This is a genomic window from Fusibacillus kribbianus, assembly GCF_030053595.1.
Taxonomy (GTDB): domain Bacteria; phylum Bacillota; class Clostridia; order Lachnospirales; family Lachnospiraceae; genus Lientehia; species Lientehia kribbiana.
The window spans coordinates 57,672-103,472 of record NZ_JASGBQ010000006.1 but is presented as its reverse complement, the minus strand read 5'-3'; the positions used below and the strand labels follow the sequence as shown (position 1 = coordinate 103,472).

The window sequence follows — 45,801 nt, the reverse complement described above, 5'->3', positions numbered from 1 at the left end:
GCAATCCTCACACCGGTATATATCCTGTCTGGATTCATACCCGGTAACACTGGTCTTTTTCCTCTTTCCTACATTCCACAGGATCCGGCCCTGGGTACAGACGTAGCAGTCTGCTTCTTCAATACCACAGAGGGCAGGTTCTTCGGAACCTGCTTTTCTGTTTTTTACTGATTTTGGGGTATGAAAAGAGGGATGCTACACAACTAATTTTTGTTAGTTGTGCAACATCCCCTTCTTTCATTTCTCATAGTTTTCGGACTGCATTGCAAACTACACCAATCCCGATTTTCTCAAGTTATTTCCATCATCCTGCGGCTCGTTATAATTATTTTATCCGCGTTTTCTGCGTAAAGTCATTACTGCCATTGTTCCTGATGAAAGGAAAAACAACATCAAAAACATAATAAATACCATACTTGTCGGATCTGATGTATCCGCCGTGCCTAAGGTATTTGTTCCGGTACTCGTTTCGGAACCCTTTCCGTTATTATCCTCAGCAGGCGGATCCTCCGCTCCTAATGCCTTAATTTTTTCTGTTTCTTCCAACCCGCAGGCCAGACAGAAACGACTCCTGACGCCATCTTCTCCATAAGCGGCCGGCTTTATTTCCTCCCAATCCGAAAAAATATGTGTTCCTTTTGCATTTAGCGTAATCGTGCATAAGCTTATATTTCCGGCTTTATCTTCAGCCTCGATGGCATGAGTTTCTTTCTGATCACCTGCAAAAATCATATAATTTCCATTATCTGCCACTTCCGCAATCCTGCCATCAATCTTCACAATTTTAAGCTTCCCATTGTCAGAAACAGTAAATGTAACTCCACCGCAATAGGTCTTTTCATTTTCGATTCCTGCAATTACAGGAGCAGTGCTGTCCAAAACGATACCATTCGAAGAAACAAAGGTTATGTTACCGGACTTATCCATAATTTTTGCATAGACCACATACTTATTATCGGGATACAGATCAAAACTGCCTTCCTTCAGTTCTGTCCATTGATCGTCGGAAAGCTCTGCCAGTTCATCCTCCCCCATAACTGTTTCACTGGAACTGAGGAAATAGTATATTTTATCTACTCCACTTTCACCATCCTCCCCTGTAATGGTCACGGTCTGCTTTTGCCGATAGAAGATCTCATCAAAATTGATATTATTCTGAATATCCGTCCATTCATTTGTTCCTGCTTTTATTTTTCCGGACGGAGCAGTTCTGTCATCAATCTTATAAGGCACCTCTACGGTCCCGGTATAATTCCCTTTTCCTTCAACTACAGTCATATAGCTTCCGACTTCAATGAATGAAAGATCTCCGGATAATACGTAATCTTCATCTTTACTCAGCTCGTTCTCTCCATCTTTTACTCGAATGGAAGGCGTGATTATTTCACCTGTATGCAGAAATTCTTTCTGCGCTTCTACCATAGAAGCTGTAATTTCTTTTGGATCGATCGTAAAATTCTTTGTCACATCCGCAGGTAATTTATAATTTCCTGCTTTTGCTCCGGTAATGGCCTCTACAGCTGCTGTGTAAGATGTCTCTGTACCGGCATTCGCATTCGTCTGTTCCCCGGACAGGGTAAGAGAAATTGCATCATCTCCCACTGTTCCCAACACCGTCGTTTTTGGGATCTGCGGATTTCCGTTGTATGTAAGTCCGGAAGAATCCCACTGAATAGAAATCTCTTTTTGCTCTACGGTCAGAATACCGTCAACAAAATGGATATCATAATTAACAGAAGTCAGACCTGTCGGGGTAATCTTATAGCGATTGCCCACATTATCAAACTGATTGTAATCGAAGCTATATTTCAGTGTACCTCCCAGCACATTTGCCGTTTCATCATTCACAAAACCGCTGTATTCAACACCATTATCGGCCGGTTCATCACCGTAGATGATCGTGTTTGCCCTGGCGGTTACGGTCAAAGGAGCTTTATTGATCGCTCCTGCCGCATGATCAGGAAGCTTTACGTTGTAGTTGTCCACACCTGTTCCTGTGATCGTTTTGCCGGATGAATCAATATTAACGATTTTATTGTCTCCCGCATCTGCCGTTACAAAATATCCTTTCAGGCCGGAAATAGTAATACTGTCTCCGGGAATCAGGTTCTCCTGATTTACCAAAGCTTCTACCTGCGCATTCGTTTTCCCGTCATAAGCTTTTTCGGACACAGTAAGGACAGCACCAACCTCCTTTTTTTCAATGTCAGCCATTGCAGAAGCCTGATTTCCTTCTGCTGCCAGCACATAATTATCCTTGTCGGCACCGGCCAGAATGAAATTCTTAAGTACAACATTTTTCTTTACACCGGCTTTTGCATCATCAAAGTTTCCTTCTGCAGTAACCGTCAGCGTGTCCCCCTCCAGCTTTCCGGCAAAGGTCACACCGGAATAATCCAGAGTGGCTGTATCATTGCCGTCATAGGTTTTGTTCTTCGCAGTAATACCGGATACAGTAACCGCAGCAGGATTGATGGTAAAATCGGCGGCAGCACTTCCTGCCTTATAGTTATCCGTTTCCGCAACACTGGCACGAATCGTGTACTCACCTGCATTGACAGGAACATTTTCGGTATAGGTGCTGTCTGAGGCACCCTTAACCTTATAAGTGAAGGTCACTGTTCCGTTGCCTGTGTTCCCGGTAACCGAAGGCTCATGTTTTTCCGTCCCATACGTCCATCCGGTGATGGAAACCGTTGGAGTGATTGACGCCTTATCAATACGAAAGGCCTGCTCGGCTGTAAAAATGCCGTTGTCGCTTGTCACTGTCACCTTTGCCTTATATTTTCCTGCATTGACAGGCGCACCGGCCAGAGCACTTTCCGCGCCCTGCTCAGAAATACTGTAATATTTGATACCACTGACATTCGCTCCGGTAACAGAAGAAATCTCATCGGTTTTTGTTGCCTTCTGATACGGCTTACCGGAATACAGGGCATCCACTGCTGTAACAGACACTGCCAGAGCATGATCCCGCTGATAACTGCACTCCTCTGTATTTACTGTGTTCACACAGTATGCCTTCACTTCATTCCCTGAAGCAGAATATGTCCAGGTATGGTTATGTGCAGGACGAAAAACCGTAATTTCCACCGGGCTGCAGGCATAATCCGTAGCAGAAGTGTCATTCACATGCTCTGCAAAAATGTACAGATGATAATCTTTTCCTAATTCCTTATTTATTAAATCACTGGATAATACAAAGGTTCCTGTCCCTGTAGCCGCGTCTGCAGCAGAAGAGCTCTCTCCATTCGCATTTTTGATATTCTGCAGAGCGCCATAAGCCAGCACCTGAGCATTATTTGACGTATACGTCTTATCTGTGATCATATAAGAAATTCTATTGACTTTTTCTGCGTCCGCTGTTGCCCCATCGGTATAAGTATAAGGAACGGTAATCACGCCTTCCGGTGTATAGGTGACACTCTTTCCACCGGTAAGCTGAATTTTTTTGCTGCTGTCTAACAGTGTCATTTTATAGGACGCACCCGTCTGTCCGGCGGTTCCATCAACAACGGATAAGAACAGAATTTTGGACAAATCGATATTCAGAGCAGGAGATACGCCGGGAGTTTTTTCATAAACCAAATTTGCCACGATCACTCCAGCCGTATATTGTCCGACTGTAGCTGCGGAAGAAGTTCCACCGCTGTTCGTTAAAGGAGAGCGCAGCCACCAGGACGGTCGAATCCCCGTTTTCGTTCTGCTTTGCAGTTTATTGCTATCGCCATATCCATAGGTTGTATTCGTCACCTCCGCCGCATCCAGAACAAATATTTTCTCTCCGGTAAGAGGCGCAAAGGTTGCATATGGAATCGACTTATCCTGCGTATCCGGATTCGCCTTAACGCTTGCAGCTATGGCACCTTGCTCAATCCCGGAGAAACTGTTTGCTAAAAAGGTACTGTTTAATTCAGACCTTAACTGACAGGTACTCCAGACATTCGATCCGCCGTCATATTTATCAAAGCCTACCGCATAGAGTATGCTGTCACAGTCAAGCAGCATGGTCGTTCCGCCAAATACACCTGTATTATTATCAAGAACACGGTATTTCATGGGACTTCCATTATAGGTACCAAAGTACACATAACTTCCCACCCAGTTACTATCCTGATCTTTCGGAGCTTCCGGATTTGAGATAATTGACGTACCAAATCCTGCAATCGTTTTTTCACCGGATCCGGCATGTACCACAGAGATAGTCCCAAACGCAAATCCGATGAACAGAACAAAACTCAGTGCAATCCCCAATCCCCTCTTTTTAAATGAATGATTCTTCATAAAGAACCCCCACCGTCCTTTCCGGCACATTCCCCTGCTGCCGCTTTCCTTCTATTTGTTTCTTCTGATTGTCTGATAAAACCTGGATTCTTCACGGCACAGCCATGAAGAAGGCCGAAAGCCGCATAGTTCCTGTGTTTTAACGGAATACTGCTTTTCACCTGTCAAGTGAATGAAAAAAAGCCTCCATTGTGGTGATATTAAGGTGTTCGAAGCCATTAATAATATAAACAAAGAAGCCCATTATGGATAATGTAAACACTGTATCATCAGAAAGCAATAGGCAGATTAAAATAAATTTTGATGCCATCCTCCGTATATTTTATCTGATATATGAATTTTACCCCACCTTTTAAGATATTTTGCAACTCTCACATTCAAAAAATAATTGATATAAAAAGAAGCTCCTGAAAAGCCGAAGCTTCTCAGGAGCCCAAACCGACAACTATACTATTTGTATTCTCTGCACCGTTTTTTAGTACATCTTTGCTCCAGCCGGAATATGATCGTCCACCATCAGCAGATGGAGCTTCTCTTCTCCTTCTTCCTGATGTACGGCGCTGATCAGCATACCGTTAGACTCAATGCCCATCATGGCACGAGGCGGCAGATTGGTAATCGCAATGCAGGTCTTCCCAACCAGCTCTTCCGGTTCATAGTAAGCATGAATTCCACTTAAAATCGTGCGGTTTACACCTGTTCCATCATCCAGTGTAAACTGAAGCAGCTTCTTGGATTTCTTCACTGCTTCGCAGGCAAGTACCTTCACTGCACGGAAATCGGATTTGGAGAAGGTCTCAAAATCCACGCAGTCCTGGAACAGAGGCTCGATCTCAACCTTGGAGAAATCGATCTTTTCCTCCACAACAGGAGCGGAAGTCTTTTCTGTCTCAGTCTTCTTTGCAGCAGGCTTGGGATCCAGGCTCTTCATCGTCGGGAACAGCAAAACATCTCTGATCGCCGCCGAATCGGTCAGCAGCATTACCATTCTGTCGATGCCGTAGCCGATACCGCCGGTGGGAGGCATACCGATCTCCAGTGCATTAAGGAAGTCTTCATCTGTATGGTTGGCTTCCTCGTCGCCCTGGGCAAACTGCTCCTCCTGGGCTGCAAAACGCGCTCTCTGGTCAATGGGGTCGTTCAGCTCGGAGTACGCATTGGCCATCTCCCAGCCGTTCATAAAGAACTCGAAGCGCTCCACATAATCCGGATTCTCCGGCTTTCTCTTGGTAAGAGGAGAGATCTCAACCGGATGATCCATGACAAAGGTCGGCTGGATCAGATGCTCCTCAACAAATTCCTCAAAGAACAGATTCAGGATATCGCCCTTCTTATGGCGCTCCTCATATTCCACATGATGCTCTTTTGCTGCGGCCCTTGCTTCCTCCAGAGTATGGATCTCATTGAAATCCACGCCGGAATACTTTTTGACAGCATCCACCATGGTGATACGCTCAAAGGGCTTGCCGAGATCCATCTCGATTCCGTTGTATGTGATCGTGGTTGTGCCCAGCACCTCCTGAGCCACATACCGGTACATATTTTCCGTCAGATCCATCATACCGTGGTAATCGGTATAAGCCTGGTAAAGCTCCATCAGGGTAAATTCCGGATTGTGTCTTGTATCAAGGCCCTCATTGCGGAATACCCTGCCGATCTCATAGACGCGCTCCATGCCGCCTACGATCAGACGCTTCAGATACAGCTCCAGAGAGATCCGAAGCTTCAGATCCTCATCCAGGGCATTGAAATGGGTCTCGAAGGGTCTGGCAGCCGCACCGCCTGCGTTGGAAACCAGCATGGGGGTCTCCACCTCCATGAAACCCTGGCTGTCCAGGAAACGACGGATGGTGCTGATGATTCTGGAACGCTTGATAAAGGTATCCTTGACCTCCGGATTCATGATCAGATCCACATACCGCTGACGGTAACGCAGATCCGTATTGGTGAGGCCGTGATATTTCTCCGGAAGGATCTGGAGACTCTTGGAAAGAAGAGTCACCTCCTCCGCATGAATGGAGATCTCGCCGGTCTTTGTCTTGAATACCGTTCCTCTGACGCCGACCAGATCACCGATATCCAGCTTTTTAAAGGCCGCATAAGGCTCCTCGCCCACGCTGTCTCTGGCCACGTACACCTGGATGGTTCCGGGCAGATCCTGAACATGGCAGAAGGAAGCCTTTCCCATCACACGCTTGGACATCATTCTGCCCGCGATGGAAACCTCCTTACCCTCCAGTTCCTCATACTGCTCCTTAATATCACTGCTGTGATGGCTCACGCCATATTTTCTGATCTGAAAAGGATCCTTGCCCTCTGCCTGAAGTCCCGCCAGCTTTTCCCGGCGCACCTTGAGAAGCTGTCCAATATCCTGTTCCTGGGTTTTTTTCTGCTCTGCCATGTTTTCCCTCTTTTACTGTCGTTTTATCCTACTTGTTTCAAAAGCTATCGGCTCCGCTCCGGCAGCAAAAGCCGTTCTCTATTATGACACGCGCTTGATATCAAGCACCTTATATTCAATCTCTCCGGCCTGAGTCTCAACCACCACGGTATCGCCCACACGCTTGCCGATCAGGGCCCTGCCTACCGGTGACTCATTGGAAATCTTATTCTGAAGACTGTTGGCCTCGGTGGAACCGACGATGCGGAAATCCATTTCCTCCTCGTACTCCACATCGTAAACCTTCACTTCGCAGCCTACACTGATCTTATCCAGTGCGATCTCATCCTCAACAACGACCTCTGCGTTTTTCAGAAGCTTCTCCAGTTCCTCAATGCGAAGCTCAATGTCTCTCTGCTCATCCTTTGCCGCATCATACTCGGCATTCTCGGAAAGGTCTCCCTGTTCTCTCGCTTCCTTGATCTTCTGGGCAACCTCCTTCCTCTTAACCACCTTAAGCTCTGCCAGCTCATCCTCATATTTCTTGAGTCCGGCGTAGGTCAAAATGTTCTTCTTTGTTTCTGCCATACCACTTAAATCCCTTTCTGTTTCAAATTTTCAGCGCATCATGTTGTATAGTATATGTCATTTGTAATGTTCTTTTTCAGCGTTGATATGGAAAAGGCTATAAGCCTCCACATTCAACGTATTATATCCCAAAGGCCAGTCCTTGTCAATAATTTCTGCCGCTTCCTCTATACAGTTTCCGGGCTTTTCAGCCGCTCTGCCAGAAGCTCCTCCAGCTGTGCCAGAGTCTCCACCCGGTTCACCGCCTCCCGAAGCGATGCAGAATGAGGACAGCCTGCCGTGTACCAGGCCACATGCTTCCGCATTTCCCGCATGGCCATGGCTTCTCCCTTGAAATCCGCCAGCATTTTTCCATGGCGGAGGATCATCTCCCGCACCTCTGCCACAGTCGGACGCTCCGGTATCCGTCCGCTCTCCAGAAGAAACCGGATATCCCGGAAAAGCCAGGGATTTCCTCTGGCTCCTCTGGCAGCCATCACTCCGTCGCAGCCGGTCTCACGAAACATCCGCTCCGCATCCCCGGCAGTAAAAATGTCTCCGTTTCCGATGACCGGAATGGACACGGCCTCCTTCACCCTGCGGATGATCTCCCAGTCGGCCTTTCCGGAATAATACTGCTCTCTTGTCCTTCCGTGAACGGCAATGGCCGCCACCCCGGCATCCTCCGCGATCTTAGCGATCTCCACGGCGTTGGACTCTGCCTCTGTAAAGCCCTTTCGGATCTTCACGGTAACCGGCTTTTTGACCGCCCGTACCATGGCCCGCAGGATCTCTCCAGCCAGCTTCGGCTCCCGCATCAGCGAGGAGCCCTCATGGTTATTCACCACCTTCGGCACAGGACATCCCATATTGAAATCAATGATGTCATAGGGCCCCGGCTCCAAACGAGCGGCAATTTCTCCCAAAAGCTCCGGCTCTGAGCCGAACAGCTGCAGGGAAACCGGGCGTTCCCTGTCATCCACAGCAAGAAGAGGGGCACTGTTTTTGTTGTTATAGTGAACAGCCTTGGCGCTGACCATTTCCGTACATACCAGCCCGCAGCCCTGCTCTCTGCAGAGGACGCGAAATGGCAGGTCTGTCACGCCTGCCATCGGTGCCAGCACTACCGGAGTGTCCAGGACCACACTGCCGATCACCAGCTTTTTCCTTTCGTTCATGAATCCTTCCCCAGATAAAAGGTTTTGTAAAACAGTTCCAACGATTCCAGGAGCTCCGTTTTTTCCCGCTGGATCTGCTTGATCTTGAGAACGCTTCCGATCTCATCAAAGAGATAGTCCGCCTCCTCGTTTTCCACACGAAGCTCCAGATTCCCTTCCTCATCAAACTCAAGGGTCAGGATCCCTCCCACGTCCTCCACATACAGCACGCAGAGGACCTGGAGCTCCTGACGGATGCTCTCCGGAAGCAGGGAAAACTCTTCATTGAAATAATATTTCTGCGTGTAGGAATTGGCCCCACACAGCACCTTTTTGTCATACATATCACACATACCCGTATACGCCCCGGACCGATACCTCACCGGAGTCCACTGTTTTTATTCTTTTGCCGTTTTCCGGCTCCACCAGAAGACGGCCGTTTTCATCGATCCCCCGGGCAATTCCCTTCCATTCCCCTTTGGGGTCAAGCACGCAGACTGCCTGATCCATGTTGAGAAGCCTCGATTCATAGACCTCCTTCAGAGGGGACAGATCCGCCGTCTTTAAAAATTCCTCATAATATTTTTCAAAGGCTTCCCATACCCGGGCAATGACCTCTGCGCGGCATACCCTCTTCCCCGATTCCAGGAAAAGGGAGGTCGCCCTTTCGGAAAGCTCCTCGGGAAACTCCTCAATATTGGCATTGATCCCGATTCCAATCACCACATGGTTGATGTAATCCGGCTCTGCGCTCATCTCCGTCAGAATTCCGCAGACCTTTTTCCCGCCGATCACAAGATCGTTGGGCCATTTGATCCCCGCATCCAGACCGGTCGCCCGACCGATCCCATCAGCCACCGCCATGGCTGCCACCAGGGTCAGCATGGATGCCTGAGAGGGCGAAAAATCCGGTTTCAGAAGAAGAGTCATCCAGATGCCGGTTCCTCCCGGGGATGTCCAGCACCGTCCGCGGCGGCCCTTCCCGGCCTCCTGAAGCTCCGCCACCACCAGTGTCCCGTGAGCAGCGCCGGCTTCCGCGCGGCGTTTTGCCTCATTGTTGGTGGAATCAGTTTTTTCCAGAAATACCGTGGGATGTCCCGCCCATGCGGTGTGAAGCCTGGACAGGATTTCCGCCTCCGTGACCACATCCGGCGCCTCCAGAAGATGATATCCCTTATTCTGCACGGCCTCAATGACATAGCCGTCCTCCTTCAGCTGGCCGATGGCTTTCCACACGGCAGTGCGGGAGACAGACAGCTGCCGGCAGATATCCTGACCGGACACATAGCCCTCCTGCTCCCGCAGTAATTGTAATATTCTCGCTTTCAAAACCTACCTCCAAAGGCAGATGGCACTGACCGCCGCCAGCAGGAGCATGATCCCCGCCACCACGAACAGGCCGATGCCCAGCGCCTTTTTCTTTCCGCTGCCCTTTCCGTAGCCGCCCATCATTCTGGGAACAGCTGCCAGGCACTGAAAAATTGCCGCCAGCAGAAATACCACCGGAAACAGATAGCTGTTTTCCTCCGGTTTGATCAGGGTAAAGACCCCCAGTCCGATCACTGCCAGCCCTGCCGCCACAGACAACACATCAAAAATCGTCTGCTTTGTATATGGGTTCTTTTTTGTTCTGTTATACATGAAGCTTCTATCTCCCAGATTCTTTCGTAAGCCTGAGTCCGTGAAGAGCATCAATCTCCGAGGGTCGCCACCATCACAGCCTTGATGGTATGCATCCGGTTCTCTGCCTCATCAAACACCACAGACTGCTCCGACTCAAAGACCTCCTCCGTCACCTCATTGCCCTTAACAGCAGGCAGACAGTGCATGAAGATGGTGGAAGCCTTTCCGGTGCTTTCCATGAGGGCTCTGTTCACCTGATACGGCTTAAGCAGAGTCAGGCGTTCTGCCGCCTTGTCCTCCTCGCCCATGGAGCACCATACATCTGTATAGATCACATCGGCTCCCGTTACCGCCGCCGTATCGTCTGTGATCGTCAGTGTACTTCCCGCTTCTTCCGCATAACCGCGGCAGGTCTCCACCAGAGCCTCCTCCGGCCAGAGAGCCTTCGGCGCAATGATGGTGCAGTTGACGCCCATCTTGCCGCAGCCAACCATCAGGCTGTTGGACATATTGTTCCGTCCGTCGCCGATAAATACAAAATTCAGTCCCTTGAGATGTCCGAAGTTTTCTTCCATCGTGAGAAAATCCGCCAGGATCTGTGTAGGGTGATAATCGTCGGTAAGTCCGTTCCAGACTACGACGCCGGAATCCTTTGCCAGCGTCTCCACATGGGAATGAAGAAATCCGCGGAACTCAATTCCGTCAAACATCCGTCCGAGGACCCTGGCCGTATCCTCGACACTCTCCTTCTTTCCCAGCTGGATCTCCCCCTTGCCCAGGTAAGTGGGAAAACCGCCTTCGTCATTGGCCGCCACCGTAAAGGCACAGCGGGTTCTTGTAGAAGGCTTTTCAAATATCAGTGCGATATTCTTTCCCTTCAGGCTGCTGCCGGTGATTCCCTGCTTCTTCTTTGCCTTCAGATCGGCTGCCAGATCCAGAAAATTCTGGATCTCCTCCGGGGTAAAATCCTTCAGTGTCAGGAAATTTCTTCCCTTCAGACTTTTCATAATCTCCATCGTTGTCTTATCCTCCGTCCTGTCAGTCCTTTGCCACTTCTACCAGGCTTTTGATTCCGCCTGCAATTCCCTGGATATCCGAGGGAATGATGATCTTTGTTGCCTGTCCGTCGGCCGCCTTCGCAAATGCCTCCAGACTCTTGAGCTGGAGCACTGCGCTGTCTGCACCGGCCTCTTTAATGAGACGGATGCCCTCCGCATTGGCCTCCTGCACCTTCAAAATAGCCTGAGCCTGGCCTTCGGCCTCACGGATCGTCGCTTCCTTCTTTGCCTCAGCCCGCAGGATCGCCGCCTGCTTTTCTGCCTCTGCATCCAGGATCGCCGATTCCTTCTTGCCTTCTGCCACCAGAATGGTGGATTTCTTCTCGCCCTCTGCCTGCAGGATCTTTTCCCGGCGCTCACGCTCCGCCTTCATCTGCTTCTCCATGGAATCCTGGATCTCTCTGGGCGGAATGATATTTTTTAGCTCCACGCGGTTTACCTTGATCCCCCAGGGATCTGTCGCCACGTCCAGCTGGGTCCGCATCTTTGTATTGATCAGCTCTCTGGAGGTCAGAGTCTGATCCAGCTCCAGATCGCCGATAATATTACGCAGGGTAGTAGCCGTCAGATTCTCAATGGCCATCAGCGGATTCTCCACACCGTAGGCATACAGCTTCGGATCCGTGATCTGGAAAAAGACGACGGTATCGATCTGCATAGTTACGTTATCCTTCGTAATCACCGGCTGGGGCTTGAAATCAATGACCTGCTCCTTTAAATTTACCTTCTTTGCCACCCGGTCAATAAAAGGTGCCTTCACATGAAGTCCCACTGACCATGTGGTACGGTAACCTCCCAGGCGCTCCAGCACGACCGCCTTCGCCTGCGGAACGATCTTAATGCAGGAGGCAAGGATCCACAGGATCACCACTGCCAGAACGACAACGGCAATGATCACTCCCATACTGCCCGCACCGATCAAAAATCCTCTGCTCATAATTGTTCCTCCTTGTTTTAAAGATCTTCATCAAAGCTTCCGGACGATCAGCCTGACTCCTCTGACCTCCTCGATCACGGTCATGGTCTCCGGCTCAATGATCTCATCATCGGCAGATCTGGCAGCCCAGAACTGTCCGTTCACCACCGCTTCCCCGGTTCCCTGCCTGTTGTCGATCTTCTCCGTCACACGCGCTTCTTTTCCGATGAGCCCCTCCACATTTGTCTTTTCCGGCTCCTTGTTGATATACCGCTTCGCAAAGGGCCTGGTAAAAAACAGGAGCATCAGAGATATCACAATAAACAGCACCACCTGCAGCCAGAGCTCTGCGCCTGCCACGCAGGCGATGAATGCCGCCAGAGCGCCTCCGGCAAACCAGATGGTCGTCAGCCCCATGGTCACAGCTTCGATGACCAGAAGGACAATAATCGCTATCAGCCAATACACCGCTGTCACAGCACACACTCCTTTCATCAAAAGCGCAGTACTTTACAGAAACAGTATAACCCATTTTCTCCGCTATTACAAGCAAAAAGAACCGGCGCCCAGGCACCGGTTCCCTTAATTTCTCCATATTCTGTTGTCTGTCTCACTGGTTTTTGTTTTACCGCTTAACCCAGACCTCTCTGTATCTCACGCCCCAGCTTCCGGTACGGGAATGATCCGCGATGAACAGATCGATCTGATACGGGTTGCTGTTTGCAAAGCCGCCGGTATCCTCCGCCACATAAACGCCGTCCAGGCCTTCGATCTTGACCTGTGTACCATAGGGAATGATCCAGGGTGCCACAGCAATCGTGCGTCCCTCAGAAGGGGTTGCCCCTGAAGCTGTGGTACCTGCCCACTTACCGTTGCAGCATGCTCCGCCGCAGTATGCAGTGATCTTGAACTCGCCGAGGGATACCCAGCCAGAACCGGACTCGGCGGCCGCAGACTGGCTGCTCTTTTTCTCAGCCTGTGCTGCTTCCTTTTCTGCCTGTGCCTTAGCCTGTGCCTTAGCTTCCTCCTCCGCACGGACCTGCTCCATGGACTTGGCCTCGCCAAGACGGAATGAGGTGGTCACATAATCTGCACACACATAGCCTTCTGTATCATCTTCGTAAACGATCTTTACCCACTGAAGCTCTGCCGCTTCGAGGCTCTCTGCGCTCTGAGCCGGATCTGTCTGGCCCTCTGTCTGAAGAGCAGCTCCCTGTACGGGAACGGTCTCCGTCACAGTCTCTGCCACAGCCTCCAAAGCCTCGCCGGAACAGCTTGCCGTCTCAGCACCCGAAGCCTGTGCGGTCTCCTTCTGACTTTCTCCTGTTTCCGCTGCCGCAGAAGTCTCCGTTTCCTTCGTCTCAGCAGTCTCACTGCTTTCTTCCGTCTCTTCTGCTTCTTCCGCCGTCTCTTCCGGCACCAGCCTGTAAACCTCGCCGCCATTGACAACTCCGATCCAGGTGGAATCCACGGAAGCGCCTGCTCTTACCCGCACGCCGTCTTCCTTCACCGTCGCCACCAGCTCCAGAGTTTCCTCGGCAAAGGCCTGTGCTGCTTCTCCGGACACAATATATTCATTGTGTACCCAGCCCTCGACGCCGCCGGATGAAATCTTCGTCCAGCCGTCTCCTGTCTCAAGGATATCACCGGCACTTCCCTCATAGAGACGTCCGACGATCTCGCTCTCCTCAGAGGGCTCCTGACGGATATTCTGATATGTGTCCACAGTCGTAACAGCCTTGTTCTGCAGCTCGGGGGCAACAGCCTGTGCGCCCTGTTCCTGTCCGGCCTCTGCAGCCTGTGCCGTCAGCGCTCCGTTATCCTGTGCCGCAGCCGACATATTCTGCAATTCAGCTCCAGTCGTTTCTTTCGTATTTTCAGCCGACTGCTTTGTCGTCTGTCCGAGCTGATCGTTCTGTACCGCCCAGCCAAAATCGGCGGCACCGCCTGCCACAGATGCTCCGGCAATCCGCGCCGCAGCCGTTTCCGGCCCGACAGACTGCTGACTGCCCTTCTCTGTACTCTTTATTACAATTTCTCGTATGTTCTCTTCCAGTGAGGTCTTCCTGATGTCTTGTGCCCCCAGGCCGGATCCCAGGCTGATTTCTGCTGATGCCACAGTCAGAGTGTCTCCTGCGGCTGCCGCCATCAGATCCCTGCAGGGAGTCAGAGTACAAAGCAATGCACCTGCAACAAAGCATGAAACGATGCTTTTCTTTTTGGTTAACATTGTATACCTCCTTGTTTCCTGCTGTAACAATTTCCCCCGGATATGGGCCTAAATATTAAGCCAATATTCGAATTGTTACAACTTTGTTACACCGCCATCATAGCACCAACTTTTTATTTTGTCAACTGTTTCCCACTTTGCTCTTTTTTTCAGCCTATTTTTAGTTCCTTTCCACCACTTCTCTCCCATTTCCAAATTTTTCTGTTTTTCGACAAAATTCCCGCCCATCAAATTGTAAAGAATTTGTTACATCTTCCACCACATATAGAAGGCCGCGGGAGTCCTCAGCACTATATCATGTGCTTTGGACCTCCGCGGCCCTTTCAGAAAAAACGAGGCCCCAAAGCCCCGTTTTTTCCCTTTTATGCCCGTCTTTGACGGGCTGTTTCGTACATAAAAACAGATGCTGCAATTGCCGCATTTAAGGACTCTACCGCGCCCTTCATAGGAATTTTTACAAGAAAATCTGCAGCGTCGGAAAGCTCCTTCGAAAGCCCCGCAGCCTCATTTCCGATCAGGAATGCCGACGGTCCCCGGTAGTTTGCTTCCTCATAGTTTTTTTCTCCCCTCAGATGGGCTGCGTAGGAAACGATCCCTGCCTGCCGGCACCTGGAAAGAACCCCCGGAAGGTCCTCAGACACGACAAAGGGAACGCGGTAAATGGAACCCATCGTGGAACGGATCACCTTCGGATTGTAGATATCCACCGTTTCCCTGCTCATAATGACCCCGGTCACACCGGCGCCCTCGCCGGCCCTTATAATGGTCCCAAGATTTCCGGGATCCTGAAGATTCTCCAGAATCATTAAAAGCGGCGGCTCCGCTCCTCCCCTGTACAGATCCCTCTCAGCCCAGGCCATGGATTTTATGACAGCCAGGACCCCCTGAGGCGTCTGGGTGTCGGCCATGGCCCGGAAGGCACTGTCTGACACTTCCGTGAAAGAACGTCCGGCTAAAAGCTCCCGTCCTCCCTGATTCACAAAAGAATCGGAGGCGTAGATGGAAATCACCCGGTTCGCCGGAGCCTCCAGGACCATTTTCAGTCCTTCCACCACAAAGGCCCCCTGCTCTCTCCTGTATTTTGCCTTTTTCTGCAGGGCCGCCACATGCTTCACCTGCCCGCTTTTGCTGCTCTCGATCCTCATAAAAGCTCCCGCTCCAGATCCTTGTTGCTTCCGATAATAATAAAGGTCTCAGAACCCTGGATGACGCTGTCCGGATCCACGATAAGGACCAGGTCCTCCAGATCGCCCTTTCTTGCAATGATATTGATCCCCTTACTCCGAAGATTCAGTTCCCGGATGGTTTTCCCGATCCACTTCTTCGGCACCTCGATCTCCACCATGCTGAACTTCTTGGAAAGCTCGATGGTTTCCAGGAAATTTCCCGAGGCCAGGTTTCGTCCGAGACGGATGCCCGTGGCCTTCTCGGGAAAGATCACCTGATCTGCTCCCACCCGCTTCAACACGGTGGCATGGATATCGCTGTTGGCCTTGGCCAGCACATAGGGAACACCGCACTCCTTGGCACAGATGGTCGCCATAATACTGGATTCCAGATTCTCACCAATTCCCACGATCACGCCGTCCATATTGTGGATCCCCAGCGACCGGACCACCGCCTGATCCGCCACATTGGCGCAGGCCGCATGGGTCACATAAGCTGAGATCTCCTGGACCTTTTCTTGGTTGCTGTCAACGGCCAGGACCTGGCAGCCGTTTTCCTCCAGCGCGATGGCAATGCTGCTTCCAAACTCTCCCAGTCCAAACACCGCAAATTCTTTTTTTGCCATTTGTCTCCCTCTCTCATTCTTCATCGGCTTGATTATTCTGTCGATTCTATCTGCAATCGTTTCTGTCAGGAAATTTTTTTATTTCTTTTCATAGATAATTATTTCTTTCTATCCAATCAACACCCGTTCCTCCGGAAGTGAGAAATTGGCATCCTTTCCCTTCCGCTTCATGGCCAGCGCAAAGGCCACCGTCACAGGACCGATACGGCCGATATACATGACAACAATGATCACCAGCTTTCCTGCTGTGGACAGGCCGGCAGTGATTCCTCTTGTCAGCCCCACCGTGCCCATGGCTGAGGCCACCTCATAGAGGGTATCCTGGAAACCGAGGCCGTCGCTGGCAAACAAAAGCAGCGACGCGGTGACCACCACCATAAAAGCCAGTCCCACCACGGTCAGGGCCGTCCGCCCTGCCTCCGCAGAGATGCGGCGCCTCATAAACTCCGTTTCCTTCTTACCCCGGATGGTCGACAGGATCATGAGGATCAGGATCCCCACTGTAGTGGTTTTGATACCGCCGGCCGTACCTGCCGGAGATCCGCCGATCACCATGAGGATCATCGTCAATAGAGTCGAGCCCTCCGTCAGATTCGCCTGAGGAATGGTCTCAAAGCCGGCTGTTCTCGTTGTCACCGACTGGAACACAGAGGCCATGATCTTGTCTCCCAATCCCATCTCTCCGATGGTGTCAGGATTGCCCTGTTCAAACAGGAAAAAGAGCAGCGCTCCGCCGAGGAGCAGCACAGCCGTCATCACAAGAACCAGCTTGGTATGAAGGCTGAGTCCCATGACAAACCCCCTGTTTTTTTCCTTTCGTTTTTTCCAGGCATCCAGAAGGTTCCACCAGACCACAAACCCCAGGCCTCCAAGGATTACCAGAACCATGGTCGTGATATTGATGATAGGATTATTTACATACGCCCGCAGGCTTGCCTCCCCCACCACGTCCATTCCCGCATTGCAGAAGGCCGAAACTGCGTTGAAGATGGATTTCCAGAGTCCCGGCCAGAAGCCGAACTCGGGAATAAATACCGTCGCATAGCCGATCACGCCAAGCCCCTCCAGAAGAAAGGTACCCTTTACGATCCGCACCACCAGCCTGGCCAGGCCGGATAAGGTATCTGTACTGTAGGTCTCCTGAATCAGCATGCGGTCCTTCAGGGTGATCCGTTTTCCGAGAAGGATCAGCACACACATGGTCACGGTAATGACTCCGAGACCGCCCAGCTGCGCCAGGATCAAAATCACAATCTGGCCGAACAGGCTCCAGTGAACCGCCGTGGTCACCGTCACCAGACCCGTCACGCAGATACTGGTGGTAGCCGTAAACAGGGCGTCAATGGGCCGGGTCCAGGTCCCGTCGGCAGAAGAGACGGGAAGCATCAGGATCACCGCCCCCGCCAGGATCGCCGCCACGAAGCCGAGTGCAATGATCCTGGTGGTCGAAAGCCCTCTCTTTCGCCTTGGAGAAATTATTCTCTCTTCCATATATTATTTTCCTTCATAGCGGATCACGCTGGACACATCATAGCCGGAAAGTCTCTCACGGCCTTTGAGACCTGCAAGCTCCATCACAAAGCTGATCTTTACCACCTCACCGCCAAGGCTCTCCACCAGCTTGATGATAGCCTCGATGGTACCGCCGGTTGCGATCAGATCGTCAATGATCACCACCCTCTGTCCGGGCTTGATAGAATCCTTGTGCATCTCGATGACGGCGCTGCCGTACTCCAGATCGTACTCCATTTCCACCGTCTCACAGGGCAGCTTTCCCTTCTTTCTGACGGGAACAAAGGCTTTGTGAAGATTATAGGCAACAGGCACGCCAAATATGAAACCTCTGGATTCCGGTCCCACCACCACGTCAAAATCCACATCCTTAAGGGTGTCCTGCAGAAGATCGATGGCCAGATGAAGGCCGTCCGCATCCTGAAGGATGGATGTAACATCGCGGAAAATGATTCCCGGCTCCGGGAAATCCGGAATACTTCTCACATATTCTTCTATTTTCTTCATTCTTTTACCCTCCGTTTCTTATTGCGGCCTGATCTTTCCGCATACATTTTTATTATAGTATCCCACCGGCAGATTGGCAACCGGTAATCTCCCCATTATGGGACAAGTCTTCTACTCTGCGGGAAACCAGCTCTGGATCACCATCTGCAGGCTCCGTCTCCCCATATATTCATTGATGTCGGGATAATAGGCCACGGAAATCTTCTCTCCGCAAAACAGCCGCTCCTCCGCCTTTTCTGCATCCTGAAACAGAACTGCGGGAATATTCCTCCCCATTTCATCAGAAAGAAGAAGCTTCAGCACGTTTCTGTTTTTCCCAAAAAGGTTCTTTGTCCTCACAGTCAGGTTTTTCTGGGCGAACAGCGGCTTCTCATTGCCATTTCCAAAGGGCTCCAGAAGCCTGAATTCCTCGATCAGCTTCTCCGTCACATACTCAAAAGGCATGGGCACATCGATCCACAGTCGTTTCACAAAATCCGGTTCCGAAAGACCGCTGTTTTCATTGAGAGCCGCCCGCAAAGGCTCCAGATTCTCTTCCGGCAGAGAGAGCCCCGCCGCCATAGGATGGCCGCCGAAGGCCGTCAGATATTCCCGGCAGGCTGCCAGGCGCTCATACATAGAATAGGAAGGAATACTCCGCCCGGAGCCCTTCAGGCCCGAGGCCGCCTTTGTGATCACAAAGACCGGATGCTGATACCGCTCCCGCAGCTTTCCGGCCACAATTCCCGCCAGGCTCTCATGGCAGTCCGGCAGATAGACCACATAGACAGGATCGTCTTTGATCCCTGTTTCTTCTATATAATAGATACCTGCTTCCACATTTTTTGCAGTCATATCCTTCCGCTGATCATTCAACTCCTTGAGCTCCCAGGCAAGGGCCTCTGCCTCCTGTCCTTCTGCCAGAAACAGCGCCAGAGATTTCTTTGCCGTGTCCAGCCTGCCGCCGGCATTGAGGCAGGGACCGATGACAAAGCCAAGATGATAACTGCCCAGCTTTCGGGGATCCAGCCCGTTGACCTCCATAAGAGCATTCAGGCCCGGGATCCGGGAATGAGCCATCCGTTTTAAGCCCTCCTTCACCAGGATCCGGTTCTCCCCCTGAAGGACCATCACATCTCCCACAGTAGCCAGGGCCGCCGCCTCCACAAAGGGAGAAAGCTCCTCTTCAGGAATATTCCAGGTCTCATAAAGAGCCGCTGCCAGCTTGTAGGCAACAGCCGCGCCGCAAAGCAGCTTAAAGGGATAGGGGCAGGCTGCCTGATGAGGATTGATGACTGCATCAGCAGGCGGAAGGACCTCTGTCTTTCCCTCCCCCTCCCCATCAAAGGGAACCTCATGGTGATCTGTAACCAGCACCGTCATTCCCAGAGATCTGGCATAGGTGATCTGGCTCCAGGCCGCAATGCCGTTGTCACAGGTGAGCAGCGTATCGATTCCGTCATCAGCTGCCCGCTCGATGATGTTCACATTGATCCCGTAGCCGTCCTTCACCCGGTCCGGAATGTCGTAATCCACGACAGCTCCCAGACGCTTAAGCGCTGTCACCAGAATATAAGTGGCACAGACTCCGTCCACATCATAATCTCCGATGATCCGGACCGGTTTCCCGTCGTGGATCTTGTTTCCCAGGATATCCACCGTTTCATCCATGTCCTTCAGGAGAAAAGGAGAAGGGCTGTCAGATAAGCCTCCGTAAAGGTAGGCATAAATCTCCTCACCGCTCTCCACATTCCGGTTCCGGATGATCCGCGCCGTCACCTGATCGATGCCAAGATGCTGGGAAAGTCCCTTAAAGTCTGCTTTTTTCCCGTAAACTCTCCATTCTTCCTTCATTTCGTTCCCCCGGCCTTTCAAAGAATTTCTTCATTTCCTTAAATGCGACAAAGGGGCAGCCTCCATGGCTGCCCCTTTTTAAACGGCGGTCAAATCGATCCGTTTTCCTCCGCCGTTTTCTACGACAACTTATGTATAAAGATCCCGCTTCTCAGCTTGGGCTCAAACCATGTGGATTTCGGAGGCATCAGCCGGGACGCGTCCGCCACCTGGAAAAGCTCGCCGATGGAGGTGGGATACATGGAAAAAGCCACCTTCATATCCGTATGACAGCGGCGCTCCAGCTCCGAAAGGCCGCGGATCCCGCCGATGAAAGCGATCCGGCTGTCGGTTCTGGGATCGCCGATACCCAGAACAGGCGCCAGCAGCGTTTCCTGCAGCACCGATACGTCCAGATCCTCCACCGGATCCCCGCTCATGGGCCGCTTTGTCGTCAGACAGTACCAGCAGTCGGAAAGGAACATGCCAAACTGACCCTTTTTCTCCGGCTTCCAGGGCTCTGTTCCCATCTGCTGCACCTGGAAACTCTCAGTGATCCGGTCCAGAAATTCTGCTTCGGAAAGACCGTTCAGATCCTTCACCACCCGGTTGTAATCCATGATGAAAAGCTCATCGTCGGGGAACAGCACCGACAGAAAGTAATTGTAGGGCTCATCCCCCCGGTAACCGGGATTTTCCTCCCTGCGCTTAAAGCCGACCTTCACCGCCGATGCAGCCCGGTGATGGCCGTCGGCAATGTAGGTATTGGGCACTTTGGAAAAACTCTCCTCCAGCGCCTTCACCCGTCCCGGTTCACTGATTCTCCATACGGTATGCCCCACGCCGTCATCGGCCAGGAAATCATAAAGAGGGGACTCGTTCATGACCTCCGCCACCAGAGCATTGATCTCCTCTCTGGACCGATAGGCCAGGAAAATCGGACCGGTCTGGGCATCACAGGCATCCACGTGGCGGATCCTGTCCAGCTCCTTGTCAGCTCTCGTATTCTCATGCTTCCGGATAGTGCCGTCGGCATAATCGTCAATGGAGGAGCAGGCCACAATGCCTGTCTGGGCCCGCCCGTCCATAGTCAGCCGATAAATATAATAACAGGGGGTTTCGTCCTTTATAAGGAGCCCGTCGGTTATCATACCGTCCAAAAGCTCCCTGGCCTTCTCATAGACACAGTCGGCATACGTATCCACATCGTCGGAAAACTGACTTTCCGCCCGGTCGATCCGAAGGAAGGAAAGAGGTTCTCTCTGAACCTCCGCCTTTGCCTCTGCCCGGCTGTACACATCATAGGGAAGGGCCGCCACCCGGGAAACCACCGAGGCCTCCGGGCGGATACACAAAAAGGGCTTCACTGCTGCCATTGGTCTTCTCCTTACTCTGCCTTCATTACGCGGACCTTGTAAACGCCGTCGATCTCCATCAGACGGTCCACGACTCTCTGGGAAACCTCCTGATCCGCATCCATAATGGTGTAAGCCACCTCACCCTTGCTCTTATTCTGCATGTCGGGGATGTTGACGCCCTCCTCCGCCAGCACAGACGCAAACTGGCCGATCATGTTGGGCTTATTCACGTTGAAAATACACAGACGGCAGGCTCCCCGGCAGGGAGGCATCTCGCAGGCCGGATAATTGACGGAATTGCGGATGGAGCCGGTCTCCAGATAATCCATCAGTTCCTTGACCGCCATCTCGGCACAATTGTCCTCGGACTCTGCCGTGGATGCGCCCAGATGGGGCGTTGCGATCACGCCGGGCATATGGGTGACCTTCGGATTAGGGAAATCGGTCATATATCTGTGGACCTTTCCGCTCTCAAGAGCCTCCAGCATATCGTCATCATTGACCAGAAGATCACGGGCGTAATTGAGGATTACAACGCCGTCCTTCATCTTTGCGAAGGCATCCTTATTGATCATCTCTCTTGTGCTGTCCAGCAGAGGCACATGAACGGTAATGTAATCGCAGTTTTTATAGATATCATCCAGATCTGTCACGTGCTCGATAAAGGGAGAGAGCTGCCATGCACCGTTGACGGAAATGAACGGATCATAACCGTAAACCTTCATGCCGAGGTCAGCGGCGGCGTTGGCCACCTGAACGCCGATGGCGCCGAGGCCGATGACACCGAGACGCTTGCCCTTGATCTCCGTTCCGGCAAATTTCTTTTTGCTCTTCTCCATATCCTTGCTGATATTAGCGTCCTCTTTGTTTTCCTTTACCCATTCGATTCCGCCGTTGATGTCTCTGGCTGCCATGAGCATTCCGGCCAGAACCAGCTCCTTCACGCCATTGGCATTGGCTCCCGGCGTATTGAATACCACGATTCCCTTCTCTGTGCACTTATCCAGGGGAATATTGTTGACTCCGGCTCCGGCTCTCGCAATGGCCTCCAGGCCGGCCGGCAGCTCCATCTCATGCATGGAAGCGCTCCGGACCAGAATTCCTTCCGCTTCCTCTGCCTTATCTGTCAGCTCGTAATCCGCCGTGAGGAGCTTAAGCCCCGTCTGGGAAATCGGATTCAGACAGTGAATCTTTCTACTCATTTTTTCCCTCCACATGATCGTCTTTGTATTCTGTATCTTATCTGCTGTGCTTTTCTTCAAATTCCTTCATGAACTTCACAAGAGCCTCCACGGCTTCCACCGTCACCGCATTGTAAATGCTGGCTCTCATGCCGCCCACGCTTCTGTGGCCCTTCAGACCGGAGAGGCCTGCTTCCTCTGCCTCCTTCACAAACTGGGCATCCAGCTCTTTGTCACCGGTCACAAAATCCACATTCATATAGGAACGGGATCCTTTTTCTGCGGTGGGGGTAAAGAGCTTGCTCTCATCCAGGAAGCCGTACAGAAGAGCTGCCTTCTTTTCATTGCGCTCCTTGATCACAGACAGACCGCCCATCTTCTTTAACCACTTGAATACCTTGCCGCAGATATAAATGCCGTATGCCGGCGGTGTATTGTAAAGAGAATCCTTGTCGGCATGGGTCTTATACTGAAGCATGGTAGGTGTGTTCGGATATACGTCCTCGGTGATCAGATCCTCGCGGATGATGGCGATGACCACACCAGCCGGTCCGATATTCTTCTGGACGCCGCCGTAGATCATTCCGTATTTTTCCACATCAACAGGTTCGGACAGGAAGCAAGAGGATACGTCCGCTACCAGCGTCTTTCCCTTTGTGTTGGGAAGGGTGTGGAACTGGGTTCCGTAAATGGTGTTGTTCTGACAGATATAAACATAATCTGCATCCTCATCCACCGGCAGATCGGAGCAGTCGGGAATATAGCTGAAATTCTTGTCCTCACTGGAAGCAATACAGTTGGCCTTTCCGAACTTGGACGCTTCCTTCCAGGCACGCTTTGCCCAGTTGCCGGTCACAATGTAATCTGCAACGCCGTTCTTCATCAGGTTCATGGGAACCATGGCAAACTGCAGATGGGCGCCTCCCTGTAAGAACAGGACCTTGTAATTGTCGGGAATTCCCATCAGGTCGCGGAGATCCTGCTCTGCATCCTTGATGATCTTATCAAAGGTTTTGGAGCGGTGGCTCATCTCCATGACAGACATGCCGGTTCCTGCATAGTCCAGCATCTCTGCAGCCGCTTCCTTCAGTACCTCCTCCGGCAGCGCCGCCGGGCCCGCCGAAAAATTGTATACTCTGCTCATTTCATAATCCTCCTCGCGCAATGCCGTATTTCATGCGCCTATAAGTATAATACACGAACCGGGCGGCTGTAAAGCTACCCGGTTCAATTTTGTCAAATTTTTACCATTTTCCCGGCATTTATGCCTGTTTTGCATCCAAATCTTCCTGATTAAAGGCCTCTTCAATGGCTCCGCCCGGCGCAACCATGGGGAATACCTTGTCGTCGCAGTCGATCTGAACATCGATGACCACCGGTTCTCCTGCTGCCATGGCCTCTTTGATGGCCGGTTCCACCTCTTCCTTCTTCGTCACCCGGATACCCTTTGCGCCCATGGCCTCTGCCACCTTCACAAAATCCGTCTTGTCCTGCAGGATCGTATTGGAATACCGTTTTCCGTAGAACAGGGTCTGCCACTGACGAACCATGCCCAGCACATGATTGTTGATGACGATCTCGATGACGGGGATGTTATTTCGCACCGCCGATGCGATCTCATTCATATTCATACGGAAGCAGCCGTCGCCGGCAATGTTGAACACGGGAACATCGGGTCTTCCCATCTTTGCTCCCATAGCCGCGCCCAGACCGTAGCCCATGGTACCAAGACCGCCGGAGGTGATAAAGGTCCTGGGAGCCTTGTATTTATAGAACTGAGCCGCCCACATCTGATGCTGTCCCACGTCGGTGGTCACAATGGCGTCTCCCTTTGTCAGCCGGTAGAGGGTTTCGATCACGTAAGGTCCTGTCAGGAGCTCCGGATTGTAGGTCAGCGGATGACGCTCCTTCATGGCCTCGATCTCAGCCACCCATTCATGATGATCCTGCTGGCTCAGACGCTCATTGAGACGCTTCAGAACCTCTTTGGCATCTCCCACGATGGAAGCGTCCGTCAGGATATTCTTGTTGATCTCTGCCGCATCCACATCAATGTGAAGGATCTTCGCATCTCTGGCAAACCGCTTGGTATTTCCGGTCACCCGGTCGCTGAAGCGGGCTCCGATGGTGATTAAAAGATCGCTCTTTGTGATTCCCAGATTGGAGGTTTTTGTACCATGCATACCTACCATACCCGTATAGCGCTCATGCTCTCCGGGGAAGGCTCCCTTGCCCATAAGGGTATCAGCCACAGGCGCATCCACCTTCTCTGCAAACTCCATGAGTTCTTCGGAAGCTCCGGAAATGGTAACTCCGCCTCCCACAAAAATGTAGGGCCGCTCCGATTTCTCGATCATCTCGATAGCACGGTCGATATCGCTCTCCTTGATGGTATCCACCCTGGGAAGCACCTTCTCCGGCTTCACCGGTGTGTACTCGGTCTCCGCCGCCGTCACATCCTTGGTGATATCCACCAGAACCGGGCCGGGACGTCCTTCCTTTGCAATGTAGAAGGCTCTGCGGATGGTATCCGCCAGCTTGGTGACATCCTTGACGATAAAGCTGTGTTTCGTGATGGGCATGACCACGCCTGCAATGTCCACCTCCTGGAAGGTATCCCTTCCCAGCAGGTTCACCGCCACGTTGGCCGTGATGGCCACCATGGGAACCGAATCCATCTGAGCGGTGGCGATTCCCGTGACGAGATTGGTGGCTCCGGGACCGGAGGTCGCCAGGCAGACGCCCACCTTTCCGGTCGCTCTCGCATAGCCGTCCGCCGCATGGGAAGCCCCCTGCTCATGGGATGTAAGCACATGATGGATCTCGTCGGAATGTTTATATAATGCATCGTAAATATTCAAAATGGTACCGCCGGGATAGCCGAAAACCGTATCGACTCCCTGTTCCTTCAGGCACTCAACTACAATCTCCGCACCTGTCAGCTTCATAAGTTTTCCTCCTCATTATTTAAGCTCAAGAATTGCGCCCCTGTTTCCGGATGTTACCAGGCTGGCGTACCGTTTCAGGTAGCCTTCGGTGATCTTCGGCTCTCTGGGCTGCCATTTTGCCCGTCTTGCCGCCAGTTCCTCATCGGAAACCTTCACGTTCAGGGTGCATGCATCGATGTCGATCTGGATAATGTCGCCTTCTTCAATGAGGGCAATGGGACCGCCGACTGCCGCCTCGGGAGATACATGGCCGATGGACGCGCCTCTGGAAGCGCCGGAAAACCGTCCGTCGGTGATCAGGGCCACGCTGGAGCCCAGACCCATGCCTGCAATGGCAGAGGTGGGATTCAGCATTTCTCTCATGCCGGGGCCGCCCTTGGGGCCTTCATAACGGATCACGACCACATCGCCGGCCACGATCTTTCCGCCCTTGATGGCTGCAATGGCATCCTCCTCGCAGTCAAACACTCTTGCGGGGCCTTCATGCTTCATCATTTCAGGAACCACGGCAGAGCGCTTCACCACGCCGGAATCGGGGGCAATGTTGCCCTTCAGGATGGCAAGACCGCCGGTCTGGCTGTAGGGATTATCCAGAGGACGGATCACCTCTTTGTCGCGGATCTCACAGCCTGCGATATTCTCGCCGACTGTCTTTCCGGTTGCTGTGATCAGGTCGGTATATAACAGGTTCTTCTTGCTTAATTCATGCATTACCGCGTAAACACCGCCGGCCTCATTGAGGTCCTCCATATAGGTGGGGCCTGCAGGAGCCAGATGGCACAGGTTGGGGGTCCTTGCGCTGACCTCATTGGCAATGTCCACATTGAGCTCCACCCCTGCCTCATGGGCAATGGCGGGCAGATGGAGCATACTGTTGGTGCTGCAGCCCAGGGCCATATCCACGGTGAGGGCATTCATAAATGCCTTCTCTGTCATGATATCGCGGGGCTTGATATCCTTCTCCAGGAGCTCCATGATCTTCATGCCGGCATGCTTTGCCAGCTTGATCCTCTCAGAATATACAGCAGGGATGGTTCCGTTGCCGGGAAGTCCCATGCCAAGCGCCTCCGTCAGGCAGTTCATGCTGTTGGCCGTATACATGCCGGAGCAGGAGCCGCAGGTGGGGCAGACCTTATTCTCGTACTCTCTGACCTCATCCTCGCTCATGGTGCCTGCGCTGTAGGAGCCGACTGCCTCAAACATGCTGGAAAGGCTTCTCTTCTTCCCCTTCACGTGTCCCGCCAGCATGGGGCCGCCGCTGACGAAAATGGTGGGGATATTCAGTCTGGCCGCTGCCATCAGAAGTCCGGGCACATTCTTGTCACAGTTGGGAACCATGACGAGGGCGTCGAACTGATGAGCCAGTGCCATACATTCGGTGGAATCGGCGATCAGGTCTCTGGTCACCAGGGAATATTTCATACCGGTGTGGCCCATGGCAATGCCGTCGCACACGGCAATGGCCGGAAATACCACCGGAGTACCGCCTGCCATGGCAACGCCCTGCTTTACAGCTGCCACGATCTTATCCAGATTCATATGACCAGGTACGATCTCATTGTAGGAGCTGACAATGCCGATCAGGGGCTTTTCCATTTCCTCTTCGGTAAATCCCAGTGCATTGAACAAAGATCTGTGGGGAGCCTGCTGCATCCCCTTCTTTACTGCATCACTTCTCATCTATTTTCCCTTCTCTTTCTTTAATTAAATGATCCTGTAACTATCTGATAAGGATACGATCTGCCACAAGGCTTCCCATTTCCTTTGTACCCACCTTTATGCAGCCCTCGGAGTAAATATCACCGGTCCGGTAGCCATCGGTCAGCACCTGCTGCACCGCCGCCTCCACGGCGTCTGCCTCCTCATCCAGATCAAAGGAATACCGGAGCATCATCGCCGCCGACAGGATCGTCGCCAGAGGGTTTGCAATGTCTTTTCCCGCAATATCCGGTGCGGAGCCGTGGCTGGGCTCGTAGAGCCCCAGCTTTGTCTTTCCCAGACTTGCGCTGGGCAGCATGCCGATGGAGCCTGTGATCTCGCTGGCCTCGTCGGAAAGAATATCGCCGAACATGTTCTCTGTCAGCACCACGTCAAACTGACCGGGATTCATGACCAGCTGCATGGCCGCGTTGTCCACCAGCATATGGCTCACCTTCACGTCTGGATACTCTGCCGCGGTCTCGTTGACTACTGCCCTCCAGAGTCTGGAGGAATCCAGAACGTTGGCCTTGTCCACACTGATCAGATTTCCAGAGCGCTTTCTGGCAATCTCGAAGGCCTTGACCGCAATACGGCGGATCTCGTTCTCATCGTATACGAGAGTGTCTGTGGCCTTTCTCACGCCGTTTTCCGTCACCGTATGGCGCTCACCGAAGTACAGTCCGCCGGTCAGCTCCCGCATGATCACCATATCAAACCCGTCGCCGATGATCTCCTTTTTCAGAGGACAGGCATCAGCAAGCTCCTTATAAAGCCATGCCGGACGGATATTGGCAAAAAGCTCCAGCCCTTTGCGGATCCCCAGAAGCCCTGCCTCAGGCCTCGTCTGAGGCGGTCCGTCGTACCAGCGGGAATTTCCCACATTTCCTCCGACCGCACCCAGCAGCACGGAATCGCTGTGTCTCGCCTCCTCCAGGGTCTCCTCCGTCAGCGGGACGCCGTGAACATCGATGGACGCGCCTCCCATGAGAAGCTTCTTATATGTAAATGTATGACCGTAGACAGCGCCGACCTTGTCCAGCACCTTCATGGCCTCTGTGACGATTTCCGGTCCGATGCCGTCACCGGGAATCACCGCAACGTTGTAATTCATGAGCTTTCCCTCTCCTTCTTCATTCAGTTATCCTTTATACTATCTTATTTTTCTTTGTTTTTCAAGCTGTACATGGGATTTTCCCGGGAATCGCCCATACAAGAAAGGAATTTCAGCCATAACATATTGTTATAGAAGTCAAGGCATTCTTAATAGAAAATTATAGCATGCCCGTTTTCTCAGTCTTGTCACCTGTAAACTTTTATGTAATGCTTGAGTAAATTCTGAAACGTGCTATAATGGACAGGAAAGAACCGAACCGCGCAAAGACAGCGGCTCAGCCGAAAGGAGATACCTATGAGTACCCGAAACCTGACATTGATGACCGACCTCTACGAGCTTACCATGATGCAGGGCTATTTCAAGGAAAAAGCAAATCAGACGGCGGTTTTCGACGTTTTTTACAGAACCAATCCCAGCGGCAACGGCTTTGCCATCATGGCCGGTCTGGAGCAGGTCATTGAATACATCAAGGATCTGCATTTCGGAGAAGAGGAAGTCGATTATCTGCGAAGCACCGGTCTTTTCGACGAGGACTTCCTGGACTATCTGAAAAACTTCAAATTCTCCGGCGATATCTATGCCATCCCCGAAGGCACCGTGGTTTTCCCCAGAGAGCCCCTGGTCAAGGTGATTGCCCCCATCATGGAGGCGCAGCTGGTGGAGACTGCCATCCTCAACATCATCAACCATCAGTGCCTGATCGCCACCAAGACGGCCCGTGTTGTCCATGCGGCCCGCGGTGATGGAATCATGGAGTTCGGCCTGCGCCGTGCCCAGGGTCCCGACGCCGGCATTTACGGAGCAAGGGCTGCCATGATCGGCGGCTGCATCGGCACCTCCAACGTGCTGGCCGGCCAGCTCTTTGATGTTCCGGTGAAGGGCACCCATGCCCACAGCTGGATCATGAGCTTTCCCGACGAGCTGACTGCCTTCCGTACTTATGCGAAGCTGTATCCCACCGCCTGCATTCTTCTGGTGGACACCTACGATACGCTCCGCTCCGGCGTTCCCAACGCCATCCGTGTATTTAAGGAAATGAAGGAAGCCGGCATTCCTCTCAAGGGCTACGGCATCCGTCTGGACAGCGGCGACCTGGCTTATCTTTCCAAGAAGGCCAGAAAGATGCTGGATGAGGCCGGTTTTACCGACGCCATCATTTCCGCCTCCAGCGATCTGGACGAAAACCTGATCAACAGCTTAAAGACTCAGGGCGCCGCCATCAATTCCTGGGGCGTCGGCACCAACATGATCACCAGCAGCGACTGGCCTGCCTTCGGCGGTGTGTACAAGCTGGTTGCACTGAAGGACGAGGCCACCGGCCAGTTTATCCCCAAGATCAAGCTTTCCGAGAACAGCGAGAAGGTCACCAATCCCGGCAACAAGACGGTTTACCGGATCTACGGAACCGATACGGGCAAGATGATCGCCGACCTGATTGCCCTCACCGATGAGGAATATTCGGCCAGCCAGCCGCTTCTTTTGTTTGATCCGGTGGACACCTGGAAAAAGACTCATCTGGCTCCCGGCACCTACACCATCCGCGAGCTTCCCGTACAGGTTTTTGACAATGGTCAATGCGTTTATGAATCGCCCTCTGTCATGGAGATCCGCGATTACTGCCAGCAGGAGCTGGATACCCTCTGGGATGAGGCAAAGCGTCTCATCAACCCCCACCGGGCACACATTGATCTTTCAGCCAAGCTCTATGCCACGAAAAACAGCCTGCTGGAGGCCGTCGACAATATGACCCACCAGCAGAATCTATAACAGGAGATTGCCATGATAAGACTGATACTGATCGGCCTGTTTCTGTTTCTGTATCTTATTGTGTTCAGTCCAGCGCTCCTGGTGGAATGGATCATCGGAAAGATCAATCCCACGGCCAGGTCAAAAAGCTCCCTGTGGCTGGTTCAGCACGCCTTCGGCCTGATCCTGTTCCTCGCCGGAACGAAGATCGAGGTCCGGGGCCGCGAACATATTCCTGAAGACAAACCGGTACTTTATGTTGGAAATCACAGAAGCTATTTTGATATTGTCATCGGCTACCGGCTGATCAAAGGGGAATGCGGCTTCGTCGCCAAGAAGGAAATGGAAAAGATTCTGTTTCTCAGAAGATGGATGAAAAACCTTCACTGTCTGTTCCTCGACCGTTCCAATATCAAGGAGGGCCTGAAAACCATCCTGACCGGTATCGACTACGTGAAGAACGGCATCAGCATCTGGATCTTCCCGGAGGGCACCAGAAACAAGGGAAAGGGAATGCTGGATTTCAAGGAGGGCAGCATGAAGATCGCAGAAAAGACAGGCTGCCCCATTATCCCGGTCGCCTTTACCGGCACTGCGGAAATTTTTGAGAGCCATATCCCATGGGTAAAGCGTTCCCATGTGACAGTCACCTTTGGCGAGCCCATTGACATCAAGGCTCTGGACAAGGAACAGAAGAAATTCCTGGGCTCCTATACGAGGCAGAAGATCCTCGATATGCTGCCCGAGGACATGAAAGGCTCAGGAGAAACGGTTTAGATGTTTTATAATTATAATTTATGCGGCGTGCGCCTGGAGGGCGCACACCGAAAAGGCGGTCAACCGCAGTTGGTTGACCGCCTTTTAATTATATATGACAGGCAAATTCTGTAACGCATGCTATTCTCTGAGGAAGCCTTTCTTTCCCAGCTCCTCCTGAATTTCATCCAGGATCTTTTCCGAGGCTGCCCGCACCGTGTGGAAATGGTCTCCGCAGGTGATGGTCATAAGTGGACTGGAATTTCCGCTCCTGATGTTTTCCACGAACTCGGTGACTTCCCGCCTGGTGTGGATATCCAGCGGCACCCGCAGTTCCCCGTAGGACTCGTGCTCCACAAATACATCCACCACAGTTCCTCCGAAGTCCACGATGCTGTTCAGTTCTTCCGCAATCTCTTCATTTTTATGGTATACGTGAAACACACGGCCTGCCTCTGCCTGACTGATACAGAGATATCCCCGGTTTGTGGCAAGGATCTCATAATCCGCCGCCCGAAGAAGAGCGATATCCTGAACGATCACCTGCCGGCTGACGCCGAACAGCTTCGCCAGCTTCTCTCCGGACACCGGCCCCTCCCCCTCTCTCATCACCTTGAGAATCCCCTGTCTGCGCTCTTTTCCATCCATGCTTCCTCGTCCCTTCATCTGTGAGATCCGTACTTTTCCTGCTCCTATTATAACCGAATCAATGCGAAAAGCCAACTGTTTCTCACGTTCTCCGGGAGCGTTTTTTCCTACCACTGTTTCATGCTCCTGCAGGCGCACTCACAGCGGCAGCGGATATTCCGTTTCATTACCCGGAAAAGTCCCCTCCGCGGCAGGATTATTATCTTATGGTAAACCGTCGTTACTGCTCCGCCGTCTCCAGATCCTCCTGAGCCGGATTATTCAAAAGCTTTCCCCGGTAATCAAACCGGGAGCCGTGGCAGGGGCAGTCCCAGGTCTTTTCATCGGGATTCCATTCCAGCTGACATCCCATATGGGGACATTTAACGGACACTACATGGAGCGTTCCGTCCTCCTCCTTATATACTCCAGCTTTTTCTCCCTCATATTCCACAATACCGCCATGGCCGCAGGGCAGCTCCTCCGTTTCCGCCCTCGGCGGCGCAAAGATTCGCCGGGTCAGATTCTTTACGGCATGGGCTCCCTCGGATACAAAGCTCACCGCCGAAGCAGAGGGGGTAAACCGCTGGAGAGAAAAGAGCTCTGCATCGGGATTTTCCCTGCCGGTGACAGCATCCCTCAGCATCATGGCCGCCGCCATGGAGCCGGTCATCCCCCACTTTTTAAAACCGGTGGCCACATACCAGTTTGGTGTGTCGCCGGAAAACTGTCCGATATATGGGATATTGTCTAAAGGCATGCAGTCCTGGGCCGACCAGCGAAACCGTTCCCTGCATTGAGGCCAGTATTCCCTGGCCTGCTCCAAAAGCCACCGGTACCGTCCTCCCTCCCTGTTTTCCCCCGTCCGGTGGCTCCCGCCGCCGAGAAGCAGAAGGTTTCCGGCCCTGCGGATGGACAGACCGCCCTCGTCAATCCCGTAATACATCCCTTCCGGCAATGAAGCTCCCTCGAGAGCCTTCACATAGCTCCGTTCCTGGTGCATCCTCATGAAATAATAGCCCGGCACATTGATGAAGGGATAATGGCAGGCAAATATGATATGCTCCGCCGTTACCGTTCCCCGCCCGGTTTTGATCCGGTTCCCCTCCACGGTGAGGACCGGCGTATGCTCATATATGGTCAGCCCTTCCGCTGTTCCTCCCAGAAATTTAAGAGGATGGAAGCGGGCCTGTCCTCCGAAACGGACCGCCCCCTTTATCGGAAAAGGAAGCTCTGTTTCCTCCGTAAATGCCGCGTCAATTCCTGCCGCCTTCGCCGTTTCAGCCTCTTTAAGAAGCGGCCCGGCCTCTTTCCGGGAATACAGGTATGCGCTGCACTCCGCAAAATCACAATCAATTTCGTACTCCGCAATGATACGCCGGTATTCTCCTATGGCCTTTTCCTGAGCTGACGCGTAATGGACCGCCGCCTCTGCGCTGAATACTTCCGCCAGCTTATGGTAGATCATCCCATGCTGAGATGTGATCTTGGCCGTGGTATTCTTCGTCTGGCCGCTCCCGATCCTGTCCGCCTCCAGAACCACCACATCGACCCCCGCCTCTTTCAGGAGCCTGGCCGTCAGGATTCCGGCCATTCCCGCTCCGATTACGGCAGCTTCTGCCCTCCGGTCTCCGTTTAAAGCCTCGTATTCCGGCAGAGCTGCCGTTGCTGTCCATAATGACTGCATTGTCTTCACCTCCGCTCTTAGGATGCACCAAACAGCGAAGGAATAAACTGCCTTTTGGGAATAAAAAAAGAGAAGCAGTCTGATCACTCAGCTACTCCTCTTCTTTTATCTCCACAAACAGCATGGAACTCTCCGGCGGCATGTCCACCGTCAGAATACCATCCTTCACCGGAAACGACAGACGCCCGCTGTTGTAGGTGTCGTCGGCGGTGAGCATCAGCCTCTCCATCACCCCGTCAGGTGAGACGCCGATCTCCCACACAGGAATTTCAAGATGAAGCTCCTCCTCTGCCACATTGAGAACCACCGCCAGCCTGTTCTTCTCATTGAAACGTCCATAGGCAATGAAGCCCTTACCAGCCGCCAGCAGTTTTAAAGAACCGGTCTTTAAGGCCGGGTTCCTGCGGCGGTTTCCGGTCATATATTTATGGAACTCGATGAGCTCCAGATCCTCGCTGCCCCAGGGATAGGTCCGCCGGTTGTCCGGATCCGTCCAGCCGCACATCCCCGCCTCATCGCCGTAATAAATGGTGGGGGCGCCGGGCCAGGTCATCTGGACCACCACCGCCATCCGCAGGATCCCCTTCTTCACACCGGTCTCAGCCGCTATAGGCCCCAGAGTCCCGGTGCGGCCCACAGTGCGGTTGGTCCTTGTCAGGAAGCGGGAATGATCATGGTTAGAAAGCTCATTCATGGCTACCTGGAGAGACTGAACATGAAACCGGCTCATCTGATGGAGCATGGTCCGGAAAAACAGTTCGCCGTCTCCAAAGAATTCATCGTGGCGCTCATCGCTGTGCTTCTCCATGCCGGTGAGGAACCAGGTGAGAGGCTCCATGAAGGCATCGTAATTCATCACCGTATCCCACTGATCCCCCTGCAGCCAGCTGCCCGGATCTCCGTAATGCTCCGCAAGAATGATGGCTTCAGGATTGGCCTCCTTCACATTCCGGCGGAAATCCCGCCAGAACTGATGGTTGAACTCCTCGCTGCGACCCAGATCCGCAGCCACATCCAGCCGCCAGCCGTCGGCGTTGTAGGGCTCGGACACCCATTTGCGCCCGATCCTCATAATATAATCATAAAGCTCCTTTGATTCCTCATAATTCAGCTTGGGAAGCGTCTCATAGCCCCACCAGCCGTCGTAATGATTGTTGTAGGGCCACTGGCCGCCGGTAAACCTGAAAAAGCTCCGGTAAGGACTGTCCTCCGCCACGTAGGCGCCCTTCTCATAGCCCTCCTGGCCCTCGTAGATCCGTTCCCGGTCCATCCACTTGTTGAAGGAGCCGCAGTGATTGAACACTCCGTCCAGGATCACCCGCATTCCCCGCTCATGGGCCGCCTCCACTACCTGGGCAAAAAGAGCATTGCTGGCCTCCAGATTGACCTTGTCCGTCACCCGTGCAATATATCCGGCGGCATCCCGGTTGGTCTCCCCGTCCCTCACCGGCCGTTCCACGTCGTTGATGATCTTCCCGTAATGGGGATCAATATAATCGTAATCCTGGCTGTCATATTTGTGATTGGAGGGAGAGACGAACAGCGGATTAAAATAAATAACCTGGACCCCCAGGCTCTTTATATAATCCATTTTGTCCAGAACGCCCTGAAGATCTCCGCCATAAAAATTATTTACATCCAGAGCAGAGGGATACTGCCCCCATTCCTTTACCTGACTGACCGGCTGCCCGTTCACATAAAGATATTCGCCGTCCTTTACATCATTTGACTTATCTCCATTGCAGAACCGGTCCACAAATATCTGATAGATCACAGCCCCCTTCGCCCAGTCCGGCGTATGGAACCCGGGCGTGATCCGAAAGGCATACTCATAGCCGGGCGTATCCGATACCCCCAGCTTATTATACCAGCATATTTCATTTTCCCGCTCCACGCGGAAGCAGTACGCAAAAGACGCCTCCGTAAGAGAAAGCGCCGTCTCAAATATATCAAATACCGGTCCCTTCGTCCGAAGAATCATCCTGCTTTCAACAGTTCCTCCGCACCCGACCAGATATACCCTGTCCACATTGTCTGCTGCCGTGCGGAACCGGATCAAAACCTGTTCGCCCGCCTCCGGTTCCATGGGACATCGGTAATCTGCCGTCTCATCGCTGAAAAGGGCCTGCCTGTTGATCCCATTTACAGGACACATACCAACACTCCTAACTGTCTCTTTGGTTTTTGTCTGTTCCTATTCTATATCAAATCGTGCTTTACCGCAACACCATATTGAAAACCCGTTTACTTTTCCACCACTTTGCTCCTATAATAGAAGGAAGAAGGAGGCTCAATCATGAATCATTTACTGCAGATCACAAAAGAACTGTCAAACTATCATCTGGATGCCCTGCTGATCACCAGCGAACCCGGAGAATACTATGCCCTTGGTTTTCACGGAGAAGGTCTCGTCCTCGTTACCCGAAGCAAAAGCTATTATTCCACCGACAGCCGTTATCTGGAGGCGGCAGCGTCCATCGAACACGTGGAACTCTGTCCGGTCACCCCGGGCCATGATCATCTGACACTGGCCGCGGACCGTATCCGCGCTCTCGATATCCGTTCCCTCGGTTTTGAGGAAAACGCGGTAAGCTTCGCCATGTATCAGGCTCTGAAAAAAGTGCTTCCGCCTCAGACAACGCTTATTCCGGCGTCAGGACTTCTCTCCTCCCTTCGGGAGACCAAGGATGAGGCTGAACTTCTTCTGATGAAAAAGGCTCAGGAGATCACAGACCGGGCCTTTACTGAGATTCTCAATGACATTCGTCCCGGGGTAAAGGAAACAGAGCTGGCCGCCAGACTCACCTACCTTCAGATGAAGTACGGCGCACAGAAAAATTCCTTTGATCCCATCGTGGCCTCCGGCGCCAACGGCAGCAAGCCTCATGCCATTCCCACGAAAAAGGAAATCCGCACCGGGGAATTTGTCACCATGGATTTTGGCTGCATGTACCACGGCTACTGCTCTGACATGACCAGAACCATCTGTGTGGGAAGTCCCAGTGCAGAAATGGAAAAGGTCTACTACACGGTGCTGGAAGCCCAGAAAGCCGGTATCGCTGCAGCAAAGGCCGGCATTTCCGGCAGGGATATCCACAATGCTGCCGCCGCAGTCATCGAAAAGGCCGGCTATGGAGACTACTTTGGTCACGGCTTCGGCCATTCCCTGGGCATTGAAATCCACGAGGCCCCCAATGCCAGCCTGAGAAACGACGCTCCCATGCCCTTCCATGCAGTTGTCTCTGCTGAGCCCGGCATTTACCTGCCCGGCCGTTTCGGCGTGCGGATCGAGGATGTACTCGTTTATGAAAAAGACGGCTGTCTGGACATCACCGCCTCCCCCAAAAATCTGATCTGTCTGTGACGGCAGATCCCTTCCTTCACAAAGTAAAACGGACAGCTCATCGCTGTCCGTTTTAGGAGAAGGTATTTCTTTCTTATGGGGTGTAGCAAAACTATATAAAAATGTATTGGGGGGGGTTTTTACGATATTTATTATAGCATTTGGTGTATTTTAAGTGTGCACAAACTTTCACTAAAATCGATTTTTTTTTTAGCAGATTTCACGGCATCTCTTCTCAACACCTTCACACATCTCATGCTTTTTTCATAAAAAGTCCCCTTCTCCCGTGTTTTCTTTTCCAATTGCCTTTTTGAACAGATTATTTCTTCTCAAACAGCGCTTCAAATTCCTCGCCGCCGATCTTCTCCTTTTCCAGAAGAAGAGCCGAGCTTTTGTGAAGAATATCCATATTGTCCATCAGCATCTTCTTTGCCCTGGAATAGCAGCCATCAATGATCCGCTTCACCTCTTCGTCGATGGTGGAGGCGACCCCCTCACCATAGCTCCTGGTATGGGCCAGATCCCGGCCGATGAACACCTGATCGTCATCGTCACCGTAGCAGATCATGCCGATCCGGTCGGACATGCCGTATTTGGTCACCATATTTCTGGCGATTTCCGTGGCCTGCTTGATATCCTGGGAAGCACCGGTGGTAATGTCATCAAAGATCAGCTCCTCAGCGATCCGGCCGCCCAGGCTGACTTCGATCTCCTGCAGCATTCTTCCCCTGGTATTGAACATCTCATCCTGCTCCGGAAGCGGCATGGTATAGCCTGCTGCACCGATTCCCGTCGGGATAATGGAAACCGTATGGACCGGTCCCACCTCCGGAAGCAGATGGAACAGGATCGCATGGCCGCTTTCGTGGTAAGCCGTGATCCGCTTATCCTTATCGGAAATGATCTTGCTCTTCTTTTCTGCACCGATGCCCACCTTCACAAAGGAACGCTCGATATCCGCCTGCTTTAAAAAGCCTCTGTTTTCCTTGGCAGCAAGGATCGCCGCCTCATTCATCAGATTTTCAAGGTCCGCACCTGTAAAGCCGGCTGTTGTCTGTGCGACCTTTTTCAGGTCTACATCTTCAGACAGGGGCTTATCCTTCGCATGAACCTGAAGGATCTCCTCACGGCCCTTCACGTCAGGCCTGCCCACCGCCACCTTCCGGTCAAACCGGCCGGGACGTAGAATCGCCGGATCGAGAATATCCACACGGTTGGTTGCCGCCATAACGATGATGCCCTCATTGACACCGAAGCCGTCCATCTCAACCAGCAGCTGGTTCAGAGTCTGCTCTCTCTCATCATGGCCGCCGCCCATGCCGGTGCCTCTTCGTCTGGCCACCGCGTCGATCTCATCAATAAACACGATGCACGGCGCATTCTTCTTGGCATCTTCAAACAGATCCCGGACACGGGACGCACCGACACCTACAAACATCTCCACAAAATCGGAACCGGAAATGCTGAAAAAGGGAACTCCGGCTTCTCCCGCAACCGCCTTGGCAAGAAGTGTCTTTCCTGTTCCGGGAGGGCCCACCAGAATCACGCCCTTGGGAATCCTGGCCCCTACCTTCATGTATTTTCCCGGATTCTTCAGGAAATCCACGATCTCCGCCAGATCCTCCTTTTCCTCCTCGAGGCCGGCCACCTTCTTGAAGTTGACGCCATTGCCGTCCCGGGTGACCCTTGCCCGGCTCTTTCCGAAATTCATCATCTTCTGATTGCTTCCGCCGGACATGGAACGGTTGATCATCATCATGACCAGCATTGCCACGATCAACATGCCCACCAGGATAGGAACCACAATGGTAAAAAAGGTATCCTCCTCGGGTACACTTCCCATGACAACGGAAACATCATGGTCTGTCAGGAACTGCTTTGCCTCCTTAACGTCCTCCACATTCCAGGTTCTGGACTTGACGCCGTTATTGAAATACAGACGGACGGAGCCGGTGGGAACCTCCTTGTTGGGATAAATCTCCGCATCGGTGACCACGCCCTGCTCCACGGCATTGACAAATTCCTGCCAGGGCCATTCCTCTTCCTGTAACAAATCCTTACGTATCCACATGAATGCCAGGATCACTATCATGATGATTGCCAGATAGAACCCCAGCCCGCTTTTCTGCTTCTGCTGCAAATCCAGGCCTCCTTCTATACCTCTACCACGCCGATGTAGGGCAGATTTCTGTATTTCTGGTCATAATCCAGTCCATATCCCACCACAAATTCATCGGGAATGCTGAAGCAGGTGTAATCCACCTCTACTTCCTTCTTCACCCGTCTGGAGGGCTTGTCAAGAAGAGTACAGATCCTGATATCCGCCGGTCCCCTCTGCTTCAGGATCTCAACCAGATAGCTGAGCGTTCTTCCGGAATCAATGATATCCTCCACGATCAGAACATGCTTTCCGGCCAGAGGCTCGTCAAGGTCTTTAATGATCTTTACGACGCCGCTGGACTGGGTTCCTGAACCGTAGCTGGACACAGACATGAAATCCAGGGACACGGGAACCGAGATCCGCTTTGCCAGCTCACAGGTAAAAAATACGCCGCCCTTCAGCACGCAGATCAGATGAACCGACTTGCCTGCATAATCCTCACTGATCTTCCTGCCGATCTCCTCGACCTTTGCATCCACCTCTGCCTCCGGAATCAGAATCCTGATCTTATCTTCCATAATCGATATCCCCTTTTCTTTTGATTTTTTACTGTATCTTCGGGACTGACCCGTTTCTTTCCGCCGTTTCGCTGCCTGTCCGGGCCGACACCTCCAGGATCCATCGGGTCTCTTGCGTCACCCGGCACCCTTCGCAGGTGCGGCCGCCGACTACCCAGAGCACATGGCTTCCCTCGCAGAGAAGAGGAAGCCGGTTTCTTTCCCCGGACGGAATCTTTTCATTGACCATATAGGCCTTGACCGTCTGCCTCCTGCCGTCTGAAAACGCCTGGAACCAGTCGCCTGTCCGCCTTGCCCGCAGCGAAAGATTACCTTTTATTTTATCATAAGCAAACCATTTCGTATACCTGTTTTCAGGAATTTTTTGCCCCGGCTGCCGCTCAAAAATCCGATATCGGAAGCAAAAACCAAAGAGTTCTGCCGTCTTCCATTCCTCCTCCGGTTTCAGAAAAAGCTCTGCTCCGGCCTGAGAAAGCTCCGTCTCCTCTGTCCCGCCGGCCTTCGTTTTTTCTCTGAGGGAAATCTGAAGCTTCTCATACACCCGCACTGCCTCCAGACCGCCCGGCAGCGTGAGCTTTCGCCCGGTCTGCTGTCCGGCCAGTTTAAGAATGCTGTCCGTGTGCCGTTTTGTGATGTCCTTAAGACTTCCGGTGAGCCTCTCGAGAATGCTGCGAAGCACACATCCTGACAGAAGCTCTTCCAGGCCAAGAAGCTCCTCACAGGGAAACTCTGCCCGGTTTTCCCCGAATATCACATGCTTCCCTATCCATTCCCCGGCCTGCCGGTTCACCCATCGGTCTGCGGCAGCGATCATCTCCGCCGCCCTGGCAATATTCTGTACAGCCTCCTCATTGATCCGACAGGCCTCCGGCAGGATCCTGTTTCGGATCCTGTTTCTGGCATACTCCTCTGAGGCATTTGTACTGTCCTGACAGCAGGACAGCCCTTTCTCTGCCAGATAGTTTTCTATTTCCCTGCGGGTGACTCTGAGGAGCGGACGGATCAGGCACTTCTCTGTACCGTCAAAAGGCAGCGGCGCCTTCGCCGCCATGCCGGAAAGTCCTGTCAGGCCGCTCCCACGGAACAGATGAAAGAGAACTGTCTCCGCATGATCATTCTGATTGTGAGCCACAGCGATCCGATCTGCCGGCAGGCCTTTTTTTGCCTGACGAAAGCATTCATAGCGCGCCATGCGCCCCGCTTCCTCCTCAGAAAGCCCAAGCTCGGCCGCCAGCTTTGGCACCTGCCGGTGATATACCAGAAGGGGGACGTCTCTCTCCTGGCAGAAGCGCCGCACAAAAGCCTCGTCCCGGTCTGCCTCCGCCCCGCGGATCCCATGATGGACATGAACGGCCGCCACCCGGATGTCAAGCCGTTCTTTAAGCTCCCAAAGTACGGAAAGCAGGCAGATGGAATCCGCCCCGCCGGACACCCCGACGGCAACGGTCTCCCCTGCCTGTATCAGCTCTTCCTGTTTTATGATATCCAATACCTTCTGAAGCATGCCGCTCCCTCATTTTCCACCGGCTGTCCACCGTTTTTTATGATTCTATCATACTCTATATTGAAATATTCGTCAAATAACGGCGGATGTGAAAGTTCAGGCCTTCCAGATTCCCACTGCCAGCACAGTCATATCATCCCGGCAGTTTTCCTCGGAAAGTCTGGCATAATGCAGGATCTCATCGGCTGTGTCCTGAAGATTCTCGCCGGACATACAGGAAAGGATCTCCCGCATGGTTTCCTCCTTGTCGTCTCCGGTAAGGGCGTCCAGCACTCCATCGGTCACCATGATGATCTTATCCCCGTCCTCCAGATCCTTCTCCACATATTCCGGCCGGGCATTTTTGAGAACTCCCGCCGGCAGCCCCTCGGCCCGGATGGCCTCGATCCGTTTTCCCTTTTTGATAAAGGTGGTGACTCCGCCCGCCTTTACAAACCGGCAGCAGCCGGTGTAAAGGTCAGCCACAGCCAGATCCACGGTGATGGGCCTCTGCTCCTGTTCCTTCAGAAGCAGAACTGCATTGACCAGTCTCAGCGCCTGCGTCAGGCCGAAGCCGCTGGAAAGAAGCTGCTCCGCCAGCTCCATGACCACCTCGCTGTCCCGGAAGGCTCTGCTTCCGGAGCCCATTCCGTCGGCCACGCCGAAGAGCATCCTGCCACCGGGAAGCTGGCAGAAGGTAAAATTATCTCCGGACGGCTCCCGGCTTTCCTTCGACGCCCTGGCGATCCCGTGGAGCATCATATATTTTGGTGCCTTGATCAGCCGCACCGTACAGCTCTCCCTCGTAACGATCCTTCTGCAGTCCAGAGAGGGAATGAATTTTTCTCCCATGACCCGGCTTACGGTCTCGGCAAGCTCTCTCACGGTCATGCAGCGGTTGCCCGCCGCGTGAAGTGTCAGGTAAATTTCCCGTTTCTCTCCTTCCTTTTCCAAAAGCATCAGGTTGTCCAGCCTTACCCGTCGAAGCTTAAGCTCTCTTTTAAGCCTGTCCCGATACTGCCCGGAAACATCTCCGGTGGCATCAATATCCGTAGACAGCTCTTCCAGAATCCGTTCCATCTCCCGAAAGCTTTCCGCCATGACTCCCCGACACTCCTCATACCGGTTTTTCCACACAAGCTCCTCCAAAGGAAGCGCCGCCGTATCTCCCGCAATCACAGGTATTCCCTCCTCCACAACATTTTCATCCTGTTCCTCATAAGCTCCGCCGCTCTGACAGAAGGTCTTTGCCAGCCGTTCCATGGAATCAGAAACAGACCGGATCCTCTGGGCCGCTGTTCGTTCCTTTCCCGGCATATATATGGAAAACGGGCGTACCGTTTCTTTTTTTACCCGGGTCTGCCGGCACAGGCTTCCCGGCACCAGAAGAAATGCTGCCGCCGCCGTCACAAGCTCTCCCATTTCCCCGACGCCGCGCGCCGGAAGATACAGTATCCCCAGAGCCGCTGCACCGGCCAGAAATCCCAGGGTGCTTCCCATCTTTCCGAGGCTTCGGAATCCTCCGGCCAGAACCCCCGTCAGACACAGGATCCCCATGGCAGAAACATCCGCCTGCAGAATCGTTTCTATCACTCCGCAGCCTGTCCCGGCTACAGCCCCGACCCCTGCGCCGTACTTGTAGCCCACAAACAAAACGCTGAAATACATGGCGATCCTCACCACCGCTGCCAGCGTCTTCCCCTGGACAAGAAAGGCAGTGAGCACAAAGCCCGTGAGCAGGGCCAGGACCGCACGGATAAATGTCTCTTTTTTCATGACAATACCTCCCTGAGAAACTATTATAACGTTCCTCCTGCGGGAAGACTGTCGAAACGTAAGAGCCCCTCATGAAAATATTTCGACGGCAAAATCCGCACAAAAAAGGAGCGCTGCGCCTGACCCGAAATCATTCAGATTTCAGATCATTGTACAACACTCCTCGTCTTATTCCTCGCTCTTTGGTTTTATCAAAATCTCGCCCGGCTTTACAAGCCCCAGCTTTGTCTTTGCGATCTCCTCGATATACTGTTTTGTCTGCACAAAGATCTCCCGCTCCTTAAGCTCCTCCGATTTTTCCTGCTCATCGTCGATCTGAGCCTGAAGCTCGGCCTCTCTGGCCGCGTAGTCGGCGTCTCTGGCCTGAAGAAGCTTTGTCCTGTAAAGAAGGATCCCGCCGAAGAGCGCCGCCACCAGTACGATCCCCAGAAGGACCTTTTTGTTTTGTTTCCGGTACTTTTTTCTTCTTCCGCCTGCTGCCACCCTTTCCTTCACGGCTCCTTTCCCCTGCTGCTCTGTCTTTTTTTATGTCTCTTTTTTTTATTGTAAGCCATCTCACCGGCTTTTTCAATAGCCTCCCGACGGATTTCACCGGAAAGGCAAGTCCCTTTACGGCAAAGGCCAGAAGCTTTCCCAGATATTTGAGAACAAATCCAAGAGCCGTCCCCAGCCATTTTACAAGGAAACGGCTCACGGTAATATGGTAAAGCCACATTCCCGCCAGGGCTCCGGCCAGGGCATACCAGCGGACTTTTCCGTCATTCATGGAAAAGAGCAGCAGAAAAACCGCAAAGAAAGTCACGATCCAATACAGAAGATCCTCGATGGCCGTCATGAAGGCGGCGTGTCTCACCGCGATTCGCAGGATCCGAAGACCGTCATAAAGAACCGTCAGGCCAACGCCCCACAGCACCGATACCAGCAGAAAATCTGCTTCTTCGCGGATCATCATGCTCATCATTTAAACAGCCTGCTCCAGATGGATTCTCCCTGGCCCCTTCTTCCATGACCCTCCGTATAGACAAAGCTGTCCATCCGTCCTCCCAGTTCCACCTCACCCTGCTCCACCGTCAGCCGGTTCACCTTCAGTTCCTCGCCCTTGATGGTAAGAAGCCCGAGGGTCGTCTCCAGGATCACAGTCTTTTCATCAAAAGAAACCACATCGTCCACACCGCTTATCATGGCATTGGAACGTTTATCCACCATCATCTTGTGAGCCTTGATCCGCTGTCTCTGTTCCTCCATTTTACCGCTCCCTTCTGCACAAGCTCCTATTGGGATTCTATGCAAAAAAAGCGTCTGGTATGAAGGGCCTCCTGTTACAGATAACGGAACATTTCTCCGGCATCCTCTTTCCTGGTGCTTTCCTGAACCTTCAGCACCTCCGCCTTCACCGAACGGTTCCCGAACTGTACCTCAATGATATCCCCCACCTTGACGTTGAGAGATGCCTTTGCCGGCTTGTCATTGACAAGCACTCTGCCGCCGTCACACGCTTCGTTGGCAATGGTACGGCGCTTGATAATGCGGGATACCTTTAAAAATTTATCCAGTCTCATGCCTGTTCCTCCGAAAAAAAGGCTGCCGCAATGCCTGCGGCAGCCTTACTCTCTGCGTTTCATCTATCTGTGCAGATTATGCGTTGATCATGTCCTTCAGAGCCTTACCAGCCTTAAACTTGGGCATCTTGGAAGCAGCGATCTTCATGGCAGCGCCGGTCTGCGGATTTCTTCCCTCTCTGGCAGCTCTCTCGGATACTTCGAAGGTACCGAAGCCAACCAGCTGAACCTTTCCACCCTTTTTAAGCTCTTCTGCAACAGCCTCAGTCAAAGCTTTAACTGCCTTCTCTGCGTCCTTCTTAGACAGCTCAGCCTTCTCAGCTACGGCTGCAATCAACTCAGTTTTGTTCATAGTAACTGTTCCTCCTACGGTTTTGTTCATGGAAATCAATATTGCTCTCCAATTATTTATAAACTCATACAGGCGATTTGTCAAGGAAATTCCTTCATTCCTAAAGCTTAACCCCGTTTTTTCTGGCTTCCTTTTCCTGACGTTTGATCTCATCCCACCGTGCCTTGCTCTCCTCCGGAGTTCCGCAGCTTTCCCCACCAAAAACATGGGGATGGCGCCGTATCATCTTCCTGCACAGCACGGAAATCACATCCCTCACCGTGAAGTCTCCCGCCTCCTCCGCGATCCTGCTGTGGAGCATCACCTGCAGGAGAATATCTCCCAGCTCCTCGCAGAGGTTTTCCATATCCTGATTATCAATGGCTGCCTGTACCTCATCGCATTCATCCTGAAGGCATTTTTTCAGAGATTCATGGGTCTGAGCCCTGTCCCAGGGACAGCCATGGTCCGATCGGAGTTCTGCAATGATCTCTTCCAGTTCCTCAAAGGTATAGTATTCTTTTGTCTCCATCCTCTTATCCTCCTGCCCTTCGGCATGCTTTATCTCTTTGTCCTCGTTTCCCTCAGCCTTTCCCTCTGCTTTTCACTCAGCTTTCCATCTGCCTTCCCAGAAAACCGGCCGCCGTCAGCGCAAGCTTCTGCTCCAGGGTCCCTACCCTGTACTGGGGATCCTTCGACAAAAGGATCACGGCACCGATGGCATCCCCCTCACACAAAATGACCGCCGTCACCTGACCGGAATACCCGTCTGCATCCTCATCGGTAATGGGAATCAGACGTCCATCGGTCCCATCCGCCACCACGTTGTTCCTCTCCATGATGGACTGTTCCAGTGTTTTGCTTATGCTTTTCTGCAGCAGATCCTTTTTCAGACCGCCGGCTACCGCAACGACCTGATCCCTGTCCGTAATGCACACCGCAAGTCCGGTGGATTGAGCCAGCGCATCGGCATACTGCTTTGCAAAGCTCGAAAGCTCCGCCATGGGCGAATATTTCTTCAGGATGATCTCTCCTTCCCTGTCGGTGAATATCTCCAGGGGAGTTCCCTCCCTGAGCCGCAGGGTACGGCGGATTTCCTTGGGAATGACCACCCGGCCGAGGTCGTCGATGCGGCGCACAATTCCTGTAGCTTTCATATTAAAATTCCTCCATTTACTGTACTTTCCATCGCTGGAAATAGTATCTGTAAACAGGGGGATTTTATGCACCCGCAGATTAATGCCATTTATACAGATTTAAATGTTTTCCCTGCTCTGAAGATAATTTTGCAATACTTTCTCCCGGAATACCAGTCTCTTTCTCAATCATCTCAAAATACCGGATTGCAAAAGCCGCTCCCGGTCCTTTCAGGCGCCATTCACAGATTTCTCCCCATACACCATCCGGAAGCTCTTGTTCATGGCTATTCCAGAAATGCCATTCCGCCTCATCAATGATCTTACACAATTCGCTCACAGTCAAATATCGTTCCTTCAGAATATCCGCCTTCGTTTTGGGATACTGCCGGAAAAATGGCTGCTTAAGACCGAAAAACCACATTTTCGTAAACTGGGGATGTAATAAATACTGCTTATTAAACTTACGGATCACTTCACATTCAAAATCAAACATCTTTTCTGCATCTTTCTGTTTGAAGCCAATGCTTTCCAGGCG

Annotated in this window: 40 protein-coding genes (1 of these 40 cut by a window edge); 3 read left to right on the top strand and 37 right to left on the bottom strand. The window is 52.4% G+C overall.

What is annotated here, in order from left to right; all coding sequences use genetic code 11:
• Nucleotides 1-330: 330 nt before the first annotated feature.
• From QJ036_RS05870 to leuB, 22 genes are all read right to left on the bottom strand, one after another.
• Nucleotides 331-4,284, bottom strand: a complete 3,954-nt coding sequence (locus QJ036_RS05870; RefSeq protein ID WP_283230515.1) for a YDG domain-containing protein — start codon at nucleotides 4,282-4,284, stop codon at nucleotides 331-333.
• A gap of 475 nt (nucleotides 4,285-4,759) precedes the next feature.
• Complete coding sequence (gene lysS, locus QJ036_RS05865; RefSeq protein ID WP_283230514.1) at nucleotides 4,760-6,685, bottom strand: lysine--tRNA ligase; 1,926 nt, start codon at nucleotides 6,683-6,685, stop codon at nucleotides 4,760-4,762.
• Nucleotides 6,686-6,766: 81 nt separating this feature from the next.
• Nucleotides 6,767-7,252, bottom strand: coding sequence for a transcription elongation factor GreA (gene greA / locus QJ036_RS05860; protein ID WP_283230513.1), 486 nt, complete (start codon nucleotides 7,250-7,252; stop codon nucleotides 6,767-6,769).
• Nucleotides 7,253-7,419: 167 nt separating this feature from the next.
• Nucleotides 7,420-8,409, bottom strand: coding sequence for a tRNA dihydrouridine synthase DusB (dusB, locus tag QJ036_RS05855; protein ID WP_283230512.1), 990 nt, complete (start codon nucleotides 8,407-8,409; stop codon nucleotides 7,420-7,422).
• Nucleotides 8,406-8,732, bottom strand: a complete 327-nt coding sequence (locus tag QJ036_RS05850; RefSeq protein ID WP_283230519.1) for a DUF6145 family protein — start codon at nucleotides 8,730-8,732, stop codon at nucleotides 8,406-8,408. Before QJ036_RS05850 ends, dusB begins: the two co-directional genes overlap by 4 nt.
• Nucleotide 8,733: 1 nt before the next feature.
• Nucleotides 8,734-9,717, bottom strand: coding sequence for a biotin--[acetyl-CoA-carboxylase] ligase (locus tag QJ036_RS05845; protein WP_283230511.1), 984 nt, complete (start codon nucleotides 9,715-9,717; stop codon nucleotides 8,734-8,736).
• Between the two features lie 3 nt (nucleotides 9,718-9,720).
• Nucleotides 9,721-10,029 carry a DUF6637 family protein gene (locus QJ036_RS05840; RefSeq protein WP_283230510.1) on the bottom strand — a complete coding sequence of 103 codons (309 nt, stop codon included), beginning with the start codon at nucleotides 10,027-10,029 and terminating at the stop codon, nucleotides 9,721-9,723.
• A gap of 50 nt (nucleotides 10,030-10,079) precedes the next feature.
• Nucleotides 10,080-11,027, bottom strand: coding sequence for an ornithine carbamoyltransferase (gene argF, locus QJ036_RS05835; RefSeq protein WP_283230509.1), 948 nt, complete (start codon nucleotides 11,025-11,027; stop codon nucleotides 10,080-10,082).
• Between the two features lie 22 nt (nucleotides 11,028-11,049).
• The gene (locus QJ036_RS05830; RefSeq protein WP_283230518.1) at nucleotides 11,050-11,973 is read right to left on the bottom strand and encodes an SPFH domain-containing protein; all 924 of its coding nucleotides are present in this window, start codon (nucleotides 11,971-11,973) and stop codon (nucleotides 11,050-11,052) included.
• A gap of 63 nt (nucleotides 11,974-12,036) precedes the next feature.
• Nucleotides 12,037-12,462: an NfeD family protein gene (locus QJ036_RS05825; protein ID WP_283230508.1), complete on the bottom strand. Its 426-nt coding sequence runs from the start codon at nucleotides 12,460-12,462 to the stop codon at nucleotides 12,037-12,039.
• 148 nt (nucleotides 12,463-12,610) lie between these two features.
• Nucleotides 12,611-14,215 (bottom strand): SH3 domain-containing protein, encoded by a 1,605-nt coding sequence (locus QJ036_RS05820; RefSeq protein ID WP_283230507.1) that lies wholly within the window; start codon nucleotides 14,213-14,215, stop codon nucleotides 12,611-12,613.
• Nucleotides 14,216-14,577: 362 nt separating this feature from the next.
• Complete coding sequence (locus tag QJ036_RS05815) at nucleotides 14,578-15,360, bottom strand: TrmH family RNA methyltransferase (protein WP_283230506.1); 783 nt, start codon at nucleotides 15,358-15,360, stop codon at nucleotides 14,578-14,580.
• Nucleotides 15,357-16,007: a potassium channel family protein gene (locus QJ036_RS05810; RefSeq protein ID WP_283230505.1), complete on the bottom strand. Its 651-nt coding sequence runs from the start codon at nucleotides 16,005-16,007 to the stop codon at nucleotides 15,357-15,359. Before QJ036_RS05810 ends, QJ036_RS05815 begins: the two co-directional genes overlap by 4 nt.
• Before the next feature lie 108 nt (nucleotides 16,008-16,115).
• Complete coding sequence (locus QJ036_RS05805; RefSeq protein ID WP_283230504.1) at nucleotides 16,116-17,498, bottom strand: TrkH family potassium uptake protein; 1,383 nt, start codon at nucleotides 17,496-17,498, stop codon at nucleotides 16,116-16,118.
• 3 nt (nucleotides 17,499-17,501) lie between these two features.
• Nucleotides 17,502-18,026 (bottom strand): adenine phosphoribosyltransferase, encoded by a 525-nt coding sequence (locus QJ036_RS05800; RefSeq protein ID WP_283230503.1) that lies wholly within the window; start codon nucleotides 18,024-18,026, stop codon nucleotides 17,502-17,504.
• Between the two features lie 111 nt (nucleotides 18,027-18,137).
• Entirely contained in the window at nucleotides 18,138-19,859 is a 1,722-nt protein-coding gene (gene recJ / locus QJ036_RS05795) for a single-stranded-DNA-specific exonuclease RecJ (protein WP_283230502.1), read from the bottom strand.
• Nucleotides 19,860-19,978: 119 nt separating this feature from the next.
• Nucleotides 19,979-21,214: a DUF1015 domain-containing protein gene (locus QJ036_RS05790; RefSeq protein ID WP_283230501.1), complete on the bottom strand. Its 1,236-nt coding sequence runs from the start codon at nucleotides 21,212-21,214 to the stop codon at nucleotides 19,979-19,981.
• 11 nt (nucleotides 21,215-21,225) lie between these two features.
• The gene (locus QJ036_RS05785) at nucleotides 21,226-22,398 is read right to left on the bottom strand and encodes a phosphoglycerate dehydrogenase (RefSeq protein ID WP_283230500.1); all 1,173 of its coding nucleotides are present in this window, start codon (nucleotides 22,396-22,398) and stop codon (nucleotides 21,226-21,228) included.
• A 37-nt stretch (nucleotides 22,399-22,435) separates the two neighbouring features.
• Nucleotides 22,436-23,521, bottom strand: a complete 1,086-nt coding sequence (gene serC, locus QJ036_RS05780) for a 3-phosphoserine/phosphohydroxythreonine transaminase (protein ID WP_283230499.1) — start codon at nucleotides 23,519-23,521, stop codon at nucleotides 22,436-22,438.
• A 118-nt stretch (nucleotides 23,522-23,639) separates the two neighbouring features.
• A complete protein-coding gene (gene ilvB / locus QJ036_RS05775) occupies nucleotides 23,640-25,325 on the bottom strand; it encodes a biosynthetic-type acetolactate synthase large subunit (protein WP_283230498.1) in 1,686 nt (561 codons plus the stop codon).
• 15 nt (nucleotides 25,326-25,340) lie between these two features.
• A complete protein-coding gene (gene ilvD / locus QJ036_RS05770; RefSeq protein WP_283230497.1) occupies nucleotides 25,341-27,005 on the bottom strand; it encodes a dihydroxy-acid dehydratase in 1,665 nt (554 codons plus the stop codon).
• Nucleotides 27,006-27,045: 40 nt separating this feature from the next.
• Nucleotides 27,046-28,137, bottom strand: coding sequence for a 3-isopropylmalate dehydrogenase (leuB, locus tag QJ036_RS05765; RefSeq protein WP_283230496.1), 1,092 nt, complete (start codon nucleotides 28,135-28,137; stop codon nucleotides 27,046-27,048).
• 297 nt (nucleotides 28,138-28,434) lie between these two features.
• On the opposite strand from leuB, the gene QJ036_RS05760 reads away from it, so the two are divergent.
• Nucleotides 28,435-29,907 carry a nicotinate phosphoribosyltransferase gene (locus QJ036_RS05760; protein ID WP_283230495.1) on the top strand — a complete coding sequence of 491 codons (1,473 nt, stop codon included), beginning with the start codon at nucleotides 28,435-28,437 and terminating at the stop codon, nucleotides 29,905-29,907.
• A 12-nt stretch (nucleotides 29,908-29,919) separates the two neighbouring features.
• Nucleotides 29,920-30,663, top strand: a complete 744-nt coding sequence (locus tag QJ036_RS05755) for a lysophospholipid acyltransferase family protein (protein WP_283230494.1) — start codon at nucleotides 29,920-29,922, stop codon at nucleotides 30,661-30,663.
• A gap of 120 nt (nucleotides 30,664-30,783) precedes the next feature.
• Here the strand turns inward: QJ036_RS05755 and QJ036_RS05750 are convergent, their stop codons facing one another.
• The 3 genes from QJ036_RS05750 to QJ036_RS05740 form a co-directional block, all read right to left on the bottom strand.
• Nucleotides 30,784-31,404: a transcription repressor NadR gene (locus QJ036_RS05750; RefSeq protein WP_331487490.1), complete on the bottom strand. Its 621-nt coding sequence runs from the start codon at nucleotides 31,402-31,404 to the stop codon at nucleotides 30,784-30,786.
• A gap of 106 nt (nucleotides 31,405-31,510) precedes the next feature.
• Entirely contained in the window at nucleotides 31,511-32,956 is a 1,446-nt protein-coding gene (locus tag QJ036_RS05745; protein ID WP_283230493.1) for an FAD-dependent oxidoreductase, read from the bottom strand.
• Between the two features lie 91 nt (nucleotides 32,957-33,047).
• Nucleotides 33,048-35,111 (bottom strand): glycoside hydrolase family 13 protein, encoded by a 2,064-nt coding sequence (locus QJ036_RS05740; protein WP_283230492.1) that lies wholly within the window; start codon nucleotides 35,109-35,111, stop codon nucleotides 33,048-33,050.
• 141 nt (nucleotides 35,112-35,252) lie between these two features.
• Here QJ036_RS05740 and QJ036_RS05735 point away from each other — a divergent pair, with 141 nt between their 5' ends.
• On the top strand, nucleotides 35,253-36,320 hold the full coding sequence (locus tag QJ036_RS05735) for an aminopeptidase P family protein (RefSeq protein WP_283230491.1): 1,068 nt from the start codon (nucleotides 35,253-35,255) through the stop codon (nucleotides 36,318-36,320).
• Nucleotides 36,321-36,618: 298 nt separating this feature from the next.
• On the opposite strand, the gene ftsH is transcribed toward QJ036_RS05735, so the two are convergent.
• From ftsH to QJ036_RS05680, 12 genes are all read right to left on the bottom strand, one after another.
• Nucleotides 36,619-38,439 (bottom strand): ATP-dependent zinc metalloprotease FtsH, encoded by a 1,821-nt coding sequence (gene ftsH, locus QJ036_RS05730; protein ID WP_283230490.1) that lies wholly within the window; start codon nucleotides 38,437-38,439, stop codon nucleotides 36,619-36,621.
• A gap of 14 nt (nucleotides 38,440-38,453) precedes the next feature.
• Entirely contained in the window at nucleotides 38,454-38,978 is a 525-nt protein-coding gene (hpt, locus tag QJ036_RS05725) for a hypoxanthine phosphoribosyltransferase (protein WP_283230489.1), read from the bottom strand.
• A gap of 28 nt (nucleotides 38,979-39,006) precedes the next feature.
• Nucleotides 39,007-40,482, bottom strand: a complete 1,476-nt coding sequence (gene tilS, locus QJ036_RS05720) for a tRNA lysidine(34) synthetase TilS (protein WP_283230488.1) — start codon at nucleotides 40,480-40,482, stop codon at nucleotides 39,007-39,009.
• Nucleotides 40,483-40,578: 96 nt separating this feature from the next.
• Complete coding sequence (locus QJ036_RS05715; RefSeq protein WP_283230487.1) at nucleotides 40,579-42,237, bottom strand: SpoIIE family protein phosphatase; 1,659 nt, start codon at nucleotides 42,235-42,237, stop codon at nucleotides 40,579-40,581.
• A gap of 168 nt (nucleotides 42,238-42,405) precedes the next feature.
• The gene (locus QJ036_RS05710; protein ID WP_416388542.1) at nucleotides 42,406-42,660 is read right to left on the bottom strand and encodes an FtsB family cell division protein; all 255 of its coding nucleotides are present in this window, start codon (nucleotides 42,658-42,660) and stop codon (nucleotides 42,406-42,408) included.
• Entirely contained in the window at nucleotides 42,542-43,186 is a 645-nt protein-coding gene (yabQ, locus tag QJ036_RS14320; protein WP_416388541.1) for a spore cortex biosynthesis protein YabQ, read from the bottom strand. The genes QJ036_RS05710 and yabQ overlap by 119 nt, the downstream gene beginning before the upstream one ends.
• Before the next feature lie 8 nt (nucleotides 43,187-43,194).
• Nucleotides 43,195-43,482 (bottom strand): sporulation protein YabP, encoded by a 288-nt coding sequence (yabP, locus tag QJ036_RS05705; RefSeq protein ID WP_283230485.1) that lies wholly within the window; start codon nucleotides 43,480-43,482, stop codon nucleotides 43,195-43,197.
• A 74-nt stretch (nucleotides 43,483-43,556) separates the two neighbouring features.
• The gene (locus QJ036_RS05700; protein WP_283230484.1) at nucleotides 43,557-43,796 is read right to left on the bottom strand and encodes an RNA-binding S4 domain-containing protein; all 240 of its coding nucleotides are present in this window, start codon (nucleotides 43,794-43,796) and stop codon (nucleotides 43,557-43,559) included.
• A gap of 76 nt (nucleotides 43,797-43,872) precedes the next feature.
• Nucleotides 43,873-44,148 carry an HU family DNA-binding protein gene (locus tag QJ036_RS05695; RefSeq protein WP_283230483.1) on the bottom strand — a complete coding sequence of 92 codons (276 nt, stop codon included), beginning with the start codon at nucleotides 44,146-44,148 and terminating at the stop codon, nucleotides 43,873-43,875.
• Between the two features lie 100 nt (nucleotides 44,149-44,248).
• Nucleotides 44,249-44,659 (bottom strand): MazG nucleotide pyrophosphohydrolase domain-containing protein, encoded by a 411-nt coding sequence (locus tag QJ036_RS05690; RefSeq protein ID WP_283230482.1) that lies wholly within the window; start codon nucleotides 44,657-44,659, stop codon nucleotides 44,249-44,251.
• A gap of 76 nt (nucleotides 44,660-44,735) precedes the next feature.
• Nucleotides 44,736-45,284 (bottom strand): stage V sporulation protein T, encoded by a 549-nt coding sequence (spoVT, locus tag QJ036_RS05685; protein ID WP_283230481.1) that lies wholly within the window; start codon nucleotides 45,282-45,284, stop codon nucleotides 44,736-44,738.
• Nucleotides 45,285-45,363: 79 nt separating this feature from the next.
• Nucleotides 45,364-45,801, bottom strand: the 3' portion of a protein-coding gene (locus QJ036_RS05680) for a hypothetical protein (protein ID WP_283230480.1). 150 nt of this gene lie beyond the right edge of the window; only the last 438 of its 588 coding nucleotides appear in the window; the start codon falls outside the window, past its right edge — the gene reads right to left on this strand; the stop codon is at nucleotides 45,364-45,366.

Bases quoted from the DNA above. Each gene is read 5' to 3' on its own strand.
- QJ036_RS05870 (WP_283230515.1), bottom strand. From the start codon at position 4,284: ATGAAGAATCATTCATTTAAAAAGAGGGGATTGGGGATTGCACTGAGT.
- lysS (WP_283230514.1), bottom strand. From the start codon at position 6,685: ATGGCAGAGCAGAAAAAAACCCAGGAACAGGATATTGGACAGCTTCTC.
- greA (WP_283230513.1), bottom strand. From the start codon at position 7,252: ATGGCAGAAACAAAGAAGAACATTTTGACCTACGCCGGACTCAAGAAA.
- dusB (WP_283230512.1), bottom strand. From the start codon at position 8,409: ATGAACGAAAGGAAAAAGCTGGTGATCGGCAGTGTGGTCCTGGACACT.
- QJ036_RS05850 (WP_283230519.1), bottom strand. From the start codon at position 8,732: ATGTATGACAAAAAGGTGCTGTGTGGGGCCAATTCCTACACGCAGAAA.
- QJ036_RS05840 (WP_283230510.1), bottom strand. From the start codon at position 10,029: ATGTATAACAGAACAAAAAAGAACCCATATACAAAGCAGACGATTTTT.
- argF (WP_283230509.1), bottom strand. From the start codon at position 11,027: ATGGAGATTATGAAAAGTCTGAAGGGAAGAAATTTCCTGACACTGAAG.
- QJ036_RS05830 (WP_283230518.1), bottom strand. From the start codon at position 11,973: ATGGGAGTGATCATTGCCGTTGTCGTTCTGGCAGTGGTGATCCTGTGG.
- QJ036_RS05820 (WP_283230507.1), bottom strand. From the start codon at position 14,215: ATGTTAACCAAAAAGAAAAGCATCGTTTCATGCTTTGTTGCAGGTGCA.
- QJ036_RS05815 (WP_283230506.1), bottom strand. From the start codon at position 15,360: ATGAGGATCGAGAGCAGCAAAAGCGGGCAGGTGAAGCATGTGGCGGCC.
- QJ036_RS05810 (WP_283230505.1), bottom strand. From the start codon at position 16,007: ATGGCAAAAAAAGAATTTGCGGTGTTTGGACTGGGAGAGTTTGGAAGC.
- QJ036_RS05805 (WP_283230504.1), bottom strand. From the start codon at position 17,498: ATGGAAGAGAGAATAATTTCTCCAAGGCGAAAGAGAGGGCTTTCGACC.
- QJ036_RS05800 (WP_283230503.1), bottom strand. From the start codon at position 18,026: ATGAAGAAAATAGAAGAATATGTGAGAAGTATTCCGGATTTCCCGGAG.
- recJ (WP_283230502.1), bottom strand. From the start codon at position 19,859: ATGAAGGAAGAATGGAGAGTTTACGGGAAAAAAGCAGACTTTAAGGGA.
- QJ036_RS05790 (WP_283230501.1), bottom strand. From the start codon at position 21,214: ATGGCAGCAGTGAAGCCCTTTTTGTGTATCCGCCCGGAGGCCTCGGTG.
- QJ036_RS05785 (WP_283230500.1), bottom strand. From the start codon at position 22,398: ATGAGTAGAAAGATTCACTGTCTGAATCCGATTTCCCAGACGGGGCTT.
- serC (WP_283230499.1), bottom strand. From the start codon at position 23,521: ATGAGCAGAGTATACAATTTTTCGGCGGGCCCGGCGGCGCTGCCGGAG.
- ilvB (WP_283230498.1), bottom strand. From the start codon at position 25,325: ATGAAGCTGACAGGTGCGGAGATTGTAGTTGAGTGCCTGAAGGAACAG.
- ilvD (WP_283230497.1), bottom strand. From the start codon at position 27,005: ATGAGAAGTGATGCAGTAAAGAAGGGGATGCAGCAGGCTCCCCACAGA.
- leuB (WP_283230496.1), bottom strand. From the start codon at position 28,137: ATGAATTACAACGTTGCGGTGATTCCCGGTGACGGCATCGGACCGGAA.
- QJ036_RS05760 (WP_283230495.1), top strand. From the start codon at position 28,435: ATGAGTACCCGAAACCTGACATTGATGACCGACCTCTACGAGCTTACC.
- QJ036_RS05755 (WP_283230494.1), top strand. From the start codon at position 29,920: ATGATAAGACTGATACTGATCGGCCTGTTTCTGTTTCTGTATCTTATT.
- QJ036_RS05745 (WP_283230493.1), bottom strand. From the start codon at position 32,956: ATGCAGTCATTATGGACAGCAACGGCAGCTCTGCCGGAATACGAGGCT.
- QJ036_RS05740 (WP_283230492.1), bottom strand. From the start codon at position 35,111: ATGTGTCCTGTAAATGGGATCAACAGGCAGGCCCTTTTCAGCGATGAG.
- QJ036_RS05735 (WP_283230491.1), top strand. From the start codon at position 35,253: ATGAATCATTTACTGCAGATCACAAAAGAACTGTCAAACTATCATCTG.
- hpt (WP_283230489.1), bottom strand. From the start codon at position 38,978: ATGGAAGATAAGATCAGGATTCTGATTCCGGAGGCAGAGGTGGATGCA.
- tilS (WP_283230488.1), bottom strand. From the start codon at position 40,482: ATGCTTCAGAAGGTATTGGATATCATAAAACAGGAAGAGCTGATACAG.
- QJ036_RS05715 (WP_283230487.1), bottom strand. From the start codon at position 42,237: ATGAAAAAAGAGACATTTATCCGTGCGGTCCTGGCCCTGCTCACGGGC.
- yabQ (WP_416388541.1), bottom strand. From the start codon at position 43,186: ATGATCCGCGAAGAAGCAGATTTTCTGCTGGTATCGGTGCTGTGGGGC.
- yabP (WP_283230485.1), bottom strand. From the start codon at position 43,482: ATGGAGGAACAGAGACAGCGGATCAAGGCTCACAAGATGATGGTGGAT.
- QJ036_RS05700 (WP_283230484.1), bottom strand. From the start codon at position 43,796: ATGAGACTGGATAAATTTTTAAAGGTATCCCGCATTATCAAGCGCCGT.
- QJ036_RS05695 (WP_283230483.1), bottom strand. From the start codon at position 44,148: ATGAACAAAACTGAGTTGATTGCAGCCGTAGCTGAGAAGGCTGAGCTG.
- QJ036_RS05690 (WP_283230482.1), bottom strand. From the start codon at position 44,659: ATGGAGACAAAAGAATACTATACCTTTGAGGAACTGGAAGAGATCATT.
- spoVT (WP_283230481.1), bottom strand. From the start codon at position 45,284: ATGAAAGCTACAGGAATTGTGCGCCGCATCGACGACCTCGGCCGGGTG.